This is a genomic window from Kitasatospora sp. NPDC051164, assembly GCF_044455625.1.
Lineage (GTDB): Bacteria > Actinomycetota > Actinomycetes > Streptomycetales > Streptomycetaceae > Kitasatospora.
The window spans coordinates 1-50,849 of sequence record NZ_JBITFB010000007.1; the positions used below are offsets into that span (position 1 = coordinate 1).

49 protein-coding genes, 1 tRNA gene and 1 pseudogene are annotated in these 50,849 nt (G+C 71.8%); 21 read left to right on the forward strand and 30 right to left on the reverse strand.

All coding sequences use genetic code 11. The features are described 5' to 3' along the window. Positions 1-239: 239 nt before the first annotated feature. The 5 genes and pseudogenes from ACIBEC_RS12025 to ACIBEC_RS12045 form a co-directional block, all read right to left on the reverse strand. Positions 240-1,979, reverse strand: coding sequence for an RICIN domain-containing protein (locus tag ACIBEC_RS12025; protein WP_360495829.1), 1,740 nt, complete (start codon positions 1,977-1,979; stop codon positions 240-242). A gap of 791 nt (positions 1,980-2,770) precedes the next feature. After that, positions 2,771-4,966, reverse strand: a complete 2,196-nt coding sequence (locus tag ACIBEC_RS12030) for a hypothetical protein (protein WP_360495832.1) — start codon at positions 4,964-4,966, stop codon at positions 2,771-2,773. Positions 4,967-5,088: 122 nt separating this feature from the next. Continuing rightward, positions 5,089-5,907: a class I SAM-dependent methyltransferase gene (locus ACIBEC_RS12035; protein ID WP_360495835.1), complete on the reverse strand. Its 819-nt coding sequence runs from the start codon at positions 5,905-5,907 to the stop codon at positions 5,089-5,091. Next, positions 5,904-6,851 carry an XRE family transcriptional regulator gene (locus tag ACIBEC_RS12040; protein WP_360496090.1) on the reverse strand — a complete coding sequence of 316 codons (948 nt, stop codon included), beginning with the start codon at positions 6,849-6,851 and terminating at the stop codon, positions 5,904-5,906. The genes ACIBEC_RS12035 and ACIBEC_RS12040 overlap by 4 nt, the downstream gene beginning before the upstream one ends. Before the next feature lie 183 nt (positions 6,852-7,034). Further along, positions 7,035-7,217, reverse strand: a pseudogene (locus tag ACIBEC_RS12045) (helix-turn-helix transcriptional regulator); the annotation flags it as partial. 203 nt (positions 7,218-7,420) lie between these two features. Between ACIBEC_RS12045 and ACIBEC_RS12050 the strand changes: the two are divergent. The 7 genes from ACIBEC_RS12050 (at position 7,421) to ACIBEC_RS12080 (ending at position 12,170) form a co-directional block, all read left to right on the forward strand. Beyond that, entirely contained in the window at positions 7,421-7,915 is a 495-nt protein-coding gene (locus tag ACIBEC_RS12050; RefSeq protein WP_360495838.1) for an ATP-binding protein, read from the forward strand. A 181-nt stretch (positions 7,916-8,096) separates the two neighbouring features. Then, positions 8,097-8,237: a hypothetical protein gene (locus ACIBEC_RS12055; protein ID WP_360495841.1), complete on the forward strand. Its 141-nt coding sequence runs from the start codon at positions 8,097-8,099 to the stop codon at positions 8,235-8,237. A gap of 13 nt (positions 8,238-8,250) precedes the next feature. Continuing rightward, positions 8,251-9,438, forward strand: a complete 1,188-nt coding sequence (locus ACIBEC_RS12060; protein WP_360495843.1) for a JmjC domain-containing protein — start codon at positions 8,251-8,253, stop codon at positions 9,436-9,438. Next, positions 9,435-10,331: an aldo/keto reductase gene (locus ACIBEC_RS12065; RefSeq protein ID WP_360495846.1), complete on the forward strand. Its 897-nt coding sequence runs from the start codon at positions 9,435-9,437 to the stop codon at positions 10,329-10,331. The genes ACIBEC_RS12060 and ACIBEC_RS12065 overlap by 4 nt, the downstream gene beginning before the upstream one ends. 28 nt (positions 10,332-10,359) lie before the next feature. Continuing rightward, positions 10,360-11,148 (forward strand): hypothetical protein, encoded by a 789-nt coding sequence (locus ACIBEC_RS12070; protein WP_360495849.1) that lies wholly within the window; start codon positions 10,360-10,362, stop codon positions 11,146-11,148. 205 nt (positions 11,149-11,353) lie between these two features. Next, positions 11,354-11,554 (forward strand): hypothetical protein, encoded by a 201-nt coding sequence (locus ACIBEC_RS12075; RefSeq protein WP_360495852.1) that lies wholly within the window; start codon positions 11,354-11,356, stop codon positions 11,552-11,554. 85 nt (positions 11,555-11,639) lie between these two features. Next, entirely contained in the window at positions 11,640-12,170 is a 531-nt protein-coding gene (locus ACIBEC_RS12080) for a tyrosine-type recombinase/integrase (protein WP_396287904.1), read from the forward strand. 217 nt (positions 12,171-12,387) lie between these two features. Here the strand turns inward: ACIBEC_RS12080 and ACIBEC_RS12085 are convergent. Then, positions 12,388-12,461 (reverse strand) — tRNA-Thr (locus ACIBEC_RS12085). Between the two features lie 282 nt (positions 12,462-12,743). On the opposite strand from ACIBEC_RS12085, the gene ACIBEC_RS12090 reads away from it, so the two are divergent. The 3 genes from ACIBEC_RS12090 (at position 12,744) to ACIBEC_RS12100 (ending at position 15,359) form a co-directional block, all read left to right on the forward strand. Then, on the forward strand, positions 12,744-13,841 hold the full coding sequence (locus tag ACIBEC_RS12090; RefSeq protein ID WP_360495855.1) for a sn-glycerol-3-phosphate ABC transporter ATP-binding protein UgpC: 1,098 nt from the start codon (positions 12,744-12,746) through the stop codon (positions 13,839-13,841). A 192-nt stretch (positions 13,842-14,033) separates the two neighbouring features. After that, positions 14,034-14,477 carry a hypothetical protein gene (locus ACIBEC_RS12095; protein WP_360495858.1) on the forward strand — a complete coding sequence of 148 codons (444 nt, stop codon included), beginning with the start codon at positions 14,034-14,036 and terminating at the stop codon, positions 14,475-14,477. A 45-nt stretch (positions 14,478-14,522) separates the two neighbouring features. Next, on the forward strand, positions 14,523-15,359 hold the full coding sequence (locus ACIBEC_RS12100) for a nucleotidyltransferase family protein (protein ID WP_360495861.1): 837 nt from the start codon (positions 14,523-14,525) through the stop codon (positions 15,357-15,359). Positions 15,360-15,527: 168 nt separating this feature from the next. On the opposite strand, the gene ACIBEC_RS12105 is transcribed toward ACIBEC_RS12100, so the two are convergent. The 7 genes from ACIBEC_RS12105 to ACIBEC_RS12135 form a co-directional block, all read right to left on the reverse strand. Further along, positions 15,528-17,195 carry a DoxX family membrane protein gene (locus tag ACIBEC_RS12105; RefSeq protein WP_360495864.1) on the reverse strand — a complete coding sequence of 556 codons (1,668 nt, stop codon included), beginning with the start codon at positions 17,193-17,195 and terminating at the stop codon, positions 15,528-15,530. A 168-nt stretch (positions 17,196-17,363) separates the two neighbouring features. Then, positions 17,364-18,356, reverse strand: coding sequence for a 23S rRNA (guanosine(2251)-2'-O)-methyltransferase RlmB (gene rlmB / locus ACIBEC_RS12110; RefSeq protein WP_360495867.1), 993 nt, complete (start codon positions 18,354-18,356; stop codon positions 17,364-17,366). A 137-nt stretch (positions 18,357-18,493) separates the two neighbouring features. Then, on the reverse strand, positions 18,494-19,888 hold the full coding sequence (cysS, locus tag ACIBEC_RS12115) for a cysteine--tRNA ligase (protein WP_360495870.1): 1,395 nt from the start codon (positions 19,886-19,888) through the stop codon (positions 18,494-18,496). Positions 19,889-19,983: 95 nt separating this feature from the next. Beyond that, positions 19,984-20,379, reverse strand: a complete 396-nt coding sequence (locus ACIBEC_RS12120) for a PPOX class F420-dependent oxidoreductase (protein ID WP_360495873.1) — start codon at positions 20,377-20,379, stop codon at positions 19,984-19,986. 169 nt (positions 20,380-20,548) lie between these two features. Next, positions 20,549-21,049 (reverse strand): 2-C-methyl-D-erythritol 2,4-cyclodiphosphate synthase, encoded by a 501-nt coding sequence (ispF, locus tag ACIBEC_RS12125; RefSeq protein WP_360495876.1) that lies wholly within the window; start codon positions 21,047-21,049, stop codon positions 20,549-20,551. Continuing rightward, positions 21,039-21,764: a 2-C-methyl-D-erythritol 4-phosphate cytidylyltransferase gene (gene ispD / locus ACIBEC_RS12130; RefSeq protein ID WP_360495879.1), complete on the reverse strand. Its 726-nt coding sequence runs from the start codon at positions 21,762-21,764 to the stop codon at positions 21,039-21,041. The genes ispF and ispD overlap by 11 nt, the downstream gene beginning before the upstream one ends. Before the next feature lie 344 nt (positions 21,765-22,108). Then, positions 22,109-22,591, reverse strand: coding sequence for a CarD family transcriptional regulator (locus ACIBEC_RS12135; RefSeq protein WP_014136563.1), 483 nt, complete (start codon positions 22,589-22,591; stop codon positions 22,109-22,111). 427 nt (positions 22,592-23,018) lie between these two features. Between ACIBEC_RS12135 and ACIBEC_RS12140 the strand changes: the two genes are divergently transcribed. Beyond that, positions 23,019-23,729, forward strand: coding sequence for a DUF461 domain-containing protein (locus ACIBEC_RS12140; RefSeq protein WP_360495882.1), 711 nt, complete (start codon positions 23,019-23,021; stop codon positions 23,727-23,729). Between the two features lie 109 nt (positions 23,730-23,838). Here ACIBEC_RS12140 and ACIBEC_RS12145 read toward each other — a convergent pair whose 3' ends face one another. Together ACIBEC_RS12145 and ACIBEC_RS12150 are read right to left on the reverse strand one after the other, a co-directional pair. Next, entirely contained in the window at positions 23,839-24,534 is a 696-nt protein-coding gene (locus ACIBEC_RS12145) for a response regulator transcription factor (protein ID WP_030061050.1), read from the reverse strand. A 2-nt stretch (positions 24,535-24,536) separates the two neighbouring features. Further along, a complete protein-coding gene (locus ACIBEC_RS12150) occupies positions 24,537-25,967 on the reverse strand; it encodes an ATP-binding protein (protein WP_360495885.1) in 1,431 nt (476 codons plus the stop codon). A gap of 306 nt (positions 25,968-26,273) precedes the next feature. On the opposite strand from ACIBEC_RS12150, the gene phoU reads away from it, so the two are divergent. Together phoU and ACIBEC_RS12160 are read left to right on the forward strand one after the other, a co-directional pair. Beyond that, on the forward strand, positions 26,274-26,957 hold the full coding sequence (gene phoU, locus ACIBEC_RS12155) for a phosphate signaling complex protein PhoU (protein WP_360495887.1): 684 nt from the start codon (positions 26,274-26,276) through the stop codon (positions 26,955-26,957). Positions 26,958-27,135: 178 nt separating this feature from the next. Further along, positions 27,136-27,315, forward strand: a complete 180-nt coding sequence (locus ACIBEC_RS12160) for a hypothetical protein (RefSeq protein ID WP_350521682.1) — start codon at positions 27,136-27,138, stop codon at positions 27,313-27,315. A gap of 111 nt (positions 27,316-27,426) precedes the next feature. On the opposite strand, the gene ACIBEC_RS12165 is transcribed toward ACIBEC_RS12160, so the two are convergent. Continuing rightward, positions 27,427-28,017, reverse strand: a complete 591-nt coding sequence (locus ACIBEC_RS12165) for a lytic polysaccharide monooxygenase (protein ID WP_360495890.1) — start codon at positions 28,015-28,017, stop codon at positions 27,427-27,429. Between the two features lie 288 nt (positions 28,018-28,305). Next, on the reverse strand, positions 28,306-29,064 hold the full coding sequence (locus tag ACIBEC_RS12170) for a phosphoglyceromutase (protein WP_360495893.1): 759 nt from the start codon (positions 29,062-29,064) through the stop codon (positions 28,306-28,308). Positions 29,065-29,215: 151 nt separating this feature from the next. Here ACIBEC_RS12170 and ACIBEC_RS12175 point away from each other — a divergent pair, with 151 nt between their 5' ends. Then, positions 29,216-30,499 carry an MFS transporter gene (locus tag ACIBEC_RS12175; RefSeq protein WP_360495896.1) on the forward strand — a complete coding sequence of 428 codons (1,284 nt, stop codon included), beginning with the start codon at positions 29,216-29,218 and terminating at the stop codon, positions 30,497-30,499. Between the two features lie 43 nt (positions 30,500-30,542). On the opposite strand, the gene ACIBEC_RS12180 is transcribed toward ACIBEC_RS12175, so the two are convergent. Together ACIBEC_RS12180 and mshA are read right to left on the reverse strand one after the other, a co-directional pair. Beyond that, positions 30,543-31,097: a YbjN domain-containing protein gene (locus ACIBEC_RS12180; RefSeq protein ID WP_360495899.1), complete on the reverse strand. Its 555-nt coding sequence runs from the start codon at positions 31,095-31,097 to the stop codon at positions 30,543-30,545. A 126-nt stretch (positions 31,098-31,223) separates the two neighbouring features. Beyond that, positions 31,224-32,597, reverse strand: coding sequence for a D-inositol-3-phosphate glycosyltransferase (mshA, locus tag ACIBEC_RS12185; protein WP_360495902.1), 1,374 nt, complete (start codon positions 32,595-32,597; stop codon positions 31,224-31,226). 257 nt (positions 32,598-32,854) lie between these two features. On the opposite strand from mshA, the gene ACIBEC_RS12190 reads away from it, so the two are divergent. Beyond that, positions 32,855-33,688, forward strand: coding sequence for a class I SAM-dependent methyltransferase (locus ACIBEC_RS12190; RefSeq protein WP_360495904.1), 834 nt, complete (start codon positions 32,855-32,857; stop codon positions 33,686-33,688). A 244-nt stretch (positions 33,689-33,932) separates the two neighbouring features. Here the strand turns inward: ACIBEC_RS12190 and ACIBEC_RS12195 are convergent, their stop codons facing one another. Next, positions 33,933-34,493 carry an O-acetyl-ADP-ribose deacetylase gene (locus ACIBEC_RS12195; protein WP_396287922.1) on the reverse strand — a complete coding sequence of 187 codons (561 nt, stop codon included), beginning with the start codon at positions 34,491-34,493 and terminating at the stop codon, positions 33,933-33,935. Positions 34,494-34,732: 239 nt separating this feature from the next. Between ACIBEC_RS12195 and ACIBEC_RS12200 the strand changes: the two genes are divergently transcribed. Then, on the forward strand, positions 34,733-36,250 hold the full coding sequence (locus ACIBEC_RS12200; RefSeq protein ID WP_360495909.1) for a SpoIIE family protein phosphatase: 1,518 nt from the start codon (positions 34,733-34,735) through the stop codon (positions 36,248-36,250). 138 nt (positions 36,251-36,388) lie between these two features. Here ACIBEC_RS12200 and ACIBEC_RS12205 read toward each other — a convergent pair whose 3' ends face one another. The 3 genes from ACIBEC_RS12205 to ACIBEC_RS12215 all read right to left on the reverse strand — a co-directional run bounded on the left by ACIBEC_RS12205 (position 36,389) and on the right by ACIBEC_RS12215 (position 37,810). After that, on the reverse strand, positions 36,389-36,730 hold the full coding sequence (locus ACIBEC_RS12205; protein ID WP_360495912.1) for a DUF2516 family protein: 342 nt from the start codon (positions 36,728-36,730) through the stop codon (positions 36,389-36,391). Between the two features lie 145 nt (positions 36,731-36,875). Then, positions 36,876-37,400: a hypothetical protein gene (locus ACIBEC_RS12210; RefSeq protein WP_360495915.1), complete on the reverse strand. Its 525-nt coding sequence runs from the start codon at positions 37,398-37,400 to the stop codon at positions 36,876-36,878. A 2-nt stretch (positions 37,401-37,402) separates the two neighbouring features. Then, a complete protein-coding gene (locus tag ACIBEC_RS12215) occupies positions 37,403-37,810 on the reverse strand; it encodes a helix-turn-helix transcriptional regulator (RefSeq protein ID WP_360495918.1) in 408 nt (135 codons plus the stop codon). A 227-nt stretch (positions 37,811-38,037) separates the two neighbouring features. On the opposite strand from ACIBEC_RS12215, the gene ACIBEC_RS12220 reads away from it, so the two are divergent. Next, positions 38,038-38,640 (forward strand): hypothetical protein, encoded by a 603-nt coding sequence (locus ACIBEC_RS12220; RefSeq protein ID WP_360495921.1) that lies wholly within the window; start codon positions 38,038-38,040, stop codon positions 38,638-38,640. A 163-nt stretch (positions 38,641-38,803) separates the two neighbouring features. On the opposite strand, the gene ACIBEC_RS12225 is transcribed toward ACIBEC_RS12220, so the two are convergent. From ACIBEC_RS12225 to ACIBEC_RS12245, 5 genes are all read right to left on the reverse strand, one after another. Further along, positions 38,804-39,607, reverse strand: coding sequence for an alpha/beta fold hydrolase (locus ACIBEC_RS12225; RefSeq protein WP_360495924.1), 804 nt, complete (start codon positions 39,605-39,607; stop codon positions 38,804-38,806). A gap of 46 nt (positions 39,608-39,653) precedes the next feature. Next, positions 39,654-40,781, reverse strand: a complete 1,128-nt coding sequence (locus ACIBEC_RS12230) for a MerR family transcriptional regulator (protein WP_360495927.1) — start codon at positions 40,779-40,781, stop codon at positions 39,654-39,656. 33 nt (positions 40,782-40,814) lie between these two features. After that, the gene (locus ACIBEC_RS12235; protein WP_360495930.1) at positions 40,815-41,768 is read right to left on the reverse strand and encodes an RNA polymerase sigma-70 factor; all 954 of its coding nucleotides are present in this window, start codon (positions 41,766-41,768) and stop codon (positions 40,815-40,817) included. Positions 41,769-41,850: 82 nt separating this feature from the next. After that, complete coding sequence (locus ACIBEC_RS12240) at positions 41,851-42,045, reverse strand: hypothetical protein (RefSeq protein ID WP_360495932.1); 195 nt, start codon at positions 42,043-42,045, stop codon at positions 41,851-41,853. A gap of 13 nt (positions 42,046-42,058) precedes the next feature. Further along, the gene (locus ACIBEC_RS12245) at positions 42,059-45,310 is read right to left on the reverse strand and encodes an SNF2-related protein (protein ID WP_360495935.1); all 3,252 of its coding nucleotides are present in this window, start codon (positions 45,308-45,310) and stop codon (positions 42,059-42,061) included. Positions 45,311-45,493: 183 nt separating this feature from the next. On the opposite strand from ACIBEC_RS12245, the gene ACIBEC_RS12250 reads away from it, so the two are divergent. Beyond that, complete coding sequence (locus tag ACIBEC_RS12250; protein ID WP_360495938.1) at positions 45,494-46,108, forward strand: YceI family protein; 615 nt, start codon at positions 45,494-45,496, stop codon at positions 46,106-46,108. Between the two features lie 94 nt (positions 46,109-46,202). On the opposite strand, the gene ACIBEC_RS12255 is transcribed toward ACIBEC_RS12250, so the two are convergent. Beyond that, on the reverse strand, positions 46,203-47,186 hold the full coding sequence (locus ACIBEC_RS12255) for a LysR family transcriptional regulator (RefSeq protein ID WP_360495941.1): 984 nt from the start codon (positions 47,184-47,186) through the stop codon (positions 46,203-46,205). A gap of 114 nt (positions 47,187-47,300) precedes the next feature. Between ACIBEC_RS12255 and ACIBEC_RS12260 the strand changes: the two genes are divergently transcribed. Then, a complete protein-coding gene (locus ACIBEC_RS12260; protein WP_360495944.1) occupies positions 47,301-48,647 on the forward strand; it encodes an MFS transporter in 1,347 nt (448 codons plus the stop codon). A gap of 9 nt (positions 48,648-48,656) precedes the next feature. After that, positions 48,657-49,136, forward strand: a complete 480-nt coding sequence (locus tag ACIBEC_RS12265) for a macro domain-containing protein (RefSeq protein ID WP_360495947.1) — start codon at positions 48,657-48,659, stop codon at positions 49,134-49,136. A gap of 54 nt (positions 49,137-49,190) precedes the next feature. On the opposite strand, the gene ACIBEC_RS12270 is transcribed toward ACIBEC_RS12265, so the two are convergent. Beyond that, complete coding sequence (locus ACIBEC_RS12270; RefSeq protein WP_360495950.1) at positions 49,191-49,730, reverse strand: GNAT family N-acetyltransferase; 540 nt, start codon at positions 49,728-49,730, stop codon at positions 49,191-49,193. A gap of 182 nt (positions 49,731-49,912) precedes the next feature. Here ACIBEC_RS12270 and ACIBEC_RS12275 point away from each other — a divergent pair, with 182 nt between their 5' ends. Further along, positions 49,913-50,713: a TetR family transcriptional regulator gene (locus tag ACIBEC_RS12275; RefSeq protein ID WP_360495953.1), complete on the forward strand. Its 801-nt coding sequence runs from the start codon at positions 49,913-49,915 to the stop codon at positions 50,711-50,713. The last annotated feature ends 136 nt before the right edge of the window (positions 50,714-50,849 follow it).

Consider the following 50,849-nt stretch of genomic DNA (forward strand, 5'->3'; position numbering starts at 1 on the left):
CCCCGACCAGACCATGACCATCGACCCCTGCAACCTGCAGTTCCTCTACCAGGGCAAGTCCCCCACCGCGACCGGCCCCTACGACCAACTGCCGTACCGGCCGGGCCTCCTCACCCTGCAGCACTGACCGATACCCACCACATCAAGGAACCCCAGCCGTGCGTCGGCTGGGGTTCCTTGATGCGAGATGACCATCGGCGCCCACGGCGAAGGGGAGGGGGCCGACAGGCTGCGTGCGGCTACTTGAGCGCCGTACCACCCGAGTTGTGGTACGCGATCGTCTTGTTGATCAGGTTCCCGCCGTCGGACTCGACCCCTGTCTGTTCCTGCTGGCCCGCACCGAACAGGAGGCCGGCGATATGCGCGTTCGCCACCTGGTCCATGTGCGCGAAGAACCAGTCCACCTTGTCGTCCTTGTAGTGGTTGAGGGTGTTGTTCTGCGCCATGTTGCCCACGGGGATCTGCCACAGCACCACCGGCTTGCCCACCGACTCGGCCATCGTCTTGTAGAAGCCCAGCGCGGCAGCGGCCTTCTGGTCGGTCCAGAAGGTGTCACGGCCGCCGTGCGCCGGCTGTGCGTACCAGCCCGCGTCGCGGTCCACCACATCGGTGGCCAGGAAGTCGGCGTTCTTCGCCCCCAGGTCCGCGTAGTCCTTGACGCATCCCTGGACGTTGCTCTGCCAGTCCCAGCAGGTGAGGTGGAACCCCGCGCCCGTGTTCGGCGCGTACTTGTGCGCCATCGCTATCAGGCAACCGGCGAGTCCGGCGGCGCTGTTCTCCTGCGATCCGCAGTCCGTCGGATTCGCGGCCGTGACCTGCGCGGCGACCTGGTGCGGATTGCCGAGCGAGCGGACGTAGCCCCAGAAGTCGGGCTCGATGTCGATCATGTCGTGGTTGTTGCCGATCTTCTGGAGGAAGAACCGGTAGTCGTTCATGTAGCGGGTGAGCAGGTCGGCCTTGTTGATGGCGACGACCTCGCCCGGGCCGTCGCCCTGGCCCGCCGCATCCCCGAGGTCGCGCAACGAGTACCAGGTCCAGAAGTTCTTCTGCGGCCGCGGCTTGCCCTGGTACGTCGCCTGGGCCGCATGGGTGTCGCCCCAGGTCACGTAGTTGCCGGGCGCCGTGGTGTTGCCGCCCCAGCAGCCCCACCAGCTCGTCCACGCGGCCTGGCAGAGCGCTGCCGAATAGTAGGCCGACGAGGGCGCGGGCTGGCTGTGCACATAGGCGTATCGCACGTCGAACGGCGCGGCGGTCGCCGAGGCGTCGGACATCGAGCCGCCGATGAGCACCGTGCTGCTGCCCATGAAACGTGTCGCCGAGGCGCCGCCACCGCCGGCGGCCGGAGACGGCGCCGACGGCGGGCGGGTCCCGCTCGTAGCCTGGCCTGTCGCAGTGCCGCCGCCCGGCGTGGCAGCCGTGGTGGGCACGGTCGGGCTGGGGGTGCTGGGGGTGGGGGTGCTGTCGGAGCCCGCCGCGCTCCCGGTGCCGCCGGCGTTCCCGACCGGGACGAGCAGCCACTGCTGGTTGGCGCCGCCCCAGTCGTGGTACTGGGCGACGCGGCCCCCGTCGGTCTTGGAACCGCTCTGGACCTCGACGGCCATGCCACTGAAGCGGTTGATCAGACGCAGGTAGCCGTCCGGCGACTTCTCCAGGTGGAACTGCTGGTTGGCGCCGTTCAGGTCGCGCCACTGCACCAGGCCGGAGCCGGCGGTCTTCGACCAGCCGTAGTCGTCCAGCACCTTGCCGGAGTTGCGGTTCTGCAGCCGGTAGTTCCCGTCACCCGCGTCGATGAACCGCCACTGCTGGTTGGCCCCGTCGTGACGGCCCCACTGCACCACCGCAGCACCGTCGTTCGTGGCGTAACGGAGGCCGTCCAGCACCTCGCCGCTGTTGCGGTTGACCAGCATGTACCAGGGCTTCGTGTCCACGTCCACGGTTCCCGCCGAGGCCGTGTTGACCACGACCACGGAGCCGCCCACGACAGCAAGGCCGACGGCCGCCCAGAAACCCCGACGCTGGTACAACCGGCGGCGACGATGCGTCTGCCGCTGACCCGGTAGGGCCGAACGGAACGACGGGCGACCACGACGTCCGTGGCCACCGGGGGGAGACGCCTCCGACGGCGTGGAGGGGCGAGGGGACATGTCGGTGCTCTCTTTCAGCCGCTTCCTCCGGCCGGACCGCCCGGCCGGACGACACCTGGTTGTCACCGGCCCCGAAAAGGTTGCCGCCGCCCGCGAGAATCCCTTCCCTGCCGCACGCCAGGCGGCGATCACCTCGTCGGGAGGGGCAGCGGCCAGGGCGGAACGCAGCTGACTGCCGCTCAGTCGGTCGGCGACGGTGGGCACCGGGGGCCCCCCGGCCCGCCGCACGGCACCGACCTCACACAGGGACGAGGTCGCGCTCGACGCGCCACCATCCTCGCCCCGCCCACCCGCAGAAGCGGGGGTCGCCCAGATCCACGTAGACGCGAAGAAGGCCGCCGACCTGCCCTTTCGGGCAGATCGGCGGCCTTCCGCCTCGGAGCCCCCTGTCGGGTTCGAACCGACGACCCCCGCTTTACAAGACGAACCCGGATCATGACGGTACGTGACGCCTGATGCCGCGTGGCGCTGAACCTGCAGGTCAGCGCCACGGGGCAGGTTTCCCGATCCAGCCCTGAACAGCTCCTGCCAGCCCGTCCGCTCACGCATCGCTCACGCAACCGTCCCCTCGATCAAGGCATCAGGTGGCAGCAACACAGCTCGGCGACCCGACGTCTGCTGCAAGTTCAGGCCCGTATGCTGTCCAAAACCTCTTGCTCAACAAGGGCTACACCACCCTCAGAGATCCTGCCACGCTCTGCCTTAAGCTTATTCATTGTGTCCCTGATCTTTCGCCGAAGCACGCGCGGCGGAAGCGCAGCATTTTCCTGACGAATGCCATCCACAACGCTCATCATTTGCGGGGACACCCCTTCAAGGAACGAAATATCTAGCAGCACAGGGAGCTTTGCTCGCGAGCTGTTGGAAACCTCCGCTCGCAACGGGCCAATCTCAAGGTACCTCAAAAGGAAGTCAGGGCTCATTACGGGCGGCGGCGGCACCTCCCCCGAGATCCGATCCCGAAGCAGGGCGTGAACCTTGAAAGCCGTGGAATCAAGGGTGAGCCACCACGAATTAAATCCGAGGGGGCTCCTATTTTCCCCCCTCCGCCGAGATACGACGCCGAGATAGCACTCGACATCGTGATTCACAAGAGTTTGCACCGTCTCCTGTGAGAACTTCTTAGCCCTACGCGCTTTCGACTCGTACCAGATCTCCTGCACTGCGCCTCGAAGAGCAATGTCGGCACGCTCAGCCTCGGCCTTCAAGTCCTGGACTCGAATGCCGTGCTCGTCTTCAAGGTACTCCGCGACATCTTCCATCGGCTGATCAGCGCCGCGGAAGTTTTCTAGCCAGCTCCCTAGTGAGGCCAGGGGATTTCCTGCGGCCACATGCGCTGATGCAAGGAATGGAACATCGCCGTCCCAGACACCACCTTGCTGAGCTACTCGCGCATAAGCCAGTGAGCGGCGCATGTGCATAGAGAGCTCTTCTGTGACTCCCGATGTCACTCGAAGTGAAATTCCACATTCGCGGGCCACGTGCAAGAGGTTTGTGAAGCCGCGAGACTCCTCATCTGCCAGTTCTTCCGCTAGAACCGGAAGGAGAAGATTTGCATCTAGCCAAATAACCCCTCCACTGAATAGCTTAACCACCGTCTTCTGCACGTCAGGCGTGGCCTGAAGTAGAGCAAAGAGAGTATGCGACTCTATCTTCCCGCGCAGGTATTCCGCCACACCTCTTGACGGTGCAGTAAATATCAATCCAACGGCATAGGCGGCCGCCTCCCGGACTTTCCGAGAAGGGTTCCTCCCTAGGCCGCTGATCGCAGCATCGATGAGCGGCGAAATGCTCTCCGACTGATAGTCAGATACGCGGTCTACTGCGACGGCCTCTGCGAACGCCCTGCCTCGATCTAGCAGCATTTTATCAAGAGCATATTCCGCAAGCTCGGCCGCCAGTTTTTTATCGGACTCCGAGAATTTCTGACCAAGGAACTCTTCGGCCGCCGTGACGAATTGAATCAGCTCGGACCTGAACTCCTCCTGCAGCAACAGCAGATGCGCAGCGCGATCCTTGACCTTTTCGACTTCATCGTGAGACAGGCAGAATTCATCAGCCTGTCGCCAGTGGCGGATTGAGGACTTACCCAGGCGAGCCAGCGACGAGTTCACCAGAGGCGCATAGTCGCGCCCGCTTGGCAGCATCCGGGAAACCTTCGCTATAACTTCGGATCTCGGAAGCCTATTCTGCGAATCCGTACCGCGCAGCGCAGCTCGGACCAATGAATCAAAGCTTGCCTTGGTTAGACCCTTCTTCCTGTCTTCATTGCCATAGTTGACCTCAAGAAAAAAGGCAGCCTCCGCCTCTTCTTCGCTTGTAAGGCCGGGCAGAACGCCGGGCGTTCCGCTCTCAATCTTCGAAATGAGTGGGTCGACCTTTATCCTAGCCAAGGATTCAGCGGCCTGTTCGGACTGCGCATGGAGGTTCACTCTGTCCAGGAACCACGAGCGGTCCCGAATATCAACAGAGAGTCGATATTCCTTCCGTGCTCTCTTCTTGACCTCATCGCCCTTTGGGCCAACTACCTGGCTGGTGAAGTAGATGATCTCACGTGCGTCCGGAACGGTCTCTTGAAGCCGTTTCGCAGTTCGCAGGATCTTCCCGGAGAAGTCAACAGTGACTGAATATTGAAATACTACGCCTTGATCATCGTCCGGCGTATAGAGGATCGCATCTCTGCCACCATCCCCACCAACAGAAGCCAGCGTTCGAAGGTTACCGTACTCCAGGGCGGCAAAAGATGATGCCAACTGCTCAAATAGCACACCATCCTCGGGGCCGATCCGAGTGAGCGCCAGCTCGAATCTATCTCTATTCACAGTTCCTCACCTTTGTCGAAGAGCAATCTTCGTAGCAGCCAAAATAGCAGTTGGCTCAAACTAACGTGCCCCAAGTTGCAGCGCGGCTTTGAGAAAAGAAATATCGACCTGATGTCTCCACTCTACGACTGGCCAATGAGGATGCCCCCTCGACAGGTGATCTTGAAGGAGCCCTCGACCGCGATCTTGGCTACGGCGATCTCGGCTGCCCGGCCGACGGTCTCGTGGAACGGGACACCGCACTGGTCGGCCCACGCCTCGTAGGAGGCGAGGTGAGCAATGAGCGGCGCAGGGTCGGTGATCTCTATGGTGCCGGGCAGTTCCCGTACGCGGATGTCCTTGAACGCTGTCCCGAGGTAGCTGGGGGCCTTCTCCAGGGAGAAGCGGGAGCTGAGCGAGACACGTGCTGGCCCCTCGGGAATCCCAAGGATGTCTCCTGCGGCCCGGGCCCAGAGCTGGTCCAGCTCCCGCTTGTCGGTGTCGCTGTTGGTCGAGGCGATGAGCACGCCGCCAGGCAGGAGGACGCGAGCCAGCTCCTTGATCGTGGCCTCGATGTCGCTGACGTGGTACAGCATGTGCAGGGCCAACACGGCGTCGGCGCTGTTGTCGGCGAAGGGCAGGGCCTGGGCGTCGGCAACCAGGACCGGCTTTTCGACATCGGCGAGGATGCCCGCCGAGATGTCCATCCCGACGACCTTAAGGTCTGGGCGGTCCTGGTGCAGGCGGCTGACGAACTTGCCGTTGCCGCAGCCGACGTCGAGGACCGTGCCGCTGGTGTCTGCCAGCTCTTCAACGACGATCCCAGGCAGGTCGTACTGCGGCCGCTGCCACCGGTAGATGGACTGGCGGGCGGCCAGGTGGCGTCCGTCGGCGTAGGCGCTGTTCGCGAGGATCGTCCTGTCGGCGACTGCGGCGTCCTGCTGCGCGGTGTTGCTCGTCACTGGGCCAGCTCCGGAGGGTTCGTGAGTGCGGGTCGAGCGCAGGCTTCTCTGACATTCTCACGGAGACTCAGGACGAGTGGGGAGCCTGCGTAGGCGGGCTCGGCGAGACGAGTACTCAGAGCCCGAAGGCGGGTGGAGATGCTCGCTGTTCGCCGGTCCGGGGCGGCGGCCAGCACCACTGAGAGCTTCTCCTGAACGCCGTCGAGGTCGCCGTGTGCGAGATGGGCGTTGACGAGATCAAGGTGGGCGGCCAGCAGGTCGCCGGAGGACTGTTCATGCTGGGGTGCGGACTCGTACATGGCAATGGCCCTGGAGGACGCGTCGATGGCGCGGTTCACATGAGACTGGCTGCCCAGAGCCAGGAGGGCGGTGCCGGCGTAAGTCCATTGCTTGGCCTCGGGGAACGTGAACACTCCCGGGAGATCCACGGCGGCGGCTGTGTGCCGCGCCGCCTCGGCCGCCTCCACAGCTCGTAGCGCGCTCGCGCTGTCGCCCAGTGCGGCGGTGGCGCGTGCTTCAAGACTGAGCAGACGGGCTGCAATCGTCCCGCTGTCCGCGTACGGCAGTCCGGCTCTGGCCAGCTCGGCAGCCTGGCGGTGATCCTGCTGCCAGTAGGCGATCAAGGACTGGACGGATCGGATCCAAGCCCGAAGGCCGTTGTGGCCGGCCGACTCCGCGCAGCGCCAGGCCGTTCGCGAATGCGTAGCCGCAGCTGTGTATTGGCCGAGATCGAGGGCGAGATGAGTGGCCAGGCCGCATAGGCGTCCGGCCTGCAGGTAGAGGTGGCCTGCCTGGTAGGGGTGTTGGCGGCCTCGGAGTAAGTCGAACACCGCTTGCCGGAGGGCTCCGATGTCGTGGAAGACCTCGGACACGGGCTTGCTGACGTAGTCCCCTGCCAGCCTGGCGATGTCCGCATCGATCTGCTCAAGCAGCGTGTCGTCCACGTTGGAGGTGCTCGCGAAGCGGAGGAAGATCGCGGACTCTGCCGAGTCGGCAGCCACAGCCGCTACGAGACCATTGCCTTGGTCCGCGCGCAGGGCAGGCGCAGGAGGCAAGGCATCGGCATCGCTGCCGAGAGGTGGAGCTGCTTCGGCGGTTGCGGAGGGTTCCGCCAACAGGTCAGCTAACTGGTCGACGGAGAGCCGCAGGGCCCGGGCGAGCTTCGGCCGCATCCAGGGCTGTGGGGTACCTCTGCCGCTCTCCCAGCGCCCAACGGTCGAACGGTCCACCTGGAGGGCTTCCGCCAACGATTCCTGGGTGTGACCGACTGCCTCCCTTCGCTGGATCAGCCGGGACCTCCTGGGCGCCATCCCGTGTCCTCCTGCGATGCGTCAGGTCGTCTGCAGCCACAGCAAGCCAGGTCAGGCCCGGGTCTGCAGCACGGATGCCTCATTGCCGCATCAATTCTGCTCTGGTTCAACGGCTTTGGAGGCGGTTCTGTAGACACCTGTCGGGTGAATCCCGGCGCGAATCGGCCCGCTGCCGACCTCGTCCCCGTGAAAGGTCCGCGCTCATGTCCGTCGCCACCCGCCAAGCCACTGCCCCCGCCCCGTTCGGCTTCCGCGTACTGCCCAGTGCCGAGGCCGTGCCGGACGCCCGGCGGCAGGTGATACGGGCCGTGCGCGGTTGGGGCTTGCCCCTGGCGGAGGACGCGCTCCGCGATGTCGAGTTGCTGTCCAGCGAGCTGATCACCAACGCCGTCTCCCACACCCGCGCCCCGTGCGTCGTGTGCGTGTCCTGGGACGGTGAGCGGCTGCGCGTCGAGGTGACGGATGTCAGCCACGAACTGCCGGCTGCCGGCGGGATCGATCTCGATGCCACCGACGGGCGAGGGCTGTTCCTGGTGGCAGCGCTCGCGACGGACTGGGGCGCCGAGCCGGACCCCACCGGCAAGCGGATCTGGTTCGAGGTCGGCACCACCGCTGCCGTTTCGGGCGACGAGCGACTCACCGCGCTGGTGAGGGCCGCTGCCCCGAAGGCGCGGGGCGTCGTGCCGACCAGCGTCTGACAAGACTTCCTCCCGCCCCGACGCGGGCTTGGGGGGATACAGGTGCCCGCGCCGGTCAACAGCCACGCGGCATAAGCACCTGCGGTTCCTCGCCGACGGCTTGCCTCGGCGACGGATCCATCGCTGCACCCACGACGGGGCTGGACATTCGGCCCGCCCCATGATTCCGAAGGAGTGCTTCATGCCCGAGAACCTGACGAACAACACCGAGCTGGAGGGCGACGGTCTGCTGGTCGCCCGCGCAAAGGTCACCGCGGCCCGATCGCGCGGCGAGCAGCCGTCGGACGGCGGCTCCACCGGCCGCACCGACACCAACGACTGACGGCTGCATCACGATGACCGCCGAGCACTTCTCGGTGGTTGAGCGTCTGGGCGGGGATGACTTCCTCGCCCGGACGCTCGGCCGCAGCTTCAAGGTTGCGCGCGGTGAAGCCGCGTCACTCGCCGGACTCATGAGCTGGGATGACCTCAACGCCATCCTGACCCACCACCGGTTCGAACCCCCTCGCTTTCGACTCGCCACCAACGGGGAGCAGCTGCCCGCGCACACGTACTCCCGGCCGATCGTCACCCGGCGGAGCACCGTCTGGCACCAGCTCCAGCCCTCCGAGTTGCACCAGCGTCTGGCTGAGGGCGCCACGCTGGTGCTGGACGCCGTTGACGAGCTGCACCCCGGAATCGGTGCTCTGGCCGGCCAACTTGAGCGCTGGCTGCGAACCGGCGTGCAGGTCAACCTGTACTCCTCCTGGACCGGCACCGAGGGTTTCGGTGTCCACTGGGACGATCACGACGTGGTTGTCGTCCAGCTCGACGGCGCGAAGCGCTGGCGTATCTACGGCCCCACCCGCGCGTTGCCGATGCACCGCGACGTCGAGACGCCCGAGCCACCGCCCGAGGAGCCGGTCGCCGATCTGGTGCTCACCGCCGGCGACGTGCTCTACCTGCCTCGGGGCTGGTGGCATGCCGTCGCCGCCTCCGAGGGCGAGCACTCGCTGCATGTCACGTGCGGGCTGCAGAGCACGACGGGTGCCGACTTGATCACCTGGTTGTCGGAGATGCTGCGTGCCCACGAGGCCGTCCGAGCGGACATCCCGCGCTTCGGGACCGCCGAGGAGCAGCGAGCCTTCCTCAACACGATCGGCAAGCTCATCGCGACCGAGCTGGAGAGCGACGACCTGATCGCCCGCTTCTCCTCCGCCCGCGACGCCACCGAGCGAGCCAGGCTCGCACCGTCGCTGCCCCACATCACGGCGGCTCCGCCGGACGCCGACCTCCAGGTGCGCCTGGTCACCACGCGGCCCGCGCTCACCGCCGTGTCCGCCGCCACCGTCCGGCTGACCGCCGGCGGCGAGGAGTGGACGTTCGCCGCCAAGGCCGAGCCGATGCTCTCGCTCCTCGCCGACGGGGAACCTAACCGGCTGGCCGATCTCGCGCAGGCCTCCGGCATCACCCTCTCGCAGGCCGCAGGTGTCGTGACCGAGCTGGTCGACGGCCAAGCCGCCGCGATCGGAGGCCCACGATGACCGCCCGCCTGGGCCTCGGCACCTACCGCTGCCTCGATGTCGCCGGGGCAGCACTGATGGCCGCCTCCCGTGGTGCCGACTGGGTGGACACCGCGCCCAACTACGAGAAGGGCCTCGCGGAGACCTCGCTCGCTGTGGTTCTGGCTGCCTACCCGGATCTGCGTGTCTCCACGAAGGTGGGCTTCGTCCCGGCCAACGTCAGGCGCATCGGCGTCCGGGCCGGTGCCCTGACCACAGCCGAGGCCGAACATGGGCACTGTCTCGCCCCGGGCTACATCGCCTGGCAGCTCGCACGTAGCAGGCGTGTGCTCGGCCGGGTGCCCGATCTCGTGTTCGTGCACAACCCCGAACACGGCTGTCCGGAGGGCGAGATCGCCGACCGGCTCTACGCCGCCTTCTTGGCTCTGGAGGAGGCGTGCAGCCAACAGGTCATCGGCACCTACGGGGTGGCAACCTGGCGCGGCTTCAGCAGCGGCCTCTTCGGCGTACCCGAGCTGGTCGAACTCGCGGCCAAGGCCGGCGGCCCAAACCACCACCTGCGCGCCATCCAGCTCCCGGTCTCCCTCATCCACCTTGCGCCCGTCGCCCAGGCTCTCGACGGACACGGCCCGTTGACCGATGTCCTGGCTGCGGGGCTGGAGGTGTTCGCCTCCGCCCCGCTCCACGGCGGCGAGATCCCCGGCATGGTGACCCCGGAACTGTCCGAGTTGATCAACTCTGGCAAGACCCCTGCCGAGGCCGCCATCGCCGTCGTTGCTTCAGCCCCCGGGGTGAAGCGCGTGCTCCTGTCGGCGGGGAACCCGGAACACTGGGGGCAGGCCGCCGAAGCCGTCGGCCGACCGCCGTTGTCTCCGGAAGTACTTCGAAGGGTCGTTGATGTACTCGGAACCTGAGCCGGACACCGCCAGGCGGATGCGCGGGATGCACGCGGCAGCAGCAACGGCGCTCCACGCGACGCCGATCGGCTTCCGCGAAGCCTGGGGCTGGCGCGGACGTACCCTCAGCCGGCCGGTCGCCACGGCGTCGGGCGATGGCTGGCTCCGCTTGGTGTCCGCCCCGGCTGACAAGGCCGGCGGAAAGCTCTGGGAGGGACCGCAGGAGGCAGAACAGCTCATGCCTCCTGCGGTACCCAGGCCGCGCTTGCGGGGGCGCCGCACCTGGACCGTGGAAGAGCACGGCTACCTGGCGGAGCTGTACGACAAAATCACCGACCCCACCATCACCGTCCACGAGCCGATCCTGCGGGAAGCGCCCGACCTGGACGATGCCTGGTGGGACGGGCTCAGTACCGCCCTCGACGCCATCGCCACCGTCCCCAGCAACCGGGTGGCGGTCCGGCAGGAGTACCTTGACCGCGCCATGCCCCAGTACCTGGGCATCCCGATCGACACCAAGGTGCCTGCCTGGACGACGGCTCACGGTGACCTGCACTGGGCCAACCTCACCAGCCCGACCCTCACGGTCCTCGACTGGGAAGGCTGGGGCGTTGCGCCTGCCGGATACGACACGGCGCTCCTCCATGCCTACAGCCTTCTCCTTCCCGACACCGCCGCAGAACTCCGGCGGCGGCTCGGGCATATCCTCGACACACCAACCGGGAGGTTCGCGGAACTCGTGGTCATCACTGAACTCCTTCAGACCACCACCCGAGGCGACAACCTCGACCTCGAGGCGCCCTTGCGAGGTCGGCTCTCCGCGATCACCAGCTGACCAGCCCTCGGCCCTCTGGTCGAGGGAAGTGCGTTGAGTAGCCGTTGGGATATCCAACGCGACAACTTGCTCCGCCAGGGGCACCAGCAACGGCCACGTTCTCGGCGCTCAAGTTCGGCCGACCGCCCGCTCCGATGCGTCCAACAGGTCGGACAACCTGAAAACTCCTGACAGTTTGTCTGTCCGGCCCGGAGAATCCGATCACATGGGAGCCGACATACATGGCTTCGTGGAGTGCCGGGCCACCTACGGAACGCTCGACGAGGACGACGCGCACTGGGATGCGGCGATAGACCTGGATCTGCTGTACGGCGGCCGGAGCTACGACGCCTGCGGCTGCCTGTTCGGTGGGCGGAACCATGCCGGCTTCCGCCCACTGGCCGGAGAGCGCGGCGAGGCCCGCTGATGTGTCGTCCCACACCCGGCAGGCGTACCGAGGTTGCATGGGGCGATGGGGCGCCGATGGTCACAGCCCATCCTGGATCAGCTGGGTGGAACTGGCCTCGGTGGACTGGGACGAACCCGCCGAGGCCGTTGACGGGTCCCGGCGTGACCCGCTGTACGCCGCTTTCGCCCTCGCCGTGGCGCTCGGCCTGCTGCGAGGGGTCCTCGGCCTGCACTGGTCCGACATCGACCTGGAGAACCGCACCCTGACCGTGCAGCGCCAGCTCCGGCACCGGGACGGCGAGTTGTACGAGGACACCCCGAAGTCGCGCCGCCAGCGGGTCATCCCGCTGCCGATGATGTGCGTCGCACCGCTTCGCTGGCAGCGCCTGCGGCAGTCCGAGCAGCGCCGCCAGCGGCTGGAGACGGGCAAGGACTGGCCGGACTCCGGCTCCGTCTTCACCACGGCGACCGGCCAGCCGATCGAGCCGCGCAACCTCACCCGCTCGTTCACGCGGGTGGCCAAGGCCGAGGCCCTGCCGCCGATCCGGCTGCACGACACCCGACACGACTGCGCGACACCCGACACGGCTGCGCGACGCTCCTGTCCGCCGCCGGTGTGGCGCCCCGGGAGCTGATGGCCATCCTCGGACACAGCCAGATCGCCGTCACGATGGAGATCTACCCGCACGTGGTGCAGGAGAGGCAGCGGGGAGGCGATGAGGCACATGGACCGCCTGCTGAAGCGCCGCCGCAAGACCGACTGATGTCATCCGGAGATGTCAGAGCGCCCCGGGCTGATCCCAGCCCGGGGCGTTCCGCGTTCTTCGGCCCTCTGACCTGGGCCGGAAGCTGAGCCCCCTGTCGGGTTCGAACCGACGACCCCCGCTTTACAAGAGCGGTGCTCTGGCCAACTGAGCTAAGGAGGCACGGTGACCGTCCGCGAGGGATCACGGCGGCACCGGGGGCAGTCTACCGGGCCGCGGTGGCGGCGTGGTGGGATATCCGGGGGTTGGTGGGGTGGGGCGGGCGTGATGGAACCGATGCCGAAATCGGGTCGGTGGGGGCTGACAAGCCGCGGAAGCGCAGGTAGCGTCGCCGGGAGTCGGTTCGTGTAGTGGTTCAGACCACTGACGGGGCGACGGAGCAAGCACACACCCCTTTACTCGGATCGTCCGGCACGTTCCTGCCGGTGAAGGAGAGCAACAACCATGGCTTCTGTCACGTACGACCAGGCGACCCGCATCTACCCCGGGACGGACAAGCCGTCCGTGGACGCGCTGGACCTGGAGATCGCGGACGGCGAGTTCCTCGTGCTGGTCGGCCCCTCGGGCTGCGGCAAGTCGACCAGCCTGCGCATGCTGGCCGGTCTGGAGGACGTCAACACGGGCTCGATCCGCATCGGCGACCGGGACGTCACCCACCTGCCGCCGAAGGACCGGGACATCGCGATGGTGTTCCAGAACTACGCGCTCTACCCGCACATGACCGTCGCCGAGAACATGGGCTTCGCGCTCAAGATCGCCGGCGTGAACAAGTCGGAGATCCGCACCAAGGTCGAGGAGGCCGCGAAGATCCTCGACCTCACCGAGTACCTGGACCGCAAGCCGAAGGCGCTCTCCGGCGGTCAGCGCCAGCGTGTCGCGATGGGCCGGGCGATCGTCCGCCAGCCGCAGGTCTTCCTGATGGACGAGCCGCTGTCGAACCTGGACGCCAAGCTCCGCGTCTCGACCCGTACCCAGATCGCCGGCCTGCAGCGCCGTCTGGGCATCACCACGGTGTACGTCACCCACGACCAGACCGAGGCGCTCACCATGGGCGACCGGGTCGCGGTGCTCAAGGACGGTCTGCTGCAGCAGGTCGACACCCCGCGCAACATGTACGACAAGCCCGCCAACCTGTTCGTGGCCGGCTTCATCGGCTCGCCGGCCATGAACCTGGTCGAGGTGCCGCTGGTCGACGGCGGCGTGAAGTTCGGCGGCTCGGTCGTCAACATCTCGCGCGAGAACCTGGCCGGCGCCGGCTCCGACAAGACGGTGACCGTCGGCGTCCGCCCCGAGCACTTCGAGATCGTCCCGGCGGGTGGCATCGAGGGCGTCGCAGTGACCGTGAACGTGGTCGAGGAGCTCGGCTCGGACGGCTTCGTCTACGGCACCACCAAGATCGGCGGCGAGGACAGGGACCTGGTCGTCCGCGTGCCCGGCCGCCAGATCCCGGCCCGCGGCGAGACCATCCACGTGGTGCCGATCGCCAACGAGACCCACGTCTTCGCGACCGGCACCGGCAAGCGCCTGAGCGTCTGCGACTGACGCAGCCGACCCGGCCGGCAACTGCCGACTCGGCTGATGAGCACGACGGAGCCCGTCGGACCCTCCCCGGTCCGGCGGGCTCCGTCCGTACACCCCCGCGTCAACACGGCGTGGGGACGAACCCGGACACCGTGTCACTCGATGGTGTAACGGAGGGCAATCCGGCCCGTACCCACCGCTACTCTCCTGAGGGTGAAGCAGCTTGTGCGCCGTATCGGCCAGACCGTCGCCCTGACCCTGCCGGTCGTCCTGGTGACCACCGGCACCCTCGCCGTGACCCGGGTCCCGTGGGCCCCGCCGACCGGGCTAGACCAGCAGGTGGTGGCGGCGTCCAGCGGCGACGGCGCCGGGATCGGACGCTCCACCACCGCGGCCAAGACCGCCGACGGGCTCGCCCCGCAGGAGTCCCTGCGGGTGGCCCTACTGGACGAGCTGCGGGCGAAGAACCCGTCCGCCGCGCTGGACCTGCTGGAGCGCTCGATGCGCGAGCAGCCCTCGCTGACGCCGTACTGCACCTCGCTGGCCACCGAACTGGGCAAGGCGGCGGTGCGCAAGTACCAGGGCGACGTCCAGCGGGCCCGTTCCTTCGCCCGCCCGGTCTGCGACGGGGCGTTCGCGGCGGGCGTGGTGGGCTGACGCTCCTCCGGTCCGTGGCCGGGGCGGCGGCCCTATTGTTCAGACATGACCGCTGACTCCGGCCCCACCGCCGACCTCACGTCCCCGAGCTCCCCCCAGTCCGCGAACTCCCTCCAGTCCGCGAACTCCCCGCAGCCGCACCCGCCCCGGCCGACCTCGACGCCGGTCACCCAGGCCGTCATCCTGGCCGGCGGCCAGGGCTCCCGGCTGCGCCCCTACACGGACGACCGCCCGAAGCCGCTGGTCGAGATCCCGGGGACGGGTACGCCGATCCTCGGGCACCAGCTGGCCTGGCTCGCCGCCGAGGGCGTCACCGATGTCGTGGTCTCCTGCGGGCACCTCGCCGACGTGCTGGAGGAGTGGCTGGACAAGGCGGACCTGCCGCTGCGGGTGCGTACGGTGGTCGAGGCGGAGCCGCTCGGGCGCGGCGGCGGGCTCAAGTACGCGGCCAAGGCGCTGCCCCGCTCGGACGAGCCTTGGTATGCCACGAACGGCGACATCTGGACCCGCTTCAGCCTGCGCGACATGGCGGCCTTCCACCACGAGCGGGACGCCGTCGCGACGCTCGCGCTGGCCCGGCCGCGGATCCCGTGGGGCGCCGTGGAGACCGACCAGTTCGGCAACGTGCTGGACTTCATCGAGGCGCCGCCCTCGCCCTTCCTGATCAACGCCGGCCTGTACGTGTTCAGCCCGGAGTTCGCCGAGCTGCTGCCGGACGTGGGCGACCACGAGCGCACGACCTTCCCCCAACTCGCCCGCAGCAAGCGGCTGGCGGGCTACCAGCTGCCGCAGGGCGTGTACTGGCGCGCGATCGACACCGCCAAGGACCTCACCGAGGCGGCCAAGGAGCTCGCGGCCGGCGCCGGCCGCGCACCCCAGTAGCAACGGCCGGCAGCCCCCGGCAGCAACCAGGACGCGACAACGGCCGGCAGCAACCAGGGCGCGACAACGGCCGGCAGCAACCAGGGCGCGACAATGGCGGCGCCACGAAACGCCGGTCGGGCGGGTGCTCCGTGGGGGAGCACCCGGCCGACCGGCGTGACCGGGGCCTCAGGTCGCGGTCGGGGCCCCCGGGCGGGAGGCGCGGCCGTCGCCGGACAGGTCGGCCAGCGGCGCGCTGCCCAGCACCCCGCCGAGCAGCCCGGCGCCGGAGCTCGGACTGGACTTGGGCGCCGAGCCCGAGCCACCGGGGCCCGGGGTGCTGCGCTGGACGGGCGCGGAGCCGCCGGACCCGGCGGACGGGGCGGCGGGTGCCGGGGAGGCGCCCGTCCCGGTCTCCGCCTTGCCGGAGTGTGTCTTGCCGCTCGGCGTCGGGGTGGCCGGCTTGGAGGCCGGCGCGGTGGCGCTCGGCGTCGGGGTGGCCGGGCGCGGGGCGGCGGGCGAGGGCGAGGTGGACGGGGCCTTGCCGGCCGGGGCGCCGGAGGGGCCGCCGGCCGGCCACACCGGGGTGCCGTAGTCGGTGGCCGGGCGGGTCGGTGCCTGGTGCGCGCGGGCGCCGGTGCGGACGGCGGCGCCGAGCATCGAGCCGAGCAGCAGGGTCAGGCCGACGACGACCGTGGTGACCACCGTGCCCCGGCGCAGCACCCGACGGCGCAGTGCCCCGGGCGCCTCCGCGCCGAACCGCCGCCAGGCCTCCAGGTTGAGCCGGCCGTCGAGCGAGGCGAACGGCGCCCCGGCGATCAGCAGCGGGCTCCACGCCGCGAGGAAGATCAGATCGGGTGTGTCGTAGACCGGGCCGGACCGCCAGCTGACGGTGAACAGCAGCACGGCGGAGAGCGTCATCGCCGCCCCGGCCGCGAGCCGCTGCCAGAGGCCGAGGACGGTCAGCACGCCGACCACGATCTCGGTGAACGACACCACCAGGCCGGCGCCCACGGGGTGCGCCATGGCGAAGGCCAGCAGCGGCTCGGCGACCTTCCAGGGGTGCAGCGAGGAGAGCCAGCGCATCATCGAGCCACGCTCGCCGCCGTCGAAGTACACCGGGTCGCACAGCTTGCTGAACCCGGCGTAGACCGAGAGCGAGCCGAGGACGGCGCGCAGCGGCAGCAGCACCAGGCCGAGGTCGACCCGTCGGCCGGGGTACCAGGGCTGCTTGCCTTCGGCGTCGGCGGCGGAGACCTCGGGCAGTTCGCCGCTCGGGGTCCAGCCGTGCGGCTCGCCGACCGGGCCGACGCCCGCGTCGGTGGCGGTGCCGTTGCCCTCGCGGGGCTGGCGCGGGACGGTCCGGGCCCCGGCGAGGGCCGGGATCACCTGGGTGTCCGCCTCGGCCAGGCCGACGCCGACGCGCCCCGGAGCGCCGCCCTGGCGCACCGCTTCCAGCAGCTGGGTGGCCGCGAGGTCGCCGGGGGGCGCCTGGCCGGTCCAGGTGACGGCGGTGACCCGGCCCTTGCGGCGCGGTGCGCCGCCGGCCACTGCCCCGGCCCCGGCCAGCGCCGGGACGGCGGAGGCGGGCACGACGACCTGCGGGGTGACCAGCGGACGGCGGATCAGGCCCTGGTTGGCGTACGGGTCGCCGAACGCGGCGCCGGTGGACAGCAGTCCGGCCGGAGCCTCGATGAGCGGCGCCACCGGAGCGCAGAGCCGGAGCCGGAAGCTCGCCTGGGTGATGCTGAGCCGCGCCGGGTCCGACTCCACCTTGACCGTGTTGAGGCCCGGGCCCGCGTCTATCCCGGTGCTGCCGCCGCCGAACAGGGGGCGCCGAGGTGTTCTGGTGTCCACGCCCGTCTAACCGGGTGACGGCCGCTTAGGACACTCTCCCGGGTGGATGTCCGGCGCACACTTGAAGTGATCATGAAAAAAGCGATCGGACCCGGTCGGGCCCGATCGCCTTTCACTCGGGTTGCGGGCAATTCGGAAGATCGCCTGCGCCCCGCCCGTCAAACGTGCTCAGCGCTTGGCGCGCATCCGGGCGGCCTCGTACAGCACGATGCCCGCCGCGACACCGGCGTTCAGCGACTCGGTCAGGCCGGACATCGGGATCCGCACCCGCATGTCGCAGGTCTCCGAGACCAGCCGGGACAGGCCCTTGCCCTCGCTGCCCGCGACGATCACCACGGGACCCTTCAGCAGCTCCAGGTCGCCCAGCTCGGCCTCGCCGTCGGCGGCCAGGCCGACCACCATCAGGCCGGCCTTCTGGTACGCCTCCAGGGTGCGGGTCAGGTTGGTGGCCCGGGCGACGGGCAGCCGGGCCGCGGCGCCGGAGGAGGTCTTCCAGGCACCGGCGGTCATGCCGGCCGCGCGGCGCTCGGGGATGACCACGCCGTGCGCGCCGAAGGCGGCGGCGGAGCGGACCACGGCGCCCAGGTTGCGCGAGTCGGTGACCCCGTCCAGCGCGATGATCAGCGCGTCCTGGCCGGCGTCGGCGGCCTCCGCCAGCAGGTCCTCGGGGTGCGCGTACTCGTACGGCGGGACCTGGAGCACCAGGCCCTGGTGGTTCATCCCGCCGGTCATCTGGTCGAGCTGGGGGCGCGGGGCCTCCATCAGCGGGATGCCGCGGTCGTTGGCGGCCTGGAAGGCGTCGCGGACCCGGTCGTCGGTGTCGATGAACTGCTGGACGTACAGCGCGTTGGCCGGCACGTCACCCTTCAGTGCCTCGACCACCGAGTTGCGGCCGAAGACCAGTTCGGCGCTGCCCGCGCCGCCGCGGCCACCGCGACCGCCGGCACCGGCCCGGCGCATGCCGGCGCGGGCCTTGGCGTCCCGCTCGCGCTTGATCGCGGCGTTGGCGGCGCGCTGCTTCGGGTGGCCCTTGCGCTCCTCCCCGGGCGGGGTCGGGCCCTTGCCCTGGAGCGCCTTCCGGCTGTGCCCGCCGGTACCGACAGCCGCACCCTTCTTCGATCCGGGGTTGCGACGGTTCCTGCGCTGGCTGTTGCCGGCCATGGCTGTACTTCCTGTCTGTCCGGCATGCCCCGGCCGCCCCGTTCTGTCCGGCGGCGGCCGACGGCATGCGCTACGTCATGCGGGAGGGCCGCACCGGTCCGGTACGGCCCACCCATCACCCCGATCGTCGGATGGGGTTACTGGTTGTTGATCGTCCAGCGCGGGCCGGACGGGGTGTCCTCGATCGCCAGCCCGGCCAGGCCGAGCTGGTCGCGGATGGCATCCGCGGTGGCGAAGTCCTTGCGCTCGCGCGCCGCCTGCCGCTGGTCCAGGACCAGGCGGACCAGCGAGTCGACCACACCGTGGAGGTCCTCGCCGCGCTCCGTCCCGGCCCAGTGCGGGTCGAGCGGGTCGAGGCCCAGTACTCCGAGCATCGCACGGACCTCGGCCAGTCGCGCCACCACGCTCTCCTTGTCGTCCGCGTTCAGGGCGCTGTTGCCCTGGCGGACGGCGGTGTGCACGACGGCCAGCGCCTGCGGAACGCCGAAGTCGTCGTCCATCGCCTCGGCGAAGGCCGGCGGCACCTCGGGCGCCGCGTCGACCGTGCCGCAGCGCTCGACGGCGCGCTGGATGAAGCCCTCGATCCGGGCGAACCCGGCCTCGGCCTCGCGCAGCGACTCCTCGCTGTACTCGATCATCGAGCGGTAGTGCGGGGCCGCCAGGTAGTACCGGAGCACGATCGGCCGCCACGCGCGGACCATCTCGGAGACCAGCACCGAGTTGCCGAGCGACTTGCTCATCTTCTCGCCGGCCATGGTGACCCAGGCATTGTGCACCCAGAAGTTGGCGAAGCCGTCGCCGTAGGCCTTGGACTGGGCGATCTCGTTCTCGTGGTGCGGGAAGATCAGGTCCAGCCCGCCGCCGTGGATGTCGAAGGCCGGGCCCAGGTACTTGTGGACCATCGCCGAGCACTCCAGGTGCCAGCCCGGACGGCCGCGGCCCCACGGGGTCTCCCAGCTGGGCTCGCCCGGCTTGGTGGCCTTCCACATCGCGAAGTCGCGCTGGTCCCGCTTGCCGGTCTCGCCGTCGCCGCTCGGCTGGCGCAGGTCCTCGAGCTTCTGGTTGGAGAGCGCGAGGTAGTCCGGGTAGGACTTCACGTCGAAGTAGACGTTGCCGTCGGCCGCGTAGGCGTGGCCCTTCTCGATGAGCCCCTGCATCATCTCGACCATCTCGGGGATGTGCCCGGTGGCCCGCGGTTCGACGGTCGGCGGCAGGCAGCCGAGGGCGTTGTAGCCGTCGTTGAAGGCGCGCTCGTTCTCGTAGGCGATCTGCCACCACGGCGTGCCGAGCTCGCGCTCCTTGGCGATGATCTTGTCGTCGATGTCGGTGACGTTCCGGGCGAAGGTCACCTGGTAGCCGCGGTGGGCGAACCACCGCTGCATGATGTCGAAGTTGAGGCCGGACCGGATGTGCCCGATGTGAGGCGCCGACTGGACGGTAGCGCCGCACAGGTAGATCGAGACACAACCCGGTACAAGCGGGACGAAGTCGCGTACCTGGCGGGTGCTGGTGTCGTACAGACGAATGCTCACAGCGTCAAGCGTAGTGGGCGGTGGGGGGTGCCCCGCTACATTCCCCGGGACAACGGTGCTGTGATCCCGGGGAACGGCAGGTCGCGGGCGGAAGGTCAGATGCTGCCGACCACCTTGCGCGGCGTGAGCCGCACCACCACCCGGACGTCGTCCGGGCCGTCCCAGGTGTACTTGTCCACCCCGCGGTACTTGGCGGCCAACTCGTCGATCAGCTCGCGGCCGCCCTCGGTGGTCATGGTGATCTCCCCGCGCGCCTCCAGGTACTCGTACGGGCTGTCCGCGGGGTTGAGCAGGATCGAGACGCGCGGGTCCCGCACCAGGTTGAGGTGCTTGCGGCGGCCCTCGACGGTGGAGAAGAGGATGTCGTCTCCGTCCCGCTTGACCCAGACCACCGAGGACTGGGGGCTGCCGTCGGGCTGGATCGTGGAGACCACGGCGAAGCTCTTGCCGTCGATCAACGCCTTGGCACGGTCGGAGAGTTGGGAAGTCATCTGGCGAACCTCATCTCGTCGGCGGCGGGAACGGCCCGGGGGGAACCCCGCGCGGGCCCGAAGTCGAACAGTATCGACTCGGGCCCCGCGGCACCCGGTGAACACCCGTCAGGAACGGATTCTTCCTCGCCCGCTCACCTCGCCCGCTCACCTCACCGGACCGCCGGCCTCAACGCCGCTCGTACACCAGGGCGGTGGCGATCGCGGCCAGCCCCTCGGCCCGGCCGGTCAGGCCCAGCCCGTCGGTGGTGGTGCCGGAGACGGAGACCGGGGCGCCGGCCGCCTCCGACAGCGCGGCCTGCGCCTCGGCCCGCCGCTTGCCGATCTTCGGTCGGACGCCGATCACCTGGACCGCGATGTTGCCGATCTCGAAGCCCGCCTCGCGGACCAGCCGGGCGGCCTCGCCGAGCAGCTTCACCCCGGCGGCGCCCGCCCACTCCGGGCGGTCGGTGCCGAAGTGCGCGCCCAGGTCGCCGATCCCGGCCGCCGAGAACAGCGCGTCGCAGGCGGCGTGCGCGGCGACGTCGGCGTCCGAGTGCCCGGAGAGCCCGACCTCGGCGTCCGGCCACTCCAGTCCGGCCACCCAGAGCGGGCGGCCGGCCTCGAAGGCGTGCACGTCGGTGCCGATCCCGATACGGGGGATCACGGGAGTCTGCGGGTCAGTAGGCATCGGCGGCCCTCCGGCGGGCGAGTACGGCCTCGGCGAGCACGAGGTCCAGCGGACGGGTGACCTTGAACGCCTCCTCGTGGCCGGGCACCACGACGACCTGGCCGCCGTAGCGCTCGACCAGACCGGCGTCGTCGGTGACCGGCGGCGCGTCGGCGGTGCCCGCGCTCTCCTCGGCCAGCGCCTTGGCGTGCACCTCGACCAGGGTGGCGCGATCGAAGCCCTGCGGGGTCTGCACCGCGCGCAGGGTGGACCGCTCGGGCGTGTCGAGCACCGGCTCGGGTCGGCCCGGGTTCGGCTCGACCCGCTTCACGGTGTCGGCCAGCGGCACCGCGGGCACCACGGCCCGCGCCCCGGCCCGGACCGCGGCCGCGACGGCGTCCACCACCTCGACCGGCACGAGCGGACGGGCCGCGTCGTGCACCAGGACGATCTCCACGTCCTCCGGGATCGCGGCCAGGCCCAGCCGGACCGACTCCTGGCGGGTCGCGCCGCCGGCCACCACGCGGATGTCCTTGCCGTCCAGCCCGTGGCTGTCCAGCAGGGCGACCACCTCGGCCACCCCGTCGGCGGGTGCGGCGACCACGACCAGGCCGACGGCCCGGCTGCGGGCCAGCGCCCGGACGGCGTGCACCAGGAGCGGCACACCGCCCAGCTCCCGCAGGGCCTTCGGGGCCCCCGGCCCCAGCCGCTCACCGCGTCCGGCGGCGGGCACCACTGCTGCTGCGACTGCTGCTGACGCGTTCAGGTTTCACTCCTTCGGCGAAGTGGGTATGGCCTTGGCGTGCCCGGCGGGCGCACCGGGCCCCTTCCGAAGAACCACGGTCCGCTGCCCGCCGCACGGTTCTGCAGGGTCCGCGCTCCGCGGAATGCGCGAAAGGGCGGGTGCAGAAACGGTCTTGCAGGCCTGGACCGGCTCGGGTGGGAGGCGTCGTCCGGACACGCCTCAGCGCCCGAAGTGCCACTGCACCACTCCCGGACAGTTCGTCCGAGGAGCGGCGCGCCGGCACCGGGCGCTGTGAGCGTTGGGCGGTAGCCCGACCGCATGCGGTGACGCGTGCGCTACGAGGCGAGGACCTCGTCGAGCAGCGTTTCCGCCTTGTCCTCGTTGGTGTTCTCCGCCAGCGCGAGCTCGCTGACGAGGATCTGGCGCGCCTTCGCGAGCATCCGCTTCTCGCCGGCCGAGAGGCCGCGCTCGCGCTCGCGACGCCAGAGGTCGCGCACAACCTCGGCGACCTTGATAACGTCGCCCGAGGCGAGCTTCTCCAGGTTCGCCTTGTAGCGACGGGACCAGTTGGTCGGCTCTTCCGTGTACGGTGCGCGCAGCACCTCGAAGACCCGGTCCAGACCCTCCTGGCCGACTACATCGCGCACACCGACGAACTCCGCGTTCTCGGCGGGCACGCGGAGCGTCAGGTCTCCCTGCTGCACCTTGAGCACCAGGTAGGTCTTGTCCACACCTTTGATCTGGCGAGTTTCGATGGCCTCGATCAGCGCGGCCCCGTGATGGGGGTAGACCACCGTGTCGCCAACCTTGAACGTCATGTGACAGGACCCCTTCCGTGGCTTTCCAGAATAACACGCTTCTCGGCGCACCCGAAGGGCGTTTTCGCAGGTCAGGGCGGGTCTCGGGGCTTGACAAGCACCCCCATGACGTGCTGCGACCGATGTTCGAGAGGGGCTTCCCGCAGGTCGGAGGCGGTTCCGGGGTTCGACGAAACCCTTGCGCAACACCCCCGCAGCCATGATTGGATCTTGAGCTTTCACTCTTTTTCCGGTCGCGGCCCAATCGTTATTCGATCTTGGTCGAAGCTTGTCCACGATGTGACCGGGACATGGCGGACGTACCGCCGGACGGCCCCCCAGGGCCCCCGGGAGTGCGACACGGGGACCACCCCGTGAGGAGCGCATAAGTGAGGTCGATAATCTGAGACCTGACCTACCGACACGTGACTTAGGAGAAGCCGCCGCCGTGAGCCGCAGCCTTCGACGCGGCAGCATCGCCGCAATCGCCGCCATCGCCATCGCCTCGCTGTCCTCCTGCGCTGCAGGCAATACGCCGGAAACCCTGCAGATCAAGCCCGACAACGCGGCGGCAACCCTCGGGACGAACCTTCGACTGAACAACATCGTGATCGTCACCGGGGAGGGCACCTCGGGCGACTACACCGGGCCCGCCAACGTGGTCGTGAACATCGCGAACACCGCGGAGATCCCGGCCGAGCTGCAGTCCATCACCGTCGGCACCTCCGCCGCGTCCTTCGCGGACGCCGCCGGTGCCCCGCTGACCAGCATCGTCATCCCGGCCGGCGGCGCGGTGGCGATCGGCGGTCAGGGCAACCCGACCGCTGCCGTCGCCGCCGCCTCCGTCCACGTCGGCGGTTTCGCCCCCACGACCTTCACGTTCAAGGACGGCCGGAAGGTCGACGCCCAGGCCGGCGTGAGCCCGGACGGCAAGGGCCTGTACAAGGGCTTCGGCCCGACCCCCTCGGCGAGCGCCACGCCCGTCAAGAGCGGCTCCCCCGCCGCCACCGCCCCGACCTCCGGTGCCGCCACCCCCGGTGCCACCACCACTCCGGGCGCCACGGCCACCCCGGGCGCCACGGCCACCCCGGGCGCCACGGCCACCGGCGCGGCCGTCCCGGCCGGCGCCACCACCCCGGCGGTCCCGGCCGCCCACTGACGCCGTACACCGCCTCCGGCGGGCCCGCCCGGGCCTACCGGAGGCAACGCGAAGGCCCCCTCCGGCTCCGGCCGGCGGGGGCCTTCCGCGTGGGCGGAGTCCCTACGGTTTACGGCTCGAACTTGTAGCCCAGGCCGCGGACGGTGACCAGGTAGCGCGGCGCACCCGGGTCCGGCTCGATCTTGGCCCGCAGGCGCTTCACGTGGACGTCCAGGGTCTTGGTGTCGCCGACGTAGTCCGCGCCCCAGACCCGGTCGATCAGCTGCATGCGGGTGAGCACCCGGCCCGCGTTGCGCAGCAGCATCTCCAGCAGGTCGAACTCCTTGAGCGGCAGGTCGACCTTGGCGCCGTCCACGGTCACCACGTGCCGGTCCACATCCATCCGGACCGGGCCCGCCTCCAGGGCGCCCGGGCCGCCGCCGTTCTCGCCCGCGCCACCGTCCTCGCCGCGGCGGCGCAGCACCGCGCGGATCCGGGCGACCAGCTCCCGGGTGGAGTACGGCTTGGTGACGTAGTCGTCAGCGCCTATCTCCAGCCCGACGACCTTGTCGATCTCGCTGTCCTTGGCGGTCACCATGATCACCGGGACGTTGGACCGCACCCGGAGCTGGCGGCAGACCTCGGTGCCGGGCAGGCCCGGCAGCATCAGGTCGAGCAGGACGAGGTCGGCACCGTTGCGTTCGAACTGCTCCAGCGCGTCGGGGCCGGTGGCGGCGACGGCCACCTCGAAGCCCTCCTTGCGAAGCATGTACGAGAGGGCGTCGCTGAACGACTCCTCGTCCTCGACCACCAGTACTCGGGTCACGATCAGGCCTCCGGGGCAAGCTGAGGGGTTGTGTCTGACAGGTGTGGTTCCCGCTCCCGAGCGGGGAGCGAACGGTTCGTGCGGTTCGTGGTGAGGGTTCGGGGTGTCGCGGCGGGCCCGGCGGCGTCTGGCTCGTGGCCGGTCGCGTCCGGGCCGTGGCCGGTCACGTCGGGGTCGTGCTCGGTGGCGTCGGGGTCGTCGTCCGGCTCGTCGTCGACGGGCGCCAGTCCGGCGGGCAGGCGAACGGTGAAGGTCGACCCCTGTCCCTCGACGCTCCACACCGACACGGTGCCGCCGTGCGAGGCGGCGACGTGCTTGACGATGGAGAGGCCGAGGCCGGTGCCGCCGGTGGCCCGGGAGCGGGCCGGGTCGACGCGGTAGAAGCGTTCGAAGACCCGCTCGCGGTCCTTCTCGGAGATGCCGATGCCCTGGTCGGTGACGGAGATCTCGATGAGCTCGCCGTCCGCCTCGCCGAGCGCCGCGGCGCTGGAGATCCGGCGGGTGGCGATCGCCACCCGGGTGCGGGGCGGGCTGTAGTTGACGGCGTTCTCGACCAGGTTGCCGAGCGCGGCGGCGAGCTGGCCGCGGTTGCCGTGCAGGTAGAGGCCGGCGATGCCGCCCGCGGCGATGAGGATCTGCTTGGCGGCGGCCTGCTGGCGGCAGCGGTCGATCGCCTCGGCGATCAGCTCGTCCACCGCGACCGGCTCCGGGTCGACCATCAGCCGGTCGTCCTGGACCCGGGAGAGGTCGATGATCTCCTGGACGAGGCTGGCCAGCCTGGTCGCCTCGACCTGCATCCGGCCGGCGAAGCGCTGCACCGCCTCCGGGTCGTCGGACGCGTCGGCGACCGCCTCGGAGAGCAGCGACAGGGCGCCGACCGGGGTCTTGAGCTCATGGCTGACGTTGGCCACGAAGTCCCGGCGGACGGCCTCCACCCGGCGCCGCTCGGTCTGGTCCTCGACCAGCACCAGCACCAGCCGGGAGCCCAGCGGGGCGACCCGGACGGAGACCGCGAGCGGCTCGACCGCGCGGGCCGCGCCCGGACGGGGCACCTCCAGCTCGACCTGGCGGATCTCGCCGTCCCGGCGGGTGGCGCGGGCCAGCGCGAGCATCTGGTCCACGGCGACCGCGCCACCACGCACCAGGCCCATCGCGTACGCCGCCGAGCTGGCCTTGACCACCTCGTCGCCCTCGCCCAGCACGATCGCGCAGGAGCGCAGCACGGAGAGCACGGTGTCAACCCCCGGCGGCAGGGGCGGCTCGGGGTTGCCGGTGCCCAGTGCCTGGTGCCGGCTGTGGTTTCTGCCGCTGGTGCCGCTGTGCTTGCCCTTGGCCTGCTCGCGCTCGCTCCAACGGAAGGCGATGGAGGCGGTGAGGCCGACGCCGAGCCCGGCAATGGCGCAGGCAGCGGCGGCGGCCACGTTCACGTCCATGTGGCCAGCGTAAGCGCACGGCCAGGGCACTCCCCAAGGGCTGGATCAAGGCATCGACCGCACGTTGCCGAGAATTCACCTTCATGTGGCTGCCGATTCACCGTAGCGGCCGTACACCGTCGCCCTGGCGGCGGAAAGTTGGCCGGGCAGCCCGTGCGGGAGAGACCGGTGTGCCGAACAGCGGGCGCCGGCTCGGGTGTGCGCGTACGATGCGCGCCACCAGCAGCGGTCACCCGGACGCCGGAACGACGGTCGGACGGGCCGGCCGGTCGGCACCGCCACCGACACAGCTACTGAGGAGAGAACATGCGCGACGCGTACCACGAGGAACTCGATGCCATCGGCGACAACCTGGTCGAGATGGCCCGGCTGGTCGGCTCTGCCCTCGGCCGCGCCACCACTGCCCTCCTCGACGCGGACCTGGCGCTGGCGGAGAACGTGATCGCCGCCGACGAGAAGATCAACGACCTGCACCACGAGCTGGAGAACCGGGCGATCGACCTGCTCGCCCGGCAGCAGCCGGTCGCCACCGACCTGCGCATCGTCGTCACCTCGCTGCGGATGAGCGCCGACCTGGAGCGCTGTGGCGACCTGGCCCGGCACGTCGCCAAGGTCGCGCGGATGCGCTACCCCGACACGGCCGTGCCGCGCGACCTGCACTCCACCGTCCTGGAGATGGGCCAGCTCGCCCAGCGCCTGGTGGCCAAGGCCGGTCTGGTGATCGCCACCAAGGACGTCGACAAGGCCCTGGAGATGGAGCAGGACGACGACGCCATCGACACCCTGCACCGCGAGCTGCTGTCGCACCTGATCGACGAGCGCTGGCACCACGGCATCGAGACCGCCGTCGACATCACCCTGGTCGGCCGCTACTACGAGCGCTTCGCGGACCACGCGGTGTCGGTCGCCAAGCGCGTGGTGTACCTGGTGACGGGCGAGCACGTGGCCGAGTTCGTGGCCGCCACTGAGGCCGGCGCGGCGGCGGAGTGAGCTCCGTTCCGACGGCCGCTCCCCCCGAGGGGTGAGTAAACCTGTGGCGACGGTGGTGCGGGCGCACGGTTCTCCGTACGTCCCACCACTGCGCGCCCGTTGACGCTCCCTCCGTTCGGCGGTTTCACTCGAAGCATCGGGCGCCGGAGTGTGCCCGCTTCACGGAGGGAACAGCTCGATGAAGGCCAACCCGACCCGCCCGGCCCCCGCCCGCGACACCGTCGAGCCGCCCGCCCCGAAGCTGCTGCCCGTCCTCGCCGCCGGCTGCGGCTGCGGCCCGGGCTGCGGCTGCGGCTGCCAGTCCGGCGCGCCCTGCCAGTGCGGCGGCGCGGACGGCGGCTGCTGCGGCGGCCACTGACGGCCTCGGGTGCACGACCGCCGAGGGAGGCGGCCGTGCACCCGGCAGCCCCGACCGGGCCCGCGCCGGACCTCGCAACGTGACCTCGGAACGTGACGTCAGAACGTGACGTCAGAACGTGACGTCGGCGCAGGAGTAGAAGGCGTTCCCGGTGTCGGCGATCTCCCAGACCGCGACGATCACCTGGTGGCCGGTGCGCCCGCTCGGGACGGTCGCGGTGTGGCTGAGCGTACTCGGCACCTGCTTCCCGCCGTACGGGACGGTCAGGAAGGGCGTCAGCTCCAGGTCGGCCCGGGTGACCGGTCGGCTCGCGTCGTAGCCCGGCTTGGTCAGGTAGTACGTGAAGTTCGTGGTCGCGTGCCGGGCGGTGAACCTCCAGGTGAAGGTGAGCTGCCGACCCGCGGTCACCGGCGTGGTCGGCCAGGCGCCGCCGTGCGGGTCGTCCAGCTCGGCGAAGCGCGCGTTGCCGCCGGCACAGATGGTGCCGTCGGACGGGCCGCCGGCAGGGAAGCCCTTCGGACCCTCGACGCTCTGCGGCTCCCACTGGATCTCACCGCAGTCCCAGGGAACCGTGCCCGCGGCGCAGAGCGCGGCCCGGCTGGGCGGGGTCGTGATGTACCCGTGTGACGAGGCCGGGAAGGCGAAGGCGAGCGGGATCGCCAGCGCGGCGACCGCCGCCCCGACGATGTGACGTGTGCGCATGGTGCTCCTCCGTGGGGGTGGATGGAGAGTGCGCCGGGGCGCGGGCGCGCACGTGGGGGTGCGGGCCCGGACGGGGAGATCCATGGCATGCCCGCGCCTGCCCGGTGCCCTCACGGTAGGAGCCGCCGCCACTGCCCGTCAATGGTCTGAACCACTTTCAGCTCCGCCCAACTATCCTGCCCGACAAGCCGGTTGAACGAAAAAGGCCCCACCACCGGCGAACCGGTGGCGGGGCCTTCTCGTCCCCGGGCCTGCTGCTCGCCCGGTCGGACTTACTACTTCTCGCGCTTACTTCTTGCCCTGGTTCTTGACCGCCTCGATGGCCGCGGCGGCGGCGTCGGGGTCGAGGTAGCGGCCGCCCTTGGCGACGGGCTTGAAGTCGGCGTCCAGCTCGTACACCAGCGGGATGCCGGTGGGGATGTTCAGGCCGGCGATGGCCTCGTCGGAGATGCCGTCGAGGTGCTTGACCAGCGCGCGCAGGCTGTTGCCGTGGGCGGTGACCAGGACGGTCCGGCCGGAGGCGAGGTCCGGGACGATGGCGTCGTACCAGTACGGGAGCATCCGGTCGACGACGTCCTTCAGGCACTCGGTGCGCGGACGCAGCTCGCTCGGGATCTCGGCGTAGCGGGCGTCACCGGCCTGCGAGTACTCCGAGTCGTCGGCCAGCACCGGCGGCGGGGTGTCGTACGAGCGGCGCCACAGCTGGAACTGCTCGTCGCCGAACTCGGCCAGGGTCTGGGCCTTGTCCTTGCCCTGCAGCGCGCCGTAGTGGCGCTCGTTCAGGCGCCAGCTGCGGTTGACCGGGATCCAGTGGCGGTCGGCCTTGTCCAGGGCGATCTGCGAGGTACGGATGGCGCGACGCAGGAGTGAGGTGTGCACCACATCGGGGAGCAGGCCCTCGGCGGCCAGGAGCTCGCCACCGCGAGCGGCCTCCTTCTCGCCCTTCTCGTTGAGGTCGACGTCGACCCAACCGGTGAACAGGTTCTTCTGGTTCCACTGGCTCTCGCCGTGGCGGAGCAGGATGAGTCGGTACGTCGTGTCAGCCATGGGCCCCAGCTTAGTGGAGGGCCCGAAAACCCCTGGTGGGGACCTTCGACCGCTGTGTAACGTGTGCCGCGCACATCTGCCACTTACATGCGTCGGCTGATTCGGGCCTGCCCGCGCCGCTCAGCGGACGCCTGCCCTCGGGAGCCCCCACATGCTCGACGCCGCCCGGTTCCGAAGAATGGTGAGCGAGACGGCGGGCGGCCTGCCACGCCAGTTCTGGTGGCTCTGGGTCTCGACGCTGGTCAACCGGCTCGGCGCCTTCGTGGTCACCTTCCTGGCGCTCTACCTCACCAGCAGCCGGGGGTACTCGGCCTCCTACGCGGGCCTGGTCGCCTCCCTGTTCGGCCTCGGCTCGGCGGCCTCCGCGATCGTCGCCGGGGTGCTCACCGACCGGATCGGGCGCCGCCCCACCCTGCTCGCCGCCCAGCTCGGCACCGCGCTGTTCACCGCCGTACTCGGGTTCACGGACGGCCGGGTGGCGATCGCGGTGGTCGCCTTCCTGGTGGGCTTCTGCAACAACGCCACCCGGCCGGCCATCTCGGCGATCATCGCGGACATCGTCCCGGCCGCCGACCGGGTCCGCGCCTACTCGCTGAACTTCTGGGCGATCAACCTCGGCTTCGGCCTCTCCTCGGCGGTCGCCGGCCTGATCGCCACCCACGGCTACCTCACGCTCTTCCTGCTGGACGCGCTGTCCACGGTGCTCTGCGCCGTGGTGATCTTCGTCAGGATCCCGGAGACGAAGCCCGACGAACCGGCGGCGAAGGCCGACGGGCCCGCGGTCGGCCTCGGCACGGTGTTCCGCGACCGCCGCTTCATGGCCGTGGTCGGGCTCACCCTGCTGCTCGCCCTCGTGCTCCAGCAGGGGTCGACCACCCTCGCCGTGGACATGGGCCGGTGGGGGATCACCTCCACCGAGTACGGCCTGGTCATCGGCCTGAACGGGCTGCTGATCGTGGTGCTGCAGATCCCGCTCACCCGGTGGGTCGAGAACCGCAGCCGGTCGGCCATGCTGGTCGCGGCCGCGCTGTTCATCGGCTGGGGATTCGGGCTGACGGCTCTGGCCGGGTCGTCCGCCTGGCTCTACGCCCTCACGGTGGCGGTCTGGACGGTCGGGGAGATCCTCTACACGCCGACCCTGATGGGCCTGGTCGCCGAGCTGTCGCCGACCCATGCCCGCGGGCGCTACCAGGGCGTCTACTCACTCTCCTGGTCGCTCGCCTCGTTCGTCGGCCCCGCCGTCGGCGGCGTGCTCCTGGAGCGGGCCGGCAGCGGGACGCTGTGGGGCGCGTGCGGAATCTGCGGCACGGTCGCCGCGGTCGGGTACGCGCTGCTGGGCAAGCGGACCGGCGCCGCGAAGGGCACCGGACCCGCCGGGACCGTCGTGGTGTCGGCGCCCACGGCGGAGCCCGAGAAGGCTCCGGCGGGCGCCTGAGCGTCCGCGACCGGTCCGCCGTCAGTCGGCGGGCCGGTCGCCGTCAGCCGGCGGCCGGAGCGTCGTCCGGGGCTGCGGCCTCGTCCGGGGCCTCGGCCGGGGCGGCCAGATGGGCGAAGGCGGCCAGGTTACGGGTGGACTCCCCGCGCTTGGTCCGCCACTCCCACTCGCGCCGGATCGCCGAGGCGAAGCCCAGCTCCAGCAGGGTGTTGAACGGCTCGTCCGCGTTCTCCAGCACCGTCCCGAGCAGCCGGTCCACGACCGCCGGGGTGAGCGCCTCCAGCGGCAGCCGGCCGGCCAGGTAGACGTCGCCGAGCGCGTCGATCGCGTACGCCACGCCGTACAGCTTGGTGTTGCGCTCCAGCAGGCGGCGGTAGACGGCCTCGTGGTTCTCGTCGGGGCGGCGGATCACGAAGGCGTTCACCGAGAGGGTGTGGTCGCCGACCCGCAGGGCGCAGGGGGTGCTCAGCTTCCGGGTGCCCGGGAGGGTCGCCACCAGCGTGTACGGGTCGGTGGCGGCCGGCTCCCAGGCCACCCCGGCGTCGTCCAGGGCGGTGCGCAGGAGGGTCAGGGCCTCGTCCTTGGTGCGGATTGCCATGGAGGCGACGTTACTCGGCGGTACCGGCCCGGCGCAGCCTCAGGTCGCTCGGTACGCGGCCTCAGGCCCGCCGTACGCGGCCCTCAGGTCGGTCGGCACGCGACCTCAGGCCCGCCGTACGCGGCCTCAGGTCAGCCGGCGCCGGGCGGCGGCCAGCCGACCGGCCGGGCGGGCCAGGCTGCCGGCGTACACCTCGGCGGTGGTCGCCGCGGCGGTGTCCCAGCCGAAAGCGGCCGCGTGCCGGGCCGCCGCCGCACCGCGCCGGGCCACCAGCGCCGGGTCGGTGACGTACGGCTCCAGCGCGTGCGACCAGTCCAGCGGGTCGTGGCCGCGCACCAGGCTGCCGGTCTCGCCGTCCCGCACCGCGACCGGCAGGCCGCCGACCGCGGCCGCCACGACCGGGGTGCCGCAGGCCTGCGCCTCCAGCGCGACCAGGCCGAAGGACTCGCTGTACGAGGGCATCACCAGGGCCGTCGCCGCGCGATACCACTCGGCGAGCCGCTCCTGGCCGACCGGCGGGTGGAAGCGCACCACGTCGGAGATGCCGAGCTGGGCGGCGAGCTTGTGCAGGCTCTCCGGCCGGGCCAGCCCGGTGCCGGACGGGCCGCCGACGACCGGCACCACCAGGCGCTCGCGCAGCTCGGGGCGGCGGGCCAGCAGCGCGGCGACCGCCCGCAGCAGCACGTCCGGGGCCTTGAGCGGCTGGATCCGGCCGGCGAAGAGCAGCACGGCGGCGTCCTGCGGCAGGCCCAGGCGGGCCCGGGCGGCGGCCGTTGCCTGCGCTCCGTCGGGGCGGAAGACGTCCAGGTTGACCCCGGGGTGGACGACGGCCAGCTGGTCCGGCCGGGCGGCGTAGTGCAGCGCCAGCTCGGCGGCCTCCTCGGTGGTGTTGGCGATCAGCCGGTCGGCCGCCTCCACCACCTGGGTCTCGCCGATCACCCGGGCCGCGGGCTCGGGCGTGTCGCCCTCGGCCAGCGCGGCGTTCTTGACCTTCGCCATCGTGTGCATGGTGTGCACCAGCGGCACCCCCCAGCGCTGCGCGGCCAGCCAACCGACCTGCCCGGAGAGCCAGTAGTGCGAGTGCACCAGGTCGTAGTGGCCGGGGCGGTGGCCCGCCTCCGTCCGCAGCACCCCGTGGGTGAAGGCACACAGCTGGGCCGGCAGGTCCTCCTTGACCAGGCCCTCGTACGGACCGGCGGTGACGTGGCGGACCAGCACCCCCGGGGCCAGCTCGACCGTCGGGGCGTCGTCCGAACAGATCGCCCGGGTGAACACCTCGACCTCGATATTGAGGTCGGCCAGGCGCTTCGCCAGCTCGACGATGTAGACGTTCATCCCGCCGGCGTCCCCGGTGCCGGGCTGGTGCAACGGCGAGGTGTGGACGCTCAGCATCGCTATCCGGCGCGGGCGGCGGCGGCCCGGGACGAGCGACTGGAGCCGGCCTCGCGCGGGCACGGCCGACTGGGCACGGCGTACCGACCGGGCGGGGTGCTGGATCACCTGGCTGAAGCCTCCTCTGTGCGGCCCGTCTAGGCGGTCCGCGCCGGGCCGCCCGTTGTCCGGTGTGCGCTGCCCGTGGTTGGCACACATCACCGCCAGTGTGCCAACCACGCGGGCGGCGTTCGGCATTCCCGGCCCGGCCCACGAACATCGCCGGCTCGGCGCACGGGCCTCGCCTGTCCGGCGCACGGGTCGGGCGGGCCGGCATCGTTCCAGGTCAGCACGGTGCCGCCGGCGCCCCGACTACCCTTCTGGGCATGGCTGCCTCCTTCGACCCCGCGACCGCCGCGCCCTCCCGTGGGCGGACCGGTCGCCCGGTGGGGACCGTCACCCGGGGCACCACCAACACCAACCGGCTGCGCCGGATGGACCGCTGGATCGCCCACACCCTCGGCCGCGCGCTGCGCGCCGCCGAGCTCCCTCCGGTGGCGGTGGACCTCGGCTACGGCGCCGCGCCGTGGACGGCCGTCGAGCTCGCCGCGCGGCTGCGGGCGGTGCGGCCGGACGTCCGCGTGGTCGGGATCGAGATCGAACCGGAGCGGGTCGCGGCCGCGCTGCCGTACGCCGATCCGCCACTGCTCACCTTCCGGCGCGGCGGCTTCGAAGTACCGCTGGACGGCGGCGCGCCGGCCCGGCTGATCCGGGCGGCCAACGTGCTGCGGCAGTACGACGAGGCGGCGGTGGCCGGGGTCTGGGAGCGGCTGTGCGCGCGGCTCGCCCCGGACGGACTGCTGGTCGAGGGCACCTGCGACGAGATCGGGCGACGGCACGTCTGGGTCGCGCTCGGCCCGGAGGGGCCCCGGACGGTGACCTTCGCGGCCCGGCTCCGCGGCCTGGAACAGCCCTCCGACCTCGCCGAACGGCTGCCGAAGGCGCTGATCCACCACAACGTGCCGGGGCGGCCGGTGCACGCCTTCCTGGCCGACTTCGACCGGGCCTGGGCGGCGGCCGCGCCGTACGGGGCGTTCGGGGCGCGGCAGCGCTGGGTCGCGGCCTGCACGGCGCTGGCGGGCAGCTGGCCGCTGGTGGACGCGCGCGGGCGGTGGCGGCAGGGCGAGGTCACGGTGCCCTGGTCGGCGCTCGCGCCGTAGCCGCGGGAACGGCCCTAGCCGCCCCGAGCCGCCGTGCGGGCGGTACCGGCGGCACGAGCGGTACGGGCGGTACGGGCGGTCCGGGCGGGAGCTGGTGAGCGACCCGACGCATTCACTCGAACGAGTTATCGAATATCTCTGGCGTGTTGACGCCCCGTCACGCGACGATGGACGCGACCGAGCGGCGACACCACACGCCGCTCGGTGCGCACCACGCCCAGCCCCGCCGTCAGCCGTTGTGTCGTCAGTCGTCCCGCCCGAGCAGCTCCTGTCGGGCCCGTTCGAACACCCCGTACATCTCCGACCCGAACAGCACGAACCGCACCTCCGCCAGCTCCGCGCCCGCCTCCGGGTCACCGCCGTCCAGCACCTCGGCGACGGTGCCCAGCGCGATCCGGGCCGCGTCCGCCGGCGGCCAGCCGTAGATCCCGGCCGACACGGCCGGGAAGGCCACCGTGCGCGCGCCCAGCTCCGCCGCGACGCGCAGCGACTCGCGATAGCAGGAGGCCAGCAGCTCCGCCCGCTCCTCGTACTCCTCCGCCCGATACACCGGCCCGACGGTGTGCACCACCCACCGGGCCGACAGCCGTCCGGCCGTCGTCGCCACCGCGCGCCCGGCGGGCAGCCCCTTGCCCCAGTGCGAGGCGCGCAGCCGACGGCACTCCTCAAGGACCTGCGGTCCGCCCTTGCGGTGGATCGCACCGTCGACTCCGCCGCCGCCCAGGAGGGACGAGTTCGCGGCGTTCACCACCGCGTCCACCTGCTGTTCCGTGATGTCACCCTCGACCAGGGTGATACGTGCCACCACCGTTTGCCCCCTTCTCCGCCCCGCACGGCAACCGCCGCGCCGGGCATCCCAGCCGTCATCCGAGTCCGATCACCACACCCCCACCGGCGTGGCAATAACCACAACGGCGCCGGTCGGCCAAAGAAATCCCCGGAGATCACGTTATGGTCGCGAGAAGTTCCCCGACGCACGGTGCCAGGCGGGCACTGCGGACGGACGTCGACCGTTACGCAGTCGGGGAAAGGGAGGAACCACCGATGCCCGCAACGGGAGACGGGCGGGCACCGGGTGCCGCGGACCTGCCGGGCGCCCACGGCGCCCCCGTCGGCCATGCCCGCAACCGCCTGGCCACGACCGGCCCGGCAACGGCGACTTCCCCGATACCCCACCCCCGCTCACAGGCGGCCCGGGCGGCGCACGCCGCCCACCCCTCCCACGTCGCCGAGGTGCCGCCGGGTGCAGGGCCAGGCCCAGGACCGGACAACGCCGCCGGCGCCGCGCCGCTCCGACTGCTGGTCATCGAGGACGACGCCTCGGACGCCCAGCTGATCAAGGCGGCGGTGGCCGACAGCGGCACCTCCATCGAGATCCAGTGGGCCCGCGGCCTCGACCAGGCCATCGCACTGCTGGCCTCCCCCGCGCACTCCGCCCGGCGCGGACGCTCCCGCGGCCCCGAGTTCGGCTGCGTGCTGCTCGACCTCGCCGCGCCCGCCGACCTCGCACACCCGTCCGACTCCTCCGACGGGCTGGAGGGCCTGCACGAACTGCTCCGCAGGGCCCCGCACATCCCCGTCGTGGTGCTCACCGACGCCGCCGGGGCCGAACTCGGGGCGGCCGCCGTCGCCGCCGGCGCCCAGGACTTCCTGATCAAGCACGAGACGGACGGCCCACTGCTGGCCCGCGCCCTGCGCTACGCCGTCGAACGCAAGCGCGCCGACGAATCCCAGCGCCGTCTCGTCGAGGCCGAGCTGCGCGGCCAGGAGAACGCCCGCCTCCAGCGCCACCTGCTGCCCACCCCGCTGCTGGACGGCGCCGGGCTCTCCTTCACCCGCCGCTACCGCCCCGGCCGCCGCCGTGCCCTGCTCGGCGGCGACTTCTACGACGCCGTGCGCACCGACGACGGCACCGTCCACGTCGTGATCGGCGACGTCTGCGGCCACGGCCCGGACGAGGCCGCGCTCGGCGTCGCGCTCCGGATAGCGTGGCGCACCCTGGTCTTCGCGGGCCTCACCGGCGAGGCCCTGCTCACCACCCTCCAGCACGTGCTGGAGCACGAGCGGCGCAGCGACGAGATCTTCGCGACGCTCTGCATGCTCGTCATCGGCCCGGGTGGCACCGACAGCGACCTCGACTCGCTCGGCACCGGCGAGAAGGCCCGGCTCTACCTCGCCGGGCACCCGGCCCCGCTGCTCCTCGGCCGCGACCACGAGCCGGTCAGCCTGCCCGCCGAGCTCGCCGGGCCCGCGCTCGGCCTGCTGCCGTGCCACGACGGGGAGGCTGCCTGGCCCGCCCACGAGGTCGAACTCCGGGCCGGCTGGCGGCTGTTGCTCTACACCGACGGCCTGATCGAGGGCCGGGTCGGGGCCGGGTCGCGCCGCCTGGGCCAGGACGGGCTCGCCGACCTGATCGGCGACCACCAGGCCGCCGGGCTGACCCGCGGGCGGCTCGTCGACAGCGCCATCGCCGAGGTCGAGGAGCTGAACGGCGGCGCGCTGACCGACGACGTCGCGGTACTGCTGCTGGAGCGCAACCCGGTGCAGCTGATCCTCGGCTGACGGCCGGGCAGGCTGACAGCCGAGCGGGTTGGCGGCCGAGCGGGTTGGCGGCCGAGCGGACGTGTGGGTGTGCGGATGTGCGGCGGCCCGGGCGGGGTGAACTCCCCGCCCGGGCCGTCGCGTTGTCCGCTGTCGCGCCTACCAGGGCCCGTACGGGCCGGTGTTGCTTCGGCCGCCGCCTCCGGTCAGTGCCCGGATCGCGGGGCGGACGTCCACCACGTAGACGATCGAGGCGACCAGACCGGCCAGGGTGCCGATGCCGGTGAAGAAGTTCACCCCGAACAGGAAATCCCAGCCGAAGGAGATCGCGAGGATCGCGATCCAGAACCCCTTGGTCTTCTTGTCCGCCGCCCGGTAGGCGTCCTCCCTGCGGGTGGCCGCGTCGACCAGGGCGAACAACTTGTAGGCCAGGATGGCGATCGTCGCCCACCAGATCGGGTTCAGGTAGGAAAAGGCCAGAATCTGGAGCACTCCGACCATCGCGATCTCCTCTGTCTCTCGGCTCCCGGCGTTTCGACCGCCGCCCATCCTGGCACGGCGACCGTCCGCACCGGTGTCAACGTTCCGTGGTCACCGGATGTGCCCTCCATGAAGGGCCACACTCCGTGTTGTTCACTCCGCGTTGTTACTCCGCGTCGGCGGAGGCCGCCTTCCGAGCACGGGCGGACTTCTTCGGCGCCGGCTCGGCGGCACCGTCCTCCACCAGCTCGGCCTCGACCGGCTCGACGTCGACCGGCTGCTCGGCCAGCTCGGCGGTCCCGGCCGGCGCGCTCGGGCGGGCCTTCTCCACCACGACCTTGCCGCGCTCGGCCAGCTCGTCGTACGCCTCCTTGGCCTTCACCGCCAGCTCGACCGCACGGCCCACCTGCTGCAGCGCGAAGCCCTGGGCCCGCTCCTGCAGGACCTTGAGGTCGGTGGGCAGGGCGGTGACGGCCTCGCCGACCTTGGCCGGCGCCCCGACCAGCAGCGACTGCGCCTCCTGGAGCCTGGCGGTGGCCTTCTCCTGCGTGCCCTTGCGGTCCGCTGCCAGCGCCTCGACCTTGCCCGGCACCTCGCGCAGCTTCTCGTACGCGAGGTCCCCGGCGCCGGCCAGGGCGTACAGCGGGGTCGGGTCGCTGAGGGTCTTCTTGATCTCGTCCGTGATCGGCATGATTACCGGTCCTCCCGGTGAGGGTTCTGGGTGGCTGAGTCGTCGGTCGTCGCACCGGGGGCCGGAGCGGCGTTCTCCTTGAGGAAGGCGTCGTAGACCGCGAGCAGCGCCTGCTTCTGCTGCTCGTTGATCAGCGGATCGGCCAGGATCGAGGCCCGAAGTTCCAGGCCCTCGCCCCGCCGCTCCTCCAGGATCCCGGCCTGGACGTACAGCGTCTCCGCCGAGATCCGCAGCGCCTTGGCGATCTGCTGCAGGATCTCCGCGCTCGGCTTGCGCAGCCCGCGCTCGATCTGGCTGAGGTACGGGTTGGACACGCCGGCGGCCTCCGCCAGCTGCCGCAGCGAGTACTGCGCGTTGCGGCGCTGCTCCCGGATGTACGCGCCGAGCGAGCCGACGTTGAGTGAGGCCATGCGGACAGCCTGCAGCACCCTGCTTGCAAATGCAAGCAGGGTGCTAGCGGGAGCAAAGATGTGCCCACCCGTGGGCCAAGCAGCGCGAACTCTGGCCCTCCACGCGCTCAGCCACCCGGGCGCAGGGCGTACTCGATGCGGTCGGTGCCGTCGGGCAGCTGCGCTCGAGGCGAGGGTATCGGCGGACGTGGGGGGTCCTGTCGGAGCGCAGTGGCACACTCCCCGGCATGCAGATGATCGAAGCAATCGAGACAGTTCTGAAGGCGAACCATGGCTGGTACCCGGGCGAGTTCACGCTGGCAGGGCGGCTGTTGAGCCGCGGGGGGATCGCCGTGTGCGGGCTCGACGGTGCCGAGTTCTACACGTTCCCCGTCCTCGCCGACGGGCTGCACGAGGTGTACCTGGCGTACGAGTGGGACGACGAGCGGGGAGCCACCGTCTCCGCAGTCGCGCTGGTCGCCGGCGGTACCACCCCGCAGGCGCTGGCGGGTGCGAGCTGGGAGGAGGCGTCGGACGACGTCAACATGCTGAGTGATGGCGCGTCGGCGATCTACTCCAGCACCCCGGGCAACCTGGCCATCGGCGGGGCCCTCGGCCGGACCGCCGGCTTCGCGCAGGCCGGCGACCCCCAGGCCCATGCCGTGGCCGAGTTCCGGGCGCAGCAGGAGAGCGGCTCCCGGACCCCCGTGCTCGACGTCGTCGTCGACCCGGACTGCGGCGCGAACTCCCTGGTCTTCCCCACCAGTTGCTTCACCTCGAACAGCATCCTGGTCGGTCAGGACGAGAGCGGCGCGGGCGTCGGGATCTTCTGGTCCAACTTCGACGGGTGACGTTCGACCGGTGCCGGAGCTCCCCGTCCTGCGCCAGGAATTCGAACGCGCGGCACAGCCCTGAGAAGCCTGCGGCACCGAGCCGGACCGACTGCGCAGCGACGTCCGGATGGACGACGTGGCGCTCCGGTCGGGTCCGCCCGCACTCGCCTGCCAGGGCCGGTCAGGCCAGGTGGGCGAGCAGTAGCTCGGTGAGCCGTTCGGGGGTCCGCAGCGGGAGGTAGTGGTCGGCGTCCGGGACGAGGTGGCCCCGGGCGCCGGGGATGTCGGCGGCGAGCCGCCGGGCGATCGCCGCGATCTCGGGGTGGTCCCGGTCGCCGTGGACGACCAGGGTGGGGACGGCGACCTCACCGAGGCGGGGTTCGGCGGGCCGCCCGGGCGCGCCGGTGAGGTGGCGCTCGCTGACGATGCGGCGAGCCGCGTTCTCCTCGACCATCGCCGCGATCAGCTCGCCGCCGGGCGCCGTCCGGCCCAGGGCGGCCCAGACGGACAGCTCCAGCTCGGCCAGGGCCGCCGCGTCGCCCCGTCGGCGGGCCTCGGCGTAGGCGGTCGTCTCCGGGGAGGGCGGCCAGTCGTGGCCGCTGACCGAGGCGCCGACCAGGCCGAGCGCGGTCACCCGGTCCGGATGGGCGAGGGCGAAGTCCAGCGCGGTCTCCCCGCCCATGCTGAGGCCGACCAGCGCGGCGCTCGCCAGGTCGAAGTGGTCCAGCACGGCACGCAGGTCCTCGACGTCGTCGAACGGCTGCTCCGGCTCGGTGGACCGGCCCAGGCCCCGGGCGTCGTAACGGATCACGTCGTGGTGGCGGGAGAGCTCCGGGAGGACGGCGTCCCACAGCCGGGAATCCATGCCGGAGCCGTGCAGCAGCACCACCGGGCTGCCGGCGCCGCCGTGCTCCGCCCACAACCCGCCTCCGCCGGGGGCGGGGACGTGGACCTCGGACACAGGACGACCGGTGTGCTGGCTCATCCGGCGATGCTCCCAGAGGCCCCGCAGGCAGGGGCTCGAGGACGACCTACGGGAGGCGGATGGGCATCAGGACGGAGAAGGTGCCCGCCCGGCCGGGGGTGCGGATGGCCAGCGGGACGATGGGGCCGCCGAGTTCGAGCAGGAGCTGTTCGGGCCGACCGGCGTCGAGGGCGTCGAGGAGGAAGTCCCGGTTGACGGCCAGTCGGACCTCCTCGGGGGCCGGGTCGGCGGCGACGGCCAGCCGGCCGTCCCCGGTCAGGGTGAGGACGGTGACCTCGCAGTCGGCGCCGTGCGGGCCGGAGGGCAGGGTGCGGGTGGCGCCGCTCTCGACGGCGGCGCGCAGTTCGGCGGCCGGGAGGGTGATCCGGTGCTCCGGTTCGAGCCTGGTCAGGACTCGGTGGTCGGGGTAGTCGAAGTCCAGGGCGGCGCCCTCGATCCGGTGCCCGCCCGCCTCGGCGCGGACCAGGCCGCCGCCGAGGGTGAGGGTGACCTCGTCGGTCCCCGGGCCGAGCAGGGCGCGCAGCGCGTCCACCAGCGGGGTCGGGACGATCGTGCCGGCTACCGGCTGCTCGGGCAGGTCTCCGGAGGCGGGCACCTCGGCGAAGGCCATCCGGTAGCGGTCGGTGGCGACCAGGCGCAGCACCGGGCCGTCCGGCTCGAACAGCACCCCGGCGAGGGCGGGCAGCTCGGGGTCGCCGCAGACCGCGAAGCGGACCGCGTCCAGGGCGGCGGCCAGGCCGTCGGCCGAGACGGTGAGGCTCGGGACGGTGAGGCTCGGGGCAGCGAGGCGGCGGTCGGCGGGGTCGGTGGAGTCGGCGGTCATCGGTTGCTCCCTCTGGTCGATCATCGCGTGGATCAGGGAGAGCTCGCGGCGGGCGTCGGCGAGGCCGTCCTCCAGGCGCCGCAGGTGCGCGTCGAGCACCCGGTCGGCCTCGCCGCTGCCGGGCGCGGCGCCGAGCACGGCGCGGATGCCGGCCAGCGGCAGGCCGACCCGGCGCAACCGGGCCAGCAGCCGGGCGTCAGCGAGCTGGCCGGGGCGGTACCAGCGGTAGCCGGTGTGCGGGTCGACCCAGGCGGGGGTGAGCACCTCGGCACCGTCGTAGTAGCGCAGGGTGCCGACGCCGAGGCCGCTGGCGCGGGCCAGCTCGCCGATGCTGTGCAGCTCGCTCTCCATGCCGTGACTCTGCGGGCTCGACCTGGTCGAGGGTCAAGCCCGCTCGAGGCCGCTGGGGTCGGGGGCGGGGGCGGCACCGGCGTCGGGGGCGGGGGCGAGGTCAAGGTCGGCGAGGTGGGTGAGCTTCTGCGGGTTGCGGACGGCGCGGATCGCGGAGATCAGGAGCGTGCCGTCCGGTCCCTCGACGAAGTCGAGTACGGAGACGGAGTCGACCGCGCCGTCCACGGTGATCAGCAGGCCGGGTTCGCCGTTGACCAGGACCGGGCGGGCGACAGCGCCCTCGCCCAGCTGCCGGAGCACGCCGAGGGTGAAGCGGGCCACGTTCTCGGCGCCGGTGACCGGCCGCAGCGCGGCGCGGATCACGCCGCCGCCGTCGCTCCAGGTGGTGACGTCGGGGGCGAGCAGTTCGAGCATCCGGTTGAGGTCGCCGCCGACGCAGGCCGCCAGGAACTCGTCGGTGGCGCGGCGGCGCAGCTCGGGCGGGGCGTCGTAGCGGGGCCGGCGGGCGCGGACGTGTGCCCGGGCCCGGCTGCCGACCTGGCGGCAGGCCGTCTCGGTGCGGTCCAGGGCTTCGGCGATCTCCAGGTAGGAAAAGCCGAAGGCCTCCTTGAGGACGAACACCGCCCGTTCCAGCGGGGACAGGCTCTCCAGCATCACCAGCAGGGCGAGCGAGACGGTCTCGGCGCGCTCGACGCCGTCGGTCGCGTCCGGCTCGGTGACCAGCGGCTCGGGCAGCCACGGGCCGACGTAGGACTCGCGGCGGACGGCGGCCGAGTCCAGCCGGTTGAGGGCGAGGTTGGTGACCGTACGGGCCAGGAAGCCGCCGGGGCTGGCGACCGGGCCGGTGACCCCGCTCCAGCGCAGCCAGGTGTCCTGGACCAGGTCCTCGGCGTCGGCGACGCTGCCGAGCATCCGGTAGGCGATGCCGAAGACCATCCGCCGGTGCTGCTCGAAATCGGCGAGACGGATGTCGGAGGTGTCGGTCACCTTCGGGACGTTACCGCACGGTAGGCGCCGGGGTTCGGCGCCTGATTCCCCGCCCGGTTCGGCGCCTGGTGCAACGCCCGGTTCAGCTGCGGAAAGTGTCGTAGGCGGGGGCGAGCAGGACGGCGAGGTCGCGGCCGTGCGCGGTGATGCCGGAGCGGCCGAGGCGGTGCGGCGAGGGTTCGTCCGGCTCTTCCTCCGGCGCCTCGGGGCGCAGGGCGAAGTCGCCGCGCCAGTAGGCGGCGACGTTGACCATCGTGGGCTTCGGCTCTTCGCTCATGCGTCCTCCTCGCTCATGCGTCCTCCTCGGCCACAGCGTCCTCCCGGGTGAGGGCGACCAGTTCGCGCAGTGCGTCGACCGGCAGGTCGGTGAGCCACTGTTCCCCCTCCCCCACCACCGTCTCGGCCAACGACCGTTTGGCGGCGAGGAGTTCGTCGATCCGCTCCTCGACGGTGCCGACGCAGACCAGGCGGCGGACCTGGACGTCCCGGCGCTGGCCGATCCGGAAGGCGCGGTCGGTGGCCTGCTCCTCGACCGCCGGGTTCCACCAACGGTCCAGGTGGATCACCTGGTTGGCGGCGGTCAGGTTGAGGCCGGTGCCTCCGGCCCGCAGCGAGAGCAGGAACACCCGTGGCCCGTCCGGGGACTGGAAGCGCTCGACCAGTTCCTCGCGGCGCGCCCGGGACAGGCCGCCGTGCAGGTAGAGCACCTCCTCGCCGAGCCGCCGCTCCAGGTACGGGCGGAGCATCGTGCCGAACTCGGCGTACTGGGTGAAGACCAGCGTCCGGTCGCCCTCCGCCAGCGCCTCCTCCAGCAACTCGGCCAGCCGGGCGACCTTGCCCGAGCGTTCGCCCAACGCCGAGCCGTCGTGCAGCAGTTGGGCCGGGTGGTTGCAGGCCTGCTTGAGCTTGCCGATCGCGGCCAGCACCGTGCCGCGCCGCTCCACGCCCCGGATCCCCTCGACCCGGCGCAGCAGGTCGGCGACCACGGCCTGGTAGAGGCCCGCCTGCTCGGCGGTCAGGTTGCACCAGACGGTCATCTCCTGCTTCGCGGGCAGGTCGGCCGCCACCGCCGGGTCGGACTTGAGCCGGCGCAGCACGAACGGGGCGGTGCGGCGCCGGAGTTCGGCGGTGCGTTCGGGGCTGCGGTGCAGTTCGACCGGGATCGCGTAGCGCTCCTTGAAGCGCTCGGCCGAGCCGAGCAGGCCGGGGTTGGCGAAGTCCAGGACGGCGTGCAGTTCGGAGAGCCGGTTCTCCACCGGGGTGCCGGTGAGTGCGACCCGGTGCCGGGTGACGGGCAGCGCGCGGATCGCCCGGGACTGCGCGGTGCCGGTGTTCTTGATGTGCTGGGCCTCGTCGGCGACCACCCGGCGCCAGCGGATCGCCCGCAGGGCGGCGAGGTCGCGCTGGACCAGCCCGTAGGTGGTGATGACGAGGTCCGTTTCCCGTACGGCTTCGGCGAGTTGCTCCTCGCCCAGGCGGCCGGAGCCGTGGTGGACGTACCGTCGCAGGGCGGGGGCGAAGCGTTCGGCCTCGCGCTGCCAGTTGCCGACCAGGGACATCGGGCAGACCACCAGGGTCGGGCCGGTGGCTCCGAGAGCTCTTTCGGTGGCCAGCAGGGCGAGGGTCTGGACGGTCTTGCCGAGGCCCATGTCGTCGGCCACCACGGCGCCGAGGCCGAGCCCGGACATCGTCCGCAGCCAGGCCAGTCCGCGTTCCTGGTACGGGCGCAGCACGGCCCGGAAGTCCGGCGGCAGCTCCGGGGCGGGAGCGGCGTCGGTGCGCCCGGCGAGCAGGTCGCCGAGCGGGCCGTCCGCGTGGACGGACGTCACCGGCAGTCCGGCGACCGAGGCCTGCGGGTCGAGGGCGAGCCGCAGCAGGTCCGCGGCGGTCAGCACGCCGTCGCGCCGGTCGGCGAGGAAGGCGAGCGCGGCGGCGATCTGCGCCGGGTCGGCCTCCAGCCAGGTGCCGCGCACCCGCACCAGGCCCTGCTTGGCGGCGGCCAGTTCGGCCAGCTCCTGTTCGGTGAGCGGGGCGCCGTCCGGGCCGAGCGCGGCCTGCCAGCGGAAGGCGACCACGGCGTCCCGGTCCACCTGGCTCGCGACCGCGAGCGAGCCGGGCGCGGGCGGCGTGGTGGCGCGCAGGGCGAGCCCGAGGCGGGGGCGGCGGCGCCACCAGGCGGGCAGCAGCACACCGAAGCCGCCCTCGGCGAGCGCGGGCGCGGCGGTGCGCAGGAAGTCCAGCGCGCCCGCCCGGTCCAGCGGCAGGGCGGACGGGCGGGGGCGGTGGCGCAGCCCGTCCAGGACGGGCCAGCGGTGGGCGGCGCGGGCGAGTTCGGCGACCAGGACGTCGACCGGGTCGGCGGCCTGGTCGGCGGCCTTGCGGGCGAGGGCGGCGTGCGCGGCGCCGCCCTCGTGCAGGTCGGCGGCGCGGATCAGCAGGGACGGCTCGTCCACGGCCTGGAGCAGGAACTCCAGTTGCCAGGCGTCGTCGGAGGGGCGGCCATCGGGGTCGTCGGGGTCGGGGCCGAGCGGCTCGACCAGGCGGAAGCAGAGCCGCAGCGCGGGGTCGGTGGGCTCGGCGACGGCGTACCAGGCGGCGACCCGGCGGCGCAGCTCGGCGAAGTCCTCGGGCGGGACGTCGCCGAGGAGGCCGTCGGGGGTGGTGAGGGCGTGCAGCCAGCGCTCGGCGACGGCCCCCCCGGGTGCGAACGCGGGTGCGACCCCGAGGGCGGACATGGGTGCGACCCCGGGTGCGGAAGCGGATACGGCCCCGGGTGCGGCCCCGGCCTTGACCGGAAAGGCGGGCGGGGCGGTGGCCAGGGCGGCGCGGGCCTCGGCGTCCACCAGCGCGCCCAGCACGGCGCCCAGCAGCGCCTCCCCGGTACCGGCGCCGTGCGGCCACTCCCCCAGCAGGACGGGCGGGCAGCCGGCGGCCAGTGCGGCGGCCTCGCGGCGCCCGGCCGGGGTGGGGTCCGGTCGCCAGCGGGCCTGCGGGCGGCCGTCGGCGAGGACGGGCTGTGGCAGCACCCGGCCCCGGCCGACTGTCCGCCAGGCGAGGTCGTGCACCCCGGTGAGCCAGCGCAGCGAGGGGCCGTGGACGACCTCGACGCGCCCGGCGCCGGGCAGGTCGGCGTCGGTGACGGCCCAGTGCGGGTCGAAGACCTCGCCGAGCAGCTGGGCGGCGGCCCCGGCGTCGAAGAGCAGCGCCGGTACCCGCCAGGGGGTGAGCACGGCGCCGCCGCGCGGCGGGGTGACCGGCAGGTCGGGCGAGGGCGCGGGGACGGCGCCGATGGTGGGCAGCAGCAGGGTGGCCCAGCGTTCGGGGGCCTGCCCGGCGAGCCAGCCTAGGCCCGGGCCGATGCCGCCGAGCACGATGGCCAGCTCACCGGCCGGGCAGGCGTAGGGGTGGGCGCGGGGGGCGGCCCGGTCGGGCGGGGCGGGCCGGTCCGTCGGCGGTTCGGCGGTGCCGGGGTGGGCGCGGGCGTCCTCGGCCCAGAGCGCCAGCTGCCCGTCCGTCCGCCAGAGCGCGTGCAGGACGAACATCGGGGGCCTTCCGGGCGGGTGGGAACCGGTCCTTCGCAGCCTAGTCGGGAGGGCTGACAGGCGGGTCCGCTGAGCCGTTCGGGGGATCCTCGAAGCTTGTGGTTGAAATTTGAACGAAAGAGTCCTACGCTAGAGCCAACAAGTTGAAGCCTAAACAAATGGCTTCGGACCCGAGGAGGAGCCATGGGCCTTTTCAACCGCACCAAGACCACCGACGTCCCCGCCACCACCGCCGTCCAGACGCCGGCCGGCCCCGACCTCGCCCACCTCACCGGCGACTGGGCGATCGACACCACGCACAGCGAGATCGGCTTCTCGGTGCGCCACGCCATGGTGACCAACATCAAGGGCCGCTTCACCGAGTACGACGGCAAGCTGCACCTGGACGGCAGCGCCCCGGGCAACTCCTCGGCCGAGCTGGTGATCAAGGTCGCGAGCGTCGACACCAACCAGGCCCAGCGCGACGAGCACCTGCGCACCGGTGACTTCTTCGCCACGGAGACCCACCCGGAGATCCGCTTCCGCAGCACCTCCGCCGAGCCGCTCGGCGACGACGCCTACCGGATGACCGGCGAGCTCACCATCAAGGGCACCACCCGCCCGGTCGTCCTGGACCTCGAGTACACCGGCAGCGCCACCGACGCGTACGGCGCCCAGCGGGTCGGCTTCGAGGGCAAGGCCGTCGTCGACCGCACCGACTTCGGGCTGACCTACAACGCGGCGCTGGAGACCGGCGGCGTGCTGATCGGCGAGAAGGTCAAGCTCAGCTTCGACATCTCCGCCGTCAAGGCCTCCTGACCCGGACACCCCGCGAGGCGGGCCCGAACCCGCCCCCCGTACGCCGCCCCTGCCCATCCCCCCTGGGCAGGGGCGGTTTCGTCGCCACGCTCCGTTACCCGGCGACCGGGAGCAGCGCCGCGTCCGCCTCCGGCAGCCAGCTGCCCGGCGGGCGGCGCAGCCAGCCCTCGGCCGCGCCCAGTCCGGCCGCCGCGTCGGCCAGCGCGCGCAGCCCCGGATGGCGCTCGCCGGGCCGGTGCACCAGGCTGACCAGGCTCAGCGGCACCGGATCCACCAGCGGCACGTTCACCGTGCCGGGGATCCTCGGCCCGCCGACCGTGGTCAGCATCGGATCGCCGTGCCGGGCGAGGTAGCGGGCAGTCTCGTCCACGCCCACCGGGGGGACGTACGGGTCGGCCGCCGTCAGACCGTGCTCGCGCAGCAGCCGGGCGCCGAGATCGGCCCACTCGGTGGTGGCCGGGTTGCCCGCGCAGATGTCGACGGGGTGACCGGCCAGCTCGGCCGGGCGTAGTGCCGGGCGGCCGGCCAGCGGGTGGGTGTCCGCCATCATCACCGAGATCTGCTCCAACCGCACCGGCAACTGGACGAGTTGGGCGCGCACCGGGGCGGGCAGCCCGGCGAAGCGGCCGAACGAGGCGTCCAGCCGGTGGGCCAGCAGTTCGGCGGCGGCCGCGGCGAGGCCGCCGTGGAAGCGGGCCAGCAGCTCACCCTCGGGCCAGGCGGCGCGGGCCCGTCCGAGCACCCGGTCGGCGGTTAGGTCCGGGCCGGTGACGTCGCTGTTGAGGTCGAGCAGCAGCGGCCGGGCGGCGGCTCCGGTCCCGGCCTCGGTGAGGATCTCGTCGTGCAGGGCGAGGAGTCGGCGGACCCGGGGCAGCAGCCGCTGTCCGGCCGGAGTGAGGTCGACGCTGCGGGTGGTGCGGGTGAACAGCGTGGTGCCGAGCAGCCCCTCCAGGGTCCGGATGTCCCGGCTGAGTGCCTGCTGGGCGATGTGCAGCCGCTCGGCGGCCCGGCCGAAGTGCAGGGTCTCGGCGGTCGCGACGAAGCCGCGGAGCAGGCGGGGGTGCAGGTCACGGGGCATGGGCGGCAGATTAACAACAGCGCGTTGTCAGTGCGGCGGAACAGGTGTTGGACGGCGGCCCGCCACCACGGCGAGGCTGTCGGACATCCTCCTTCTTCCTTCCCAGGAGCCCGCTTGCCCTCGCGCGCCCTCATCGCTTCCCACTCCTACTCCTACCGGCGGCTGTTCGCGGCCCCCGGCGCCCTCGCCTTCACCCTGGCCGGGCTGCTCGGCCGGCTCGCGCTGTCGATGACCGGCGTCTCGCTGGTGGTGCTGCTCTCCGAGCGGCGCGGCTCGTACGGGCTGGCCGGGACGGTCTCGGCGGCCGGGCTGGTCACCGGCGCGATCGGGATGCCACTGATCGGCCGCCTGGTGGACCGGTACGGGCAGACGCGGGTGACGGTACCGGCCGCGCTGTACAACGCCGTCCCGCTCACCGCCCTGCTGCTCTGCGTCCGGTTCGACGCACCGGACTGGACGCTGTACCTGAGCAACGCGGCCTGCGCCGCCGCGCCCAACCTCGGCGGCATGGCCCGCTCCCGCTGGGCGCACCTGTACCGGGACGACCCGGCCGCGCGACACCTGGCCAACTCCTTCGAGCAGGCGCTGGACGAACTCTGCTTCATGGCCGGGCCGGTGCTCGCGATGCTGCTCTGCACCACGCTCGCCCCGGAGGCCGGGCTGCTCACCGCCGGCACGCTCGGCACCACCGGCGCCCTGCTGTTCGCCGCCCAGCGGCGCACCGAACCGCCGCTTCCCGCTCCCTCGACGAAGGCGCGGACGTCGGCCGGGCAGCGGCACGGTTCCCCGCTGGGGGTGCCCGGGCTGCGGGTGCTGGTGCTGACCTTCCTGGCGACCGGCATGGTCTTCGGCGCGACCGAGATCACCACCGTGGCGTACGCCGACGCGCACGGGCACAAGGCGGCGGCCGGCGTGCTGCTGGCCCTTTTCGCGGCCGGATCCTGCGTGGCGGGGCTGCTGTTCGGACTGCTGACACCACGTCGGGCGCCGGGCACGCGCTTCCTGATCGGGGCGTCGGCGATGGCCGGGGTGCTGCTGCTGCCGCTCGCCGCCGGGCTGGGCGGAGCCGGCCTCGGGGTGCTCGGGCTGGGGCTGTTCGCCGCCGGCACGGCCACCGCGCCGACCATGGTGACCGGGATGACGCTGGTCCAGGAACTGCTGCCGCAGCGCCAGTTCAACGAGGGCATGGCGATGGCGGTGTCCGGCATCGTGGTCGGCATCTCGGCCGGTGCGGCGCTCGCCGGGACGCTCGCCGAACAGGCCACCCCCGGCACCGGCTACGCGCTTCCGGCCACGGCCGCCGCGCTCGCGCTGCTGATCGCGCTGGCCGGACGGCGGCACCTGACGGTGCGCAAGGCCACGGCAGCCGGGCGGGCACAGCAGGAACAGCAGGCGCTGGGGGCACAGCAGGCACAGCGGGCGCCGGAAAATTCCGAGCGCATTGTCAGTGCCTCGGTCTAACTTCGAGGCATGGCGGAAATCACCTACGTCCGAGGCGATGCCACCACGCCGCTCGGCAAGGGCGTGAAGGTGATCGCGCACATCTGCAACGACCTCGGCGGCTGGGGCAAGGGCTTCGTGCTCGCGCTCTCCAGACGCTGGCCCGAGCCCGAGTCCGCGTACAGACGCTGGCACCGGGAGCGGGCGAAGAACGACTTCGGCCTCGGCGCCCTGCAGTTGGTGCAGGTGGAGCCGTACGTCTGGGTGGCCAACCTGGTCGGCCAGCGCGGCATCCGGACCGGGCGCTCCACCGGGGTGCCGGTGCGGTACGAGGCCATCGACACCGGCCTGGCCGCTCTGGGCGACCGCGCGCTCGAACTCGGCGCCTCCGTCCACATGCCGCGGCTCGGCTGCGGACTGGCGGGCGGGCGCTGGGCGAAGGTCGAGCCGCTGGTCACCGCCCGGCTGACGGCGCGTGGTGTGCCGGTGACCGTCTACGACGTCGACTGACCGACCCCGGCTCCGGCTCGGGCCACGTCCGGTTCGGAGCCACTCCCGACCGGTCTAGGACTCCGACCGGCCCGGCCAGGCGTACACGTACTCGGGCAGCAGGAACCCGCCCGGGAAGACGCCCTCCTGTGCCCGGACCCGCACGGCGCCCTCGCGCTCGTAGAAGGCGACCGCGCGGGTGTTGTCGCGCAGCACCTCCAGGAAGAGCTCGGCCCCGGGGTGCCGCTCGGCGACGAAGACATGCGCTGCGGCCAGCAGCGCGTGGCCGATGCCGCCGCTGGTCAGGCCGGGGCGCACGTGCAGGTTGTCGATCAGCACCCGGCCGTCCGGCTGCGGGACGAGGTAGACGAAGCCGGCCGTCTCCCCGTCCCGTTCGGCGACCAGCAGCTCGGGCGTGTTCTCCGGCTCGCCGTAGTCCGCGTCCAAGCGCAGCTGCCACAGTTCGCGCCGCTGGGCGATCATCCCGTCGCCGAGCGCCTCCTCCGGGACGATGCCCCGGTAGGTGGTGCGCCAACTGCGGGCGTGCAGCTCGGCGATGGACTCGGCGTCCTGCGCGCCACCCCGCCGGATAACGGTCTGCCCTGAACTGATCATGTGACCAGCCTCCCACAGAGATGAGTTGAACATGTTCAACCGAAGCGTCTACAGTTCTGCCAAGCTTTTGAACGTGTTCGAATCACGGGGGGTGGTGCGCGTGGCACCGGGTGCGGAGGGGGCATCCGGTGCCACGAACACCGACACCGGCTGGAGCCTCGTCTCCGGCTAGGCTCGTGCCCGTGGACGACCTGGCAGCGACGAACCGAACGGACGGCGAGAACGGTGCGACCGAGGCTTCGGCCGCACCCGGCGCGGAGGGCGGGCCCATGCCCGGCGGCCGGGCGCAGCCGAAGACCGACAAGAGTGAGGCGACCCGGGCGCTGATCCTGGAGACGGCCATGCGGCTGTTCCAGGAACGGGGCTACGAGAAGACCACCATGCGCGCGATCGCCACCGAGGCGGGCGTCTCGGTGGGCAACGCCTACTACTACTTCTCGGCGAAGGAATTCCTGATCCAGGGGTTCTACGACCGGATGACCTACGACCACGCGGCCGACGCCAAACGCCGCATGGCCCACACCCGGGACTTCTCCGAGCGGCTGCAGATCGCGCTGGACTCCTGGCTCGACACGGCCGCGCCGTACCACGAGTTCTCCGCGCAGTTCTTCCGCACCGCCGCCGACCCGACCAGCTCGTTGAGCCCGTTCTCCAACGAGTCCCACCCGGCGCGGGCGACGGCCGTCGAACTGTTCCGCGAGGTCCTGCAGGGCTCGGAACTGGCGCCCAAGCTGGACGCCGAACTGGTCGAGCTACTTCCCGACGTGCTGTGGCTGCACCTGATGATCGTGGTGCTCTACTGGGTCTTCGACCGCACCCCGGACACCGAGCGGACCAGGGAGTTCGTGCGGCGCTCGACGCCGCTGGCGGCCCGGGTGATCAACCTGTCGCGCTACCGGGTCTTCCGGCCGATCGTCCGCGACGCCAAGGGTCTGATCCAGGACTTCATCCTGCCGACCATCGGCAAGACGGCGGTCAAGTAGCGCCCGAGGGAAGCGACTCGGACGCGGGGGGGGGCCGGCCCCCCCGGGGGGCCCCCCCCCCCCCCGGCGGGCGGGGCCCCCCCCCCCCCCGCCGGGCGGCGGGGGGGGGGGCCTGTGCCGGGGGACCCCCCGCCCC

Coding starts and splice junctions, on each gene's coding strand:
- ACIBEC_RS12205 (WP_360495912.1), bottom strand. CDS start 36,730: ATGGTCGGAGTGCTCCAGATTCTGGCCTTTTCCTACCTGAACCCGATC.
- ACIBEC_RS12245 (WP_360495935.1), bottom strand. CDS start 45,310: ATGTTCGTCCTGCACGCGCTCTGGCGGACGGACGGGCAGCTGGCGCTC.
- ACIBEC_RS12190 (WP_360495904.1), top strand. CDS start 32,855: ATGGCTGCCTCCTTCGACCCCGCGACCGCCGCGCCCTCCCGTGGGCGG.
- ACIBEC_RS12215 (WP_360495918.1), bottom strand. CDS start 37,810: ATGGCCTCACTCAACGTCGGCTCGCTCGGCGCGTACATCCGGGAGCAG.
- ACIBEC_RS12120 (WP_360495873.1), bottom strand. CDS start 20,379: ATGACTTCCCAACTCTCCGACCGTGCCAAGGCGTTGATCGACGGCAAG.
- phoU (WP_360495887.1), top strand. CDS start 26,274: ATGCGCGACGCGTACCACGAGGAACTCGATGCCATCGGCGACAACCTG.
- ACIBEC_RS12055 (WP_360495841.1), top strand. CDS start 8,097: ATGCCCGAGAACCTGACGAACAACACCGAGCTGGAGGGCGACGGTCTG.
- ACIBEC_RS12100 (WP_360495861.1), top strand. CDS start 14,523: ATGACCGCTGACTCCGGCCCCACCGCCGACCTCACGTCCCCGAGCTCC.
- ACIBEC_RS12090 (WP_360495855.1), top strand. CDS start 12,744: ATGGCTTCTGTCACGTACGACCAGGCGACCCGCATCTACCCCGGGACG.
- ACIBEC_RS12050 (WP_360495838.1), top strand. CDS start 7,421: ATGTCCGTCGCCACCCGCCAAGCCACTGCCCCCGCCCCGTTCGGCTTC.
- ACIBEC_RS12150 (WP_360495885.1), bottom strand. CDS start 25,967: ATGGACGTGAACGTGGCCGCCGCCGCTGCCTGCGCCATTGCCGGGCTC.
- ACIBEC_RS12200 (WP_360495909.1), top strand. CDS start 34,733: ATGCCCGCAACGGGAGACGGGCGGGCACCGGGTGCCGCGGACCTGCCG.
- ACIBEC_RS12255 (WP_360495941.1), bottom strand. CDS start 47,186: ATGCCCCGTGACCTGCACCCCCGCCTGCTCCGCGGCTTCGTCGCGACC.
- ACIBEC_RS12225 (WP_360495924.1), bottom strand. CDS start 39,607: ATGAGCCAGCACACCGGTCGTCCTGTGTCCGAGGTCCACGTCCCCGCC.
- ACIBEC_RS12060 (WP_360495843.1), top strand. CDS start 8,251: ATGACCGCCGAGCACTTCTCGGTGGTTGAGCGTCTGGGCGGGGATGAC.
- ispF (WP_360495876.1), bottom strand. CDS start 21,049: ATGCCTACTGACCCGCAGACTCCCGTGATCCCCCGTATCGGGATCGGC.
- ACIBEC_RS12065 (WP_360495846.1), top strand. CDS start 9,435: ATGACCGCCCGCCTGGGCCTCGGCACCTACCGCTGCCTCGATGTCGCC.
- ACIBEC_RS12220 (WP_360495921.1), top strand. CDS start 38,038: ATGCAGATGATCGAAGCAATCGAGACAGTTCTGAAGGCGAACCATGGC.
- ACIBEC_RS12075 (WP_360495852.1), top strand. CDS start 11,354: ATGGGAGCCGACATACATGGCTTCGTGGAGTGCCGGGCCACCTACGGA.
- ACIBEC_RS12250 (WP_360495938.1), top strand. CDS start 45,494: ATGGGCCTTTTCAACCGCACCAAGACCACCGACGTCCCCGCCACCACC.
- ACIBEC_RS12135 (WP_014136563.1), bottom strand. CDS start 22,591: ATGACGTTCAAGGTTGGCGACACGGTGGTCTACCCCCATCACGGGGCC.
- ACIBEC_RS12170 (WP_360495893.1), bottom strand. CDS start 29,064: ATGGCTGACACGACGTACCGACTCATCCTGCTCCGCCACGGCGAGAGC.
- ACIBEC_RS12270 (WP_360495950.1), bottom strand. CDS start 49,730: ATGATCAGTTCAGGGCAGACCGTTATCCGGCGGGGTGGCGCGCAGGAC.
- ACIBEC_RS12165 (WP_360495890.1), bottom strand. CDS start 28,017: ATGCGCACACGTCACATCGTCGGGGCGGCGGTCGCCGCGCTGGCGATC.
- ACIBEC_RS12230 (WP_360495927.1), bottom strand. CDS start 40,781: ATGGAGAGCGAGCTGCACAGCATCGGCGAGCTGGCCCGCGCCAGCGGC.
- ACIBEC_RS12180 (WP_360495899.1), bottom strand. CDS start 31,097: ATGGCAATCCGCACCAAGGACGAGGCCCTGACCCTCCTGCGCACCGCC.
- ACIBEC_RS12160 (WP_350521682.1), top strand. CDS start 27,136: ATGAAGGCCAACCCGACCCGCCCGGCCCCCGCCCGCGACACCGTCGAG.
- ACIBEC_RS12175 (WP_360495896.1), top strand. CDS start 29,216: ATGCTCGACGCCGCCCGGTTCCGAAGAATGGTGAGCGAGACGGCGGGC.
- ACIBEC_RS12210 (WP_360495915.1), bottom strand. CDS start 37,400: ATGCCGATCACGGACGAGATCAAGAAGACCCTCAGCGACCCGACCCCG.
- rlmB (WP_360495867.1), bottom strand. CDS start 18,356: ATGGCCGGCAACAGCCAGCGCAGGAACCGTCGCAACCCCGGATCGAAG.
- ACIBEC_RS12265 (WP_360495947.1), top strand. CDS start 48,657: ATGGCGGAAATCACCTACGTCCGAGGCGATGCCACCACGCCGCTCGGC.
- ACIBEC_RS12240 (WP_360495932.1), bottom strand. CDS start 42,045: ATGAGCGAAGAGCCGAAGCCCACGATGGTCAACGTCGCCGCCTACTGG.
- ACIBEC_RS12070 (WP_360495849.1), top strand. CDS start 10,360: ATGCACGCGGCAGCAGCAACGGCGCTCCACGCGACGCCGATCGGCTTC.